A 57,671-nucleotide genomic window follows, 5' to 3' on the forward strand; every position below is an offset into this window, starting at 1 on the left:
AAATCGCGCCTAGATCGCATCCTCCCAAGACTTTGACCGCGTAGGAGAGCGGATTGTGGTCCCGCTCTCTCGGTTATGGCCGGACCTTAGACCAACAGCTCGCGCCATGTCACGAAAAATATTGCGCTTTGATGACATGTTATGTGCTGCACTGCACAATTTTGTGGCACTAAATGCCCGCGAAGAAGACAGATGTTCGGGCGTCGGAGGCTGCCCCTGGGTCGGGTTTCCAACCTGCCTTGAAATCGCTATGAACGGCGGACACATGGTCCCTCAAGCATGGTGATTCCGCCATGCCCGCTTTTCATGGAATCCCTCATGCGTTTGTCGCGTTACTTCCTTCCCATCCTCAAGGAGAATCCGCGCGAGGCGGAGATCGTCTCCCACCGCCTGATGCTGCGCGCTGGAATGCTGCGTCAGCAGGGTGCGGGGTCGTTTTCCTGGCTGCCGCTCGGCAAGCGCGTCCTCGACAAGGTCTGCGCCATCATTCGTGAGGAACAGGACCGGGCAGGGGCCCTGGAAATCCTGATGCCTACGATCCAGTCGGCGGAGTTGTGGCGCGAGAGCGGACGCTACGACGACTACGGCAAGGAGATGCTGCGTATCGTGGATCGCCACGAGCGGGACATGCTTTATGGACCGACCAATGAGGAGATGGTGACAGACATCTTCCGGTCCTACGTGAAGTCCTACAAGGACTTGCCGCTCAACCTCTATCACATCCAGTGGAAGTTCCGCGACGAGGTGCGCCCGCGCTTCGGCGTGATGCGCTCGCGCGAATTCCTGATGAAGGATGCCTATTCTTTCGACCTCGATTTCGAAGGCGCACGCGCGGCCTACAACCGCATGTTCGTTTCCTATCTGCGCACCTTCGACCGCGTGGGGCTGAAGTCGATCCCGATGCGGGCCGATACCGGCCCGATCGGCGGCGATCTGAGCCACGAATTTATCATCCTGGCCGATACCGGGGAAAGCGCGGTGTTCTGCCATCGTGATTTCCTCGCTCTCGACGTGCCAGGCGCGGATACCGACTTTTCCGACGACGCGGCAATCGCCGGCATCGTGAAGACGTGGACCACCCCCTATGCCGCCACCGACGAGATGCACGAGGAAGCGGTCTGGGAGGCGGTGGCGGAAGGCGACCGCGTCGCCGCACGCGGCATCGAGGTCGGCCACATCTTCCATTTCGGCGAGAAATACTCAAAGCCTCTGGGCGCGAAGGTTACCGGCCCCGATGGCAAGGACCATTTCGTCTCGATGGGTTCCTACGGCATCGGTCCGTCGCGGCTCATCGCCGCGATCATCGAGGCGAGCCACGACGACAACGGCATCATCTGGCCGGAATCGGTGGCGCCCTTCGACGTGGCGCTGATCAACATGAAGGCCGGAGACGATGCCTGTGATCGTGCCTGCGATGATCTGTACGACACGCTTACGGCGGCGGGTTGCGACGTGCTCTACGATGATACCGACCAGCGACCAGGTGGAAAGTTCGCGACTGCGGACCTGATCGGTCTTCCGTGGCAGGTGATCGTCGGGCCACGCGGCGTCGCTGCGGGTGAGGCCGAGATCAAGAATCGCAAGACCGGCGAGCGCGAGACCATCCCGCTCAGTGCCGTGGCCAACCGCTTCGGCAGGGCGGCATGAGCGAAGCCGCAACGCAAGAAGACGGTCCCAGAGGCGCCGGCCCGTTCTCGAGCTTCGAACGCATGGTGGCCTGGCGCTACCTGCGGTCGCGGCGCAAGGACACCGTCATTTCGGTGATCTCGCTGATTTCCTTTGCCGGCATCATGCTGGGCGTGGCTACGCTCATCATCGTCATGGCGGTGATGAACGGCTTCAGGGCCGAGCTGCTGACGCGGATACTGGGTGTCAACGGCCACATCATCGTCCAGCCTATCGACAGGCCCTTTGACGATTATGCGCAGGTCGCGGGCCGAATCGAAGGCGTGGAGGGTGTACGCTACGCCATACCGCTCATTGAGGGGCAGGTTCTGGCTTCGGGTCGCGTGGGAGCCGGTACGGGCGCATTGGTGCGCGGCGTGCGGGAGCAGGACATCAAGAAGCTCGATCTCGTCGCCGGAAATGTGCGCCAGGGCACGCTGGATGGATTCTCAAGCGCGGAAGGTGTCGCGATCGGCACCCGCATGGCCGACAATCTCGGGCTGACAATCGGCGATGGCATCCAGCTCGTGGCGCCGGAAGGGGACGTGACGCCTTTCGGGGTAACGCCACGCCAGAAAATCTATCCGGTCACCGCGATCTTCGAGGTCGGCATGTCGGAGTACGATGCCTCGATCGTGTTCATGCCGCTTGAGGAGGCGCAGCTCTATTTCAACGCCGAAGGGCTGGTACAGTCGGTCGAAGTGTTCGTCGAAGACCCGGACGCGATCGACGCCATGCGCGGCGCCGTCGAGGTCGCCGCGCAACGGCAGATTTTCCTTTCCGACTGGCGGCAGCGTAACCAGACCTTCTTTTCCGCGCTCCAGGTCGAGCGCAACGTGATGTTCATGATCCTCACGCTCATCGTGCTGGTCGCGGCGCTCAACATTATCTCCGGCCTGATCATGCTGGTGAAGGACAAGGGCCGCGACATCGCGATATTGAGGACCATGGGTGCGACGAGCGGCTCTGTCATGCGCATCTTCGTGATGACGGGAGCCGCGATCGGCGTCACCGGCACGATCGCCGGCGTGTTGCTCGGGCTCGTCGTCTGCCTCAACGTCGAATCGATACGCCAGTTCTTTTCCTGGCTGTCCGGAACGACGCTTTTCAATCCGGAGCTCTATTTCCTGAGCCAGCTTCCCGCCAAGATGGATGCCGGCGAAACAGTTTCGGTGGTGCTGATGGCACTGATCCTGTCTTTCCTCGCGACACTGTTCCCTGCCTGGCGAGCTGCGCGGCTCGATCCAGTCGATGCGTTGCGGTACGAATGATGACGCAGGACCTGCTGCTTGAACTGAAGTCGGTCGATCGCCGCTATGACGAGGGCGCGCGCAAGCTGACGATTCTCGAAGGCGCGGACTTTTCCCTCAAACGTGGCGAGATGGTCGCGCTCGTGGCGCCATCCGGTGCAGGTAAATCGACCTTGCTCCATACTGCGGGCCTGCTGGAATGGCCGGACGGCGGCGACGTTATTCTCAACGGCCAGGCCTGCGGCCGGCTTTCGGACGACCAGAGGACGGCCATTCGGCGCAACGAGATCGGATTCGTCTACCAGTTTCATCATCTCCTGCCGGAGTTCTCGGCACTGGAGAACGTCATGATGCCGCAACTCGTTCGTGGGCTATCGCAGACCCAGGCGAGCGAGCGTGCCATGCAACTGCTCGACTACATGAAGATCAGCCATCGCGCCGAACACCGCCCGGGAGAACTTTCGGGCGGCGAACAGCAAAGGGTGGCCATTGCGCGTGCTGTCGCCAATGCACCGCTGCTGCTGCTGGCCGACGAACCGACCGGCAATCTGGATCCCACGACGGCCGGCTACGTGTTCGACGCCCTGGAGGCGCTGGTGCGCCAATCTGGCCTGTCCGCGCTGATCGCCACGCATAACCACGATCTCGCCGCGCGCATGGACCGCCGCGTTACGCTCGTCGAAGGCAAGGTGGTCGACTTCTAGAGCCGGCGCGAACGAGCGTCGGTTCAGCGACTATTTCATTTGCCCGGCAAATGCAGCCAACTGGTCGATGGCCGTCCCCCATCCCTCCTGGAAACCCATCTCCTCGTGCCTGCGGCTCTCCTCGGCATTCTTGTGGATCACGTGCGACGAATAGCGCGTCCCCTTGGCTTCGGCTTCAAATGTGATGATCGCGGTCAAGGCCAACCACGGCTCCGTTGGCCGCCATCCTTCGGAAAGCACCGTTGTCCATACCAGGCGCTGCTCGGGGACGACTTCGAGGAAACATGCCTCGACATGAGGCTGGAATTCTCCTCCCCCTTCGCGCATGCGCGTCTCGAATCCGCCTCCCGGGCGTAAATCAAGTTTGATCACCCGGCATTCGATTGGGTGGGGTATCCACCACATCGCAAGGTGTTCCGGCCTGCTCCAAGCCTCCCAGACTTTGCTCGGCGCCGCGTTGATGAAGCGCGAGATCGATAGTTCGCTGGCCATGCCGTTCATTCTTTCGTTTCCTCTGACATCTGATGTTCCACAAAGGCAGCCAGCCGGTCAGCGCCCGCCTCCCAATGCGCACGTTGTTCGGAAAGCCACGTCTCCGCTTCCAGAAGCCTGTCGGGTCTCAGTTGGCACATGCGGACGCGACCGGTTTTCCGCGTCACAATGAGCCGCGTTTCCTCGAGTACGCGAAGATGCTTGAGGAAGGCGGGCAGGCCCATCTGAAAGGGTGCCGCGAGTTCCTTGACAGGCTGGGGCCCATCCAGAAGGCGCGTGACGACCGCCCTTCGGGTAGGATCGGCAAGCGCATGAAATGCGGAATCGAGGGTTTGAGTAGAGGTTACCATGTGGTGAACTGTACCGAACAGTTCACCGATCGGCAAACAAAAATGCGGAGCGAGGTGCGTTTTCCGCATCAATGCGTATAGCGATGGAAATCAGTGCACAAAACGAAGCGGAGCCGGCCTTTGGGGAAAGGCCGGCTCCTGAACCCGGTCGTTGGGGACGGGGAGGGTGGGGACTCGACCGGGTTGTCCCTGAATTCCCGTTATCTGCTATCTGTTCGAGCTGACGCTGCCGACGAGCATGCCGCGGCCGTCATCGATCGCGATCCACATGCCGGCGTGTTTCGGTGACTGACGCTTGAGGAACTGATATTCCGTCTCGTTCCATGCCAGGACGCGTGGCTCCAGATTGTCGAGCACGAAATCGCCGAGGTGGGTGTTCACCGTCAGGACGGCGTGGCCGTCACCGTTCGGCTGGCGCACTACCGTCACGGCCAGGTTGGAGGCCGGTATCCCGGCCTTGATCAGCCTGCGACGCTTTTCCAGAACGTAGTCTTCGCAGTCGCCATATCCGTCGCTTGGATAGGACCATCGCTCCTCCACGCCCCACATCTCCATGTCGGTACGTGGCGTGATGCGCGTGTTGACCATGTTGTTGACGTCGACAATCTTCGTCCACAGACCGCGTGTCAGTTCGACCGGCGCGCTGGCCCGCGTCGGCTGGCATTCCTGCTGATTGCGCTGGCAGAATTCGTAGTGGCCGACGGGCTGAGAAGACAGCCCTCCTGTCGGCATGAATGACTGAGCCGACGCCGTCCCGACACTCGTACCCAGAATTACCGCGGCTGCCGCCGCGCCGATGACCTTTTTGCTGGTCCCCATTGTTGTCGTCTCCCCGTTGACGAGACCACAATGGCAGACGCGAATTTATTTGACGCAAAACATCGAAGTATAGATTAAGTCAAAACAATACAGCTTTCGCATTTACATTAGTATAAATTGTATTCGAGTTTGAGTTTAATGAGTATAAATCTTTCGTCAAATTTGACTCAAATGCGGTCGATCCCCGCACGCCGCCGATTGCCGGCATGCGGAAACGAAAAAGGCCGGCTCAATGGCCGGCCTCGGTTCATGAATTTAGATGTCGCGGTTGGCGGATCAGCCGATCGTGCCGCTGAACTCTTTCACCAGCGTATCCTCGCGCTGGAGCGCTGCGAATTCGATCGCCACGCCATCTTCGAAATGCCGCACGACACGACCGCGCATGGTCCCCAGCGTCACCGGCAGGCCGAGCGCAGGCTTTACGTCGAGTTCGACCGCCGCGCCTGAAAGCGAGAGGTCGATGATGCGGCACTGGTAGCTACGGCCGTCCTCGAGCGCGAGAACCGTCATCGGATTGCGCGGCGACACGCGCTCGTGGCGGCGGTCTTCGGGCAGGTCGAGTTCGTGCTTGTTTGCAAGCCACGTCAACTGCGCGGCAAGCTTGTCGCGCTTGCGCTCCGACGCAATGATGGTCATGGCGAAGCCGCCATCCAGCCGGCGCGTCACGACGCCTTCGATGCGACCGATATGATCGAGATAGGCGATGACCTTTTCGCCGAGCTGGCCGAAATTGTCGGCGCGGAAGGCGACGTCGCCAGGCGACATGTCGATCACCTGGCACGGATACTCGGAGCGATCCTCCAGCATGTAGCGCCCGTAGATCTTCACGCGCACGCGCTGGAAGTTTCGTCTCTCCGTCCGAGACGGCGCCGCATTTATCGCCGCTGTGGTCATTGCTGCATTCGCCCCGCTCAACTCCATGCTTCGCGTCAAGCGAAGAGTTTCGCGTCAATATGCTGGTTAATGGGTTAATATCCGGTAAGTCAAAAGACGCTGTATGCCTTGCATCAGCCGCCTTTTCCGCCTTCGAAGACGACGAGGTGGCGTATTCTTCGTCCCCCTTCGCCGACGTCCAGACCGTCGTTGATGATGTGGCTCGAAGACGGCACCATCGACGGCACCCGGTTGGCCAGGAACAGCGGCTCGCGATCGGCGTCGACCAGCCGCAACGTTTCGATCTTGCCTTCGGCAATCGGATCGGCACCCAGCCAGTATGGTTTCGAAAACGGCGTGATGGCGCCCAGAAGGCGAGGGCTGCCGACGCCGCCTTCCAGTGGCAGCAGCACCATCTCGAAGAAGTTCGACTTGCCGCCCTGGCTCAGACCTTCATAGGTGACCACCACCACGGACTTGTCATGAAACGTGCCGTGAGCCTGGCGGGCGATGATGCGCTGGTCGCGCTGGTGCCAGATCAGGGGAAATGAATAGCCTTTCAGTTCCCGTCCGTAGGTCGCGCATAGGCGCGTCCCGGCAAGGCGGAAGACGGCCTCGCCGCGTGTGTCCTTCTCCAGGATGAACGTATCCGCCAGCAATGTCTTGATGTCCGCCGGCTCGATCTCGGTTCGTCGTGGTGCCGGCCTTCCGTTGCGGAGCCTGTTCCAATATTGGAATAGCGCTATCGACCCGTCCTGTTTCATAATTCCTTAACCGCCCTGTGTCCCCATCCGCAGGTGTTCCATCGGTGAACAGAAACGTGATGTCCGATGGCCCTACATGCCTGCAGACGCAGAACCCGTGCCACCCCCGCAACACGTTGTTAACGGCGTTCCGGCCCGTTAAGGTTAACAAAGGGTTTAGATTGCGTGCTCCGTCCTGCTTTGGCATCTTCTGCCTACTCCAAGGGGACGGCGCCAAGGCGGATGTCCACGGGACAAGAAACATCTTGGGGGTGAGCAGGGGGCTCGACCAGCCGTCCAGGGGAAACCCTGGACGGCTTTTCACTTTCCCAGGGCCAGTACGAAGCCAGCCCGGCCATCTCACGAAACCGTTCGTCAGAAAATGGCAGGCTTTTGCAGGGCATACTGGCAAAACCACGTCTCGCTCACCAGATCGCAAGAGATGACCTCAGAACCACACCCAGATAGCGCCGAGTCTCGGCCGGCAGCCCCAGCTTACTCTGGCCCGGATGCCGCCGTCCGCGAACCGGTCTTCAACCTGCCCGCCATCGTCACGGCTTTCATCGCGCTGTGCGTGGCGATCCACCTTCTGCGGAGCTATGTGCTGACGCAGGAACAGGATTTCTGGGTCGTCCTGCAATTTGCCTTCATTCCGATACGCTATTCGGGCGAGTATGCGCTCGACCCGTATGCATTCATGGGGCCGTGGACCTATTCGCTTCTGCATGGGGGGCTTGGGCACCTGGCGGTGAACATGATCTGGCTTGCCGCTTTCGGCTCCCCGCTCGCCAACCGAATCGGTGTGATTCGCTTCATCCTCTTCTGGCTGGTGACGTCACTGGCGGCGGTGGGGCTCCACTACATGCTTCATTCGACCGAGGCTGTGCCGCTTGTCGGCGCATCAGGCGCCATTTCCGGGATGATGGGGGCGGCGGCTCGATTCGGCTTCCGAATCGATCGCAGTGCCGGCAAGGCGGCGTTTGACGGCCCCGTCCGCTCGATCATGGCCGTATTCCGCTCGCGCGCGGTGGTGACGTTCCTGTTGGTCTGGTTCGCGGTGAATCTCGTCATGGGGCTCGGGTTCGGCGGATCGGAAGGTGGCGGCGAGATTGCCTGGGAGGCTCATATTGGCGGTTTCCTCGCAGGTTTCCTGCTTATCCGGCTGTTTGACCCGCGCTCGGGGTGACGCCGGTACATCTGCTTGCAAACCCCGCTGTCTCAGCGCACGATATGCTCGATATCGCAAGCGGCCGCGAGGGGTGCGGCCGGTCACGGCCGAGAGGAGCGAGCTATGACGGTCAAGACGATCCTGGAACAGAAGGGTACCGACGTGGTGACGATCGAGCCCGGCGCTAAGCTGGCGCGGGCGGCGCAACTGCTCGGCGAGCGGCGGATCGGCGCGGTGGTGGTCACAGATGGCGACGGCGGCATCGTCGGCATACTTTCCGAGCGTGACATCGTCAGGGCCGTCGGCGAAGCCGGTGCTCAGGCGCTCGAACTGAACGTCGACAAGGTGATGACGTCCAAAGTCAGCACCTGCAGCGAATCGCACACGATCAACTCGGTGATGGAAATCATGACGCGCGGCCGCTTCAGGCACCTGCCGGTGGAGAAGGGCGGCCGCCTGGCCGGGATCATCTCGATCGGCGATGTCGTCAAGTGGCGTATCCGCGAGGTCGAGCGCGAGGCAGAGCAGATTCGCGAGTATATCGCGACGGCCTGAGTCGCCCACCGGCCGTCGCAACGGCCGGCGGGCGTCGTCATTCACCTATCGATTGTCCTGGCGCGCCCGCACCAGTTCCAGCCCCCGTCGCGTGATGCGATAGGGTCCGCTGGCCCTCGAGGCGATCGCGCGGCGGCGTTTCAGGCGGCGAAAAAGATCGAGATCGAAATCCGAAAACCGCCAGTTGTCACGTGTATGGCAATGGGCAGTTTCGATTCTGCCATCATCATCGCGTTCGAGTTCTATCCATCCACCTTGCGCGAGCAGATGAAGAATGCGCTGTTCAGCGCGCGTTATGTTCATTTCTGGAAAAGTCCTGAAAACACGGCCATTCGGCCAGACGAAATTGCCGCCGCTGCGCAGGCAGGGCGGGGGTTCGCGGTTTTCATGCCCTGACGGTCTTACGACGTCAGGGCTTCAGCGGGACTCACAGCTTGGCATCAAACACCATGGATTTTCGCCAGCGTGTATAATATTCGGCCGTATCGGTGTCCACCCGAAGTGGCGAAAAGGGGCGCAACGCTTGCAAGCGCGGGCCGTTTGATCTAGCGAAAGTCCATGCAAACCGGCGCGCCGCAGCGCCGCAACTTCCATAGCGAAGCGGACTTTCATGACGATCATCGATACGCGCACGCCTGACCCCAAGCGCCTCGTCGCGGGTGCCACCGGCGACTGGGAAATCATCATCGGCCTCGAGGTTCATGCCCAGGTGACGTCCGAGGCGAAGCTGTTCTCCGGCGCATCGACCTCGTTCGGCGCCGCTCCCAACGACAATGTCAGCCTCGTCGACGCGGCCATGCCGGGCATGCTGCCCGTCATCAACGAGGAATGCGTGCGGCAGGCGATCCGCACCGGGCTCGGCCTGAAGGCGCAGATCAACCTGAAATCAGTCTTCGACCGGAAGAACTATTTCTATCCGGACCTGCCACAGGGCTATCAGATTTCCCAGTTCAAGCAGCCGATCGTGGGTGAGGGCATCGTCATCGTCTCGGTCGGTCCGGACAAGCAGGGCAATTTCGAAGACATTGAGGTGGGCATCGAGCGGCTGCATCTGGAGCAGGACGCCGGCAAGTCGATGCATGACCAGCATCCGACCATGTCGTATCTCGACCTCAATCGTTCGGGCGTGGCGCTGATGGAGATTGTGTCCAAGCCGGACATGCGTTCGGCCGACGAGGCCAAGGCGTATCTGACCAAGCTGCGCACCATCGTACGCTATCTGGGCACATGCGACGGCAACATGGACGAAGGCTCGATGCGGGCCGACGTGAACGTTTCCGTTCGCCGGCCCGGCGACGCGTTCGGCACGCGCTGCGAGATCAAGAACGTCAATTCGATCCGTTTCGTTGGCCAGGCGATCGAGTATGAGGCGCGGCGCCAGATCGCGATTCTCGAGGATGGTGGGTCGATCGACCAGGAGACGCGCTTGTTCGATCCCCACAAGGGCGAGACGCGCTCCATGCGTTCCAAGGAAGAAGCGCATGACTACCGCTACTTCCCCGATCCCGACCTTCTGCCGCTGGAGTTTGACCAGGCCTATGTGGACGCACTGGCGCAGCACCTGCCGGAATTGCCGGACGACAAGAAGGGACGCCTGATCGATACGCTCGGCCTGTCGGTCTACGATGCGTCGATCCTTGTCTCCGAGAAGGCCATTGCCGATTATTACGAGCAGGTCGCGGCTGGGCGAGACGGCAAGACATCTGCGAACTGGGTCATCAACGATCTACTCGGGGCATTGAACAAAGCCGGCCGTGACATCGAAGATTCCCCGCTGGCGCCCGGTCAGCTCGGCGCGATCGTCGACCTCATCAAAGAGGGCACCATCTCCGGCAAGATCGCCAAGGACCTGTTCGAGATTGTCTGGAGCGAAGGTGGAGACCCGCGCGCGATCGTCGAAAGCCGCGGCATGAAGCAGGTGACGGATACCGGCGCGATCGAGAAGGCGGTCGACGAGGTGATCGCGGGGAACCCGGACAAGGTCGAACAGGCGAAGGCGAAGCCGACGATGGCCGGCTGGTTTGTCGGGCAGGTGATGAAGGCGACAGGCGGCAAGGCCAATCCGCAGGCCGTCAACGACCTCGTCAAGGCCCGCCTGGGCATCGATTAGCGCGATGTTCGTCCGCACCGCATCGGCGCGCGATCTCGACGCGGTACGTGCGCTGCTGGTAGAGACGTGGCACGACACCTACGACCCGATCTATGGGGTGGAGCGCGTCAACCAGATCACCGCTGAGTGGCATTCGCTCGAGGCTCTCGCCAGCCGCATGGCGAGCCCCAACTCCGAGTTCCTCGTCGCCGACGACGGACAGCGCATCGGCGGAATGGCCTACGCCTCCACGCAGGACGAAGGCTCGACGGTCATGCTGCGCCAGCTCTATGTGCTGCCCGCCTGCCAGGGGCAAGGCATCGGAGGAATGCTTCTCGACGAGATCGAAGGCAGCTTTCCCGGGGCTGATCGCCTGCGCCTCGAGGTTGAAACCCGCAATGCCAAAGCGGTGGCATTCTATCATGCACAGGGGTTCGCGGAGATCGGCAAGGCCGAGCTGGAGGGCAAGACCGTCACGGTGCTCGAGCGCCCGATCGTCTGGGCCGAGTGACCCGGGTGCCGGGGCGGGAAGACCTTGCAATGCTGCCCTTGTAGCGCCATAAGGCCCTGACGGCGATTGTCCTGCCGGAGGAATCGATGAAGACCATTCTCGCGCAGATCTTTACATGGTGGAACGGCCAGAACCTCAACACCCGTTTCGATACGTGGAGGCACGGCAACAAGGTCGGCACCGACGAAATCGGCAATGTCTATTATGAAGGCGGCAAGGATTACGAGGGCAACCCGCGCCGCTGGGTAATCTACAAGGGATACTCAGAGGCATCCGCGGTGCCGCCAGGCTGGCACGGCTGGCTGCATCACCGAACCGATACGCCGCCCACCTCCGACGACTACAAGCCGCGCGAGTGGGAAAAGTCGCACATACCGAACCTGACAGGCACGCCGGGCGCGTATCGTCCGAAGGGTTCGGTGTTGAGCACGCAGGAGCGCCCGCGCGTTACCGGCGACTACGACGCCTGGACGCCCGGCTCCTGAGGACAAATCCCGGCGGGTGCAGTTCTCGCCACAATTGCCGCCTATCGCAGAGGCTACCCGCCTCGACCGAAACCGGACCTACACTGCATGGCACAAACCGGACTTTTCCTGATGGGCCGCATCAAGGTCTTCACGCGCCGCGTTGGGCTGTCGGCAATCGCCTCGCTGCTGTTGGCAGGATCGCCAGCCAGCGCTGAGCGGATTTCCAATCCCGTCGCCGAATTCACCGGCGTCGACAAGATCACTGGCCGTATCATCAGCTTCGACGTCTATGTCGACGAGACCGTCCAGTTCGGGGCGCTTCAGGTGACCCCCCGCGTCTGCCATACCTCGTCCGAGGCCGAGGAGCCGCGCACGACAGCGTTCGTCGAGGTCGATGAGATCACGCTCGATCGCAAGATCAGGCGTATCTTCACAGGCTGGATGTTTGCCGAAAGCCCCGGCCTCAATGCCGTTGAGCACGCGATCTATGACGTGTGGCTGAAGACCTGCAAGCAGGATTCCAGCGTTCCTCCGCCCGAGACGCCGACGAACTGATCCTCAGTCGGCGAAGCGTGCTTCGCCGTGCAGCGCCTCTTCCAGCAGGATTTCATATTTCGAGCGCGGCACATCGATCGCGCCAAAGCGCTTGAGGTGGTCGGTGGTGAACTGGGTATCGAGCAGCGCGAACCCGCGCTCAACCAGCCGGGCGACGAGATGCACGAGGCAGACCTTGGATGCGTCTCGTTCCAGCGAGAACATGCTTTCGCCGAAGAAGACGCGTCCGAGCGACACGCCGTAAAGGCCGCCGACCAGTCGGCCCTCGCGCCAGGCCTCCACGGAATGGCAATTGCCGCGCTCGAACAGGGCCATGTAGGCCTCGCGGATCGGCTCGTTGATCCATGTCGAGTTCCGCCCTTCGCGCGATTGTGCGCAGCCCTCGATGACGCCAACGAAGTCGGTGTTGAAGCGAATGTCGAAATGGCCCTGGCGCACGGTCTTGGCCAGGCTCTTGGGAACGTGAAAGCGCTCGAACGGTATGATGCCGCGCAATTCGGGGCGCACCCAGAAGATCTCTGGGTCGTCAGCCGCTTCAGCCATCGGAAAGACCCCCGACGCGTAAGCGCGGAGCAGGAGATCCGTCGGAATCCGATAGCCGGGCGCGAAAGGTCTAGTCATCGCAAGCTGGGTGGCTCACTCCACCGTAGCGAGGTGTTTTTCCAGCCAGTGAATATCATAATCGCCATTAGCGATGTCAATGTTGCCGACAAGGTCGCGAAACAGGGGCAGGGTGGTCTTGATGCCGTCGACGACGAACTCGTCAAGCGCGCGGCGCAGGCGCATCATGCATTCCACGCGGTTGCGTCCGTGCACGATGAGCTTGCCGATCAGGCTGTCGTAGTAGGGCGGGATCTTGTAGCCATTGTAGACTCCGGAATCGACGCGGATGCCAAGACCCCCAGGCGTGTGGAAATGCGTAATCGTGCCCGGTGACGGCACGAACGTCCTCGGGTCTTCCGCATTGATGCGGCATTCGATGGCATGACCATGAAAGCGCACCTCGTCCTGGCGCATCGAAAGTCCGCCGCCTGAGGCTACGCGGATCTGCTCGTGGACGAGGTCGATGCCGGTGATCGCCTCGGTCACGGGATGCTCGACCTGCAGGCGGGTATTCATTTCGATGAAATAGAACTCGCCGTTCTCGTACAGAAACTCGATCGTGCCTGCGCCCGAATAGCCGAGGTCGGCGATCGCGTTGGCGCAGATGGCGCCGATGCGCGCACGTTCAGCCTCGTTCAGAGCCGGCGACGTGGCTTCCTCCCAGACCTTCTGGTGACGACGCTGCAGGGAACAGTCGCGCTCGCCCAGATGGATCGCGCCTCCCTTGCCGTCGCCTACGATCTGGACCTCAATATGCCGCGGCTTTTCGAGGTATTTCTCGATATAGACGGCGTCGTCGCCGAATGCGGCGCCTGCTTCCGAACTCGCCGTGGCAAGGGCGACCACGAGGTCATCCTCGGTCCGGGCGACCTTCATGCCGCGACCGCCGCCACCGGCCGACGCCTTGATGATGACGGGATAACCGATTTCGGCAGCGATGCGCTTGGCGTCACTCTCCTCCGTCACCGCGCCATCGGAGCCGGGCACAACCGGGATTCCCAGGCGCTTTGCGGTGCGCTTGGCTTCGATCTTGTCGCCCATGATGCGGATATGGTCGCCCGACGGGCCGATGAAGGTGATGTTGTGAGCGTCGAGGATGTCGGCGAACTTGGCGTTTTCCGAAAGGAAGCCATAGCCGGGGTGGATGGCATCAGCACCGGTGATCTCGCAGGCGGCGACGATCTGGTGAATGTTGAGGTAGGAGTCGCGCGACGGCGGCGGCCCGATACACACGCTCTCGTCGGCGAGGCGCACATGCATGGCGTCGGCGTCGGCGGTTGAATGCACGGCAACCGTCTGGATGCCGAGCTCCTTGCAGGCGCGCAGCACCCGGAGTGCGATTTCGCCGCGATTGGCGATGAGAACTTTCTGAAACATCCTCCGCGTCCCGGCTCTATTCGATCACGACGAGCGGCTCGCCATATTCGACGGGCTGGGCATCTTCGAAGAGGATAGCGGTGACGGTACCCGAGCGCGGCGACGGTATCTGGTTCATGGTCTTCATCGCCTCGATGATGAGGAGGGTCTGGCCTTCCTTGATGTTCTGGCCGATCTCGATGAAGGGGCGGGCGCCGGGAGCGGGCGACATGTAGGCAGTGCCGACCATGGGCGAGGGGACTGCGTTCTTGGACACGTCCGCCGGCGCAGGAGAGGACGAGGCAGACGCGGCACCCGCCGCCGCTGCAGGAGCCGATGACGCAGGCGCCGCAGCAGGCGCTGCGTAACCCTGGATGGCCGCAGGCGTGCGCGAGACGCGAATGCGCAGTTCGTCCTGCTCGACCTCGATCTCCGTCAGGTTGGTCTCGTCGAGTATGGTCGCCAGGTCACGGATCAACTGCTGATCTACGACGGTCTTTTTTATCGACATCGGATTTTGTTTCCTCGTCCTATTGCTGGCTGTTCACGGTCGGGCGGCGAGCGCGTGCAGGGCCATGATGTAACCCTGCGGGCCGAAGCCGCAGATCATGCCCGTTGCGACCGCCGAGACCCATGAATGATGCCGGAACTGCTCGCGCGCGTGAATGTTGGAAAGATGCACCTCGGCGACCGGCAGCGGCGACACTGCCCGGATCGCATCGTGGATGGCGATCGATGTGTGGCTGTAGGCGCCCGGGTTGATGACCAGGCCCTTGGCGACGGCTCCGGCTTCCTGGATCCAGTCAACAAGAACGCCTTCGTGATTGGACTGGCGGAAGTCCACCTCAAGGCCGAGCCTGGCGGCCTCGGCCGCGCAATCCTCGCCGATCGCTTCGAGGGTCTTGCCACCATAGATGCCGGGCTCACGCTTGCCGAGCATATTCAGGTTCGGACCGTTCAAGACAAAGATCACGTTGGACATCAAAAGGGTTCCTGCGCGCCGCGCACCTCTATAAAGGCCATAAGCAGCGGCGGAAAGAGCACAAGTGACTTCTTTTCGGTGTCCACAGGCGTGTGAGGCGGGGAATGCCGCCCGACGCGGTCAGTTGGTGGCGCGGATCAGTTCGATCTTTTCCTCTAGGACCGCCTGGCCGAGCGCGCCGAAGACGACTTCGTCGCCCACGACATAGGACGGAGTGCCGGTAATTGAAAGCCGGTTGGCGATATCATACGTGGTCTCGAACGCCGCGGCGATGTCCGGGTTCATCATTTCCTGTCGCAATGCGGCCTCGTCGACGCCAAGGCCCTGTGCCACCGCAATCGCGGCATCTTCGGTCGCGCGGCTGCCACCAAGCAGCTGGCGGTGGAACTCCGCATAGCTCTCCGGCGCCAGCCGGTGGAATGCCATCGACACCATATGCGCGCGCTGCGAATCGGGACCGAGGATCGGAAATTCCTTGAGCACGAAGCGCAGCTCCGGATCGTTCTCGACCATCGCGTCCATGTCGTCCATGGCGCGCTTGCAGAAGCCGCAATTGTAGTCGAAGAACTCGACGATGGTGACGTTGCCCTCGGGATTGCCGACGATGCCATCATAGTCGGCATTGAAGATGTCATCGGAAGCAGCGCGAATCGTGTCGACTTGTGCGACGCGCTGCTGCTCTTCGTGTTTCGTCTCAAGTGCGGTCTGCATCTCGATCAGGATTTCCGGATTCGCCGTCAGATAGTCGCGGACGATCGCCTCCACCTCGGCCCTGGGCGCCATGGCCCTTGACGGCCCTGCGTTGACGGTTTCCGGCTGGGTGCCCGCAACGAAGCCGAACGCGAACATCGCACCGCCGATCGCCGCGCCTGCGACTGCGAGAACTGCTGTCTTGCTCATGATGGGGCGTCCTGTTCTAGCGCCGGCTTGGCGGCCTGAAATTGATGATGTCCTGCGCACGCAACCAGCTCGGCGACCCACGCGGCATCTTCTGCTGCGCGCGCGCTGCAAAGACCTTTGCATCGCGATAGCTGCCGGAGTGAAAGTGACCTTCCGCAGTGGCCAGTTCCGCCTCGCCGATATTGCCGAGTTGGGCGTGCGCCTGCGCAAGATAACGGTAGCCGGCGGCGTATTCGCGGGTGCGCGAAAGGCCGGTCTGGAGTTCGACGACGGCTTTCTGGGCAGCGCCGGGCGTTCCGCTCGCCAGCAGCGCCTGGCCGTAACCGATCTGGATCAGGCCGGACGGGGCCGCTTCAAGCCGCATGGCGCGGGCGAAGGCATCGGCTGCGTCAGCGGCGCTTCCGCCCCGCATCAGGATTTCACCGCGCATTTCGTGCAGATAGGCATTTCGCGGGTGGGCTGCCACCAGCGCATCGATCTTGGCGACGGCGGCGCGGGCATTTCCCGACAGAAAAGTGCCAATCGCATCCGCATACAGCGCCGGCAGGCTGCGTGGTGCATCACGGAATAGTCGCGAGGCAGCCATGTGTCCTTGCGTGTAGGCGACGATCTTGGCCCGCATCATGTCGTGCCGCAACTGCAGCTCCGGCGGGTCCTTGCGATCGAAGAAGCGACTCGAGCGAGCCAGCGTTTCCAGGTTGGCGATGCGCTCGCGCGGCATCGGGTGGCTGATCTGGTAGGGATCAGTGCGATTGCCCGACAGGGCCATCGAATCGGCGAAGCGCTCGAAGGTGGTGAGCATGCCGCGCGCCGACTGGCCGGTGCGCTCCAGATAGGTGATGGCCGAGCGATCGGCGGTGGCCTCTTCGCCCCGCTGGTAGCTGAGAAGCGAACGCCGAGCCGCTTCCATGCCGCCGGACATCATCGCCGTGCCGCCGCGTGCGAGCCCGTCCTCTCCGGTCATCGCGCCGGCTGCCGCCGCGCCGACGCCCAAGATCGTCGATATCACGGCCATCGTTTGCGCGGTTTCCAGTTGCTGGCGCAGACGTTGCTGGTGACCGCCAGCGATATGACCGGCCTCATGCGCCAGGACGCCGATGATCTCGTTGGGAGTGTCGGCGGTCATCAGCGCGCCGGTGTTGATGAAAATGCGACGGCCGGCAACGAAAGCATTGAATGAGTTGTCGCTGACGAGGACGATCTCGATGCCAGACCGGCCGAGCCCGGCAGCCTCCAGCACAGGGCGCGCGTAGTCGCGCACGAGAGCCTCGATCTCCGCATCCCTGACCACCGACACGCCACGCTGGGCGAGTGCCTGCTGCATGGGCGCCAGCGACAGCGGCACCACCAATGCCAGCGCCATGAGAAGGCGCGCTGCGTAGCCTGTGGAGTTGAACGATGCCATGGCTGCCACAGGTATCCGACGCGCGAAGGGGTGAAAAGGCACTGCGAATGATTTCATCAACTTGTGATCCCCACATCTTTCAGGCAAATGTGCGGCATTCCACCCCAAAGACACGAGGTGCCCGATGGCCGTGGCCATTTCCAGACGCAGCGCCGTCGAGCCTTTTCATGCGATGGACGTCCTTGCCGAGGCAAATCGGCTCAAGGCGCTGGGGCATCCGGTCGTCTCGCTGGCCGTCGGCCAGCCGTCGGATTCGGCGCCCGCTATCGTGCGCGAGGCGGCGGCTGCCGCGCTAAGAGAAGGACGCATCGGCTACACCGATTCACTTGGCCTCCCGCGTCTTCGTGAAGCGATTTCACGCCACTACATGGATCACTATGGTGTTGACGTGCCGGCCTCCCGCATCGCGGTGACTACCGGCTCTTCGGCAGGCTTCAATCTGGCCTTCCTTGCGATGTTCGATCCGGGCGATCGCGTGGCAATCACCGCTCCGGGCTACCCGGCCTACCGCAACATCCTCACGGCGCTCGGCCTCGACGTGGTGGAGATCCGGCTGGATGGCGAAGCCGGGCTCACGGCAGAGTTGCTCGAGCAGTGTCATCGCCGCGCACCGCTCAAGGGCGTGCTGTTTGCCAGTCCCGCCAACCCGACCGGTGCGATCATTTCAGCCGATCACCTGCGGCGGCTGATCGAAAGTGCCCGGGATATGGGCATCAGCGTCATATCGGACGAAATCTATCACCGGCTGTCCTATGGTCAGCCGGATGTCACGGCGCTCGCGCACGGGGACGACGTGACGGTGATCAACTCGTTCTCGAAATATTACTGCATGACCGGCTGGCGCATCGGCTGGATGGTTCTGCCGGAGATGCTGGTCAGGCCCGTGGAGCGGGTGGCGCAGAGCCTCTATATTTCCGCCCCTGAACTGTCGCAGATCGCCGCGATCCGCGCTTTCGACGCCACCGGGGACCTAGACCATGTCAAGGAGCGCTACCGCGCAAACCGTGCTCTCCTGATGACCTCTCTGCCTGAAATGGGGCTGCCGATCGCTGCGCCCATGGATGGCGCGTTTTACGCGTATTGCGACGTGTCGCAGCACATCAACGACAGCATGGATTTCGCGAAGACGCTCTTGGCAGAAGCGCATGTGGCGGCCACACCGGGCATCGATTTCGACGTGTCCGAGGGACACCGGTACCTGCGCCTTTCCTATGCCGGTAGTGAGCAGGACGTCGCCACGGCAGTCTCACGCCTCAAGGCGTGGCTGCGGTAGCTGAGCCGACATAAAAAAACCGGCGCAAGCGCCGGTTTTCCTTAGTCCAAATGGCTTTATCAGAAGAAGCCCTTGCGTTGCCACCAGCCTGCCTTGCGCGGTTTGGCATCTTCTTCGCCCTTTGCTCCGGTCGAGGTCAAGACAGGTTCGGCAGGCTTGCTGTCGCGAATCGGTATGGGCTGCGCCGCCGGCGCTTCGGGCTCCGCTTCTGGAGCCGGCGTTTCTGCCTCGACTTCGGCTGGCGAGACAGGTTCCTCGACGGTGGCGTCTGCCGTCGCAGAGGCAGCAACCTTGCGGCGTGGCGCGCGCTTCGGCTTGGCCTTGGCAGGTTCTTCCTCAGGTGCCTTTGCTGTGTCTTCCACAACCGGTTCCGCGGCGAGATCGGCAGCAGCCTCGGCGACTTCCTCCTCGCTTGCCTTGGGCTTCTTGGTCGAGCGGCGCGGCGCCTTCTTCTTCGGCTTCTCCACCTCGGCTACCGCGGCCAGCGGCTCGCCTGTCTTCTCCACAGCGTCCATCGCGGCCTGATCGGCCTGTTCGAGCACGGCAGGCTCGACAGGTTCGAATGACGGTTCCACGGCCGCGCCATCATCGCCACCGGCATCCGCCTGGCTCTCGCCCTCGGCGCCTTCGTCGCGCCGATTGCGACGCCCGCCACGCTTGCCCCGGCGGCGCTTTTTCGGCGAGCCATCTTCGTCGCCGTCTTCCGCGCTCGTTTCCGCTGCTCCGTCGCCATCACCGGCGTCGTCGTCGGCCTGGGCGTCTGCCGAGACCGAATCATCCTCGCCATCGGCTGCCTGCGGCTGGTTGCGGTCGCGATCACGGCCACCTCTGCGCCGACGGCGGCGCTTGCGCTTGCGCTGCCCGTCGCCGTCCTCGTCGGAGCGCGGCTGGGCCACGACTTCTGTTTCGGCCTCCTCCTCGATCGCCGCGTCGTCGACTATATCGTCGTCGGCATCATCGTAGATAGGGGTCGTGAGAACAGGTGCTGCCACTACGGGACGTTCGGAAATCGCGCCTTTGAAAATCGCGTAATGCTGCGAGCGCACCGAATCGTCGGCCTCGATGGAGATCTCAAGGCCGAACCGGTTTTCGAGTTCGATGAGGGTCGAGCGCTTGTGATTGAGCACGTAGATCGCTGTGGATGTCGGCGTGCGCACGCTGATGTCGTTGCGCGAGTCCTTAAGCAGAAATTCCTCGATCGCACGCACGACCAGCAATGCCACCGACGATTCGGAGCGGACGTGGCCCGTCCCACCGCAATGCGGGCAGGGCTGCATGGTCGAATCGAGCACCGATGCGCGAATGCGCTGGCGCGACATTTCGAGTAGGCCGAAATGCGAAATCCGACCGACCTGGATGCGGGCGCGATCGTTCTTGAGGCAATCCTTGAGGCGCTTTTCGACCGAACGGTTGTTGCGGTTCTCTTCCATGTCGATGAAGTCGATGACGATCAGGCCTGCGAGATCGCGCAGCCTGAGTTGCCGCGCGACTTCCTCGGCGGCTTCGAGATTGGTCTGGAGCGCGGTGTCCTCGATCGAGTGCTCCTTGGTGGAGCGGCCGGAGTTCACGTCGATCGCAACCAGCGCTTCAGTCTGGTTGATGATGATGTAGCCGCCGGACTTCAGCGTCACCTGCGGCTGCAGCATCTTGTCGAGTTGTCCCTCGATCCCGCTGCGCGCGAAGATCGGCACCGGATCGCGATAAGGCTGGACGACCTTGGCATGGCTGGGCATCAGCATGCGCATGAAGTCCTTGGCCTCGCGGTAGCCGTCCTCGCCGGCCACCAGGATCTCGTCGATGTCCTTGTTGTAGAGGTCGCGGACAGACCGCTTGATCAGCGACCCTTCCTCGTAGACGAGTGCGGGTGCAGCCGACTGCAACGTCAGCGTGCGGACATTGTCCCACATGCGCATCAGGTATTCGTAGTCGCGCTTGATCTCGGCCTTGGTCCGGCTTTCGCCAGCCGTGCGCAGGATCACGCCCATGCCCTGCGGAACGTCGAGGTCCTTGACCACGTCCTTCAGGCGCTTGCGATCCGCCGCATTGGTGATCTTGCGGGAAATGCCGCCGCCGCGTGCCGTGTTGGGCATCAACACCGAATAACGCCCGGCAAGCGACAGATAGGTCGTCAGCGCCGCGCCCTTGTTGCCGCGCTCTTCCTTGACCACCTGCACCAAAAGGATCTGGCGGCGCTTGATCACTTCCTGGATCTTGTAGTGGCGGCGCGGCGTCCTGCGACGCTCATGCACTTCTTCAAGCGCATCGTCGGCGCCGACCGAGACGACTTCGTCATCGCCATTGCCACCGCCGCGCGCGTCGTCGCCATTGTCGTCGTCGCCCTGGTCGTCTGCCGGCTTCCGGTCGGAGCCTTCATCGTCGCTGGCGATTTCTTCCGTGACAACCTCGGCATCAATCGATTCGGCGATGGTACGGGGCGATTCGTCGTTATCGCCGCCATCGGACTCGGCATCATCGTCCGTGCCGCCATTTTCCGAGGAAGCCTTGCGCTCGTCGTCCGAGCGGCTGCGGTTGCGACCGCCGCCACGGCGACGCCGCTTGTTGCGTCCGCCGCGTTCGTCGCCGTCCTCGTCATCATCCTCGGCGCGCGCTTCTTCTGCCTCTGCACGCAGCAAGGCCTGCCGGTCGGCGACGGGGATCTGGTAATAGTCAGGATGGATTTCCGAGAAGGCAAGGAAGCCATGGCGGTTACCGCCATATTCCACGAATGCAGCCTGCAAGGACGGCTCGACGCGTGTCACACGCGCGAGATAGATGTTTCCTTTGAGCTGCTTCTTGTCCTGGGACTCGAAATCGAATTCTTCGATGCGGTTACCGCGAACGACGACGACGCGGGTTTCCTCCGGGTGGGAGGCATCGATGAGCATTTTGTTGGGCATTATTTCTTTTCTCCCCGACACGCGCACACAAAGCCAGCGGCAGCGGCGAACCTGCGCTGCTGCCTGCTGCTGTTGTTGCGGTGGTGCCGGATAAAGGTGCGGTCGCATAGCGGATCGCGTACCGACTGCTCTTCCGGGCCGCGGCCGTTACGGCGCGGTTTCTTCCGGTCTGAGGCAGTGGCGGGCTTTCGATCATCGCGTTACATGCGGAACCATATTTTTGAACCAAGATCCGATCGCGCGGACCAGCTAATTTGCTCGTACAGAGCCAACCGGGAGAATCAGCCCGGCCGTTTTCCTCACGCTAGGCGTCCCGCGTGACCGGGACGTCCTGCAAGAAAATCCTTCGGAAGCACCTGGACAGGGACCGGTCGGGCCTAGGAGCCGCTATCAGCGCCTTTACTGCCGAAGCAGGGGGTGTGCGGCAGGCGAGAACGATCACAAGCGTTGCAGTGATCCAACGTCGCTTTTATGATTTGGCGAAGTTTATGGCAACCCCGATTTCACATCGTGTTACGCGGTGGCACGGGTAGCCAGGATGGAAAGGGTTGGTTAACCATCAACCCTTACCAGTCGTTAATTCAGTGCGTCTTCATCATCTGTCAGAATCAGGAAACCATGCGCCAGCATGAGGACCGACATAGCCTTCCAGGCTCAGACCGAGACGATGCGGCATCGCGCGGCTTCGTGGGGCGCATGCTGTTGTGGCTGTCGCTTTGCTTCATCCTAGTGATGGCAGGGCCATCGATCGCGCTCGCCGACGTGCTTTTCCAGGCGGATGGCTACAAGATGGCCGGCGACGCGTCGCGCATGCGGGTCATCGTCCAGTTCGACAAGGAGCCGGATCTGCGCTGGTTCCTGCTGCGTGGCCCCCACCGTCTGGTGGTCGACTTGCCGGAAACGGCATTCTCGTTCGACGACGCAGAGCTCGAGTCGCGCGGCATGGTCACCGGGGTTCGCTACGGCAATCTGGATCGTGGGCGTTCGCGAATCATAATGGCTTTCGACGGCCCCTTCGACGTCGAACGAATCGAGGTGCTCGAAAACGAGACCAGCGCAGGCTTCAGGCTGGTCGCCGACATCGTCGCGGCTTCGGAAAGAGACTTCGAACAGGCGATGGCCGAGCAGATCGAAACGACCGGCTCGATGCAGACGACGGCGAAGGCGGATCGAATTGGAGAGCCTGGCGCGGAAGCGCCGAAACGATTCCGCGTCATGATCGATGCCGGGCATGGCGGGATCGATACCGGCGCGAAAGGCCCCTCGGGGACGCTGGAAAAGACCATCACGCTGGCATTTGCGCTCGAGCTCAAGAAAAAGCTGGAGGATGCCCGTGACTATGATGTCTTCCTGACTCGCGACAGGGACCTGTTTCTCCGGTTGGACGAGCGCGTACGCATTGCACGACAGCAGGATGCGGATCTGCTGATTTCCATCCACGCCGATTCCATCCGCTTGAAGGATTTTCGTGGTGCCACCGTCTATACCGTCGCCGACAAGGCGTCGGATGCCGAGGCCGCCGCAAAGGCGATTCGCGAAAATCTCGCCGACGAGATCGCTGGCATCGCGATCGAGGAAGAAGATGATGGTGTTGCCGACATCCTTGCCGACCTCATTCGCAGGGAAACGCAGCGCTTTTCGATCCGTTTCGCACGCTCCCTGATCGGGGAGTTGTCGTCCTCGATCCAGATGATTCCCACCAATCCGCATCGCTTCGCCGGTTTTCGCGTGCTGCGCGCACCTGATGTTCCATCCGTGCTGCTCGAACTCGGCTATCTGTCCAACAAGCAGGACGAGGCGCTCCTGCGCGACCCGGAATGGCGCCACCGCGCCGCCGACAGCATCATCGGCGCCATCGACATGTTCGTAGCCGGGACTCAGGGCGCGGGAGGATGAGGCCGGGTGCCGCGCCGGCGCTTCGTTGCATCGGCACAACACCTTGTGGTTTAATTGGAGAATCGTGCAAAGACGCTTCCGTCTCGCCGTAATTTGCCCACAAGGGCGACACAGAAGAGCGACGAACGGAACGAGGTGCGGCCGCGTACGCAAGACATGGCCTGTAGACCCGTCGATCCGCAGACTGGAGTGGGCATGATACGTCTTATCGGATATTTCTTTGGCGTCGGCGTGGCACTTGCGCTCGTGGCCGCAGCCGGTGTTGCCATCTATCTCGGCAATGTCGCAAAGGACCTTCCCGATTATGAGGTGCTGGCGCGTTATGAGCCGCCGGTGACGACCCGCGTTCATGCCGTGGATGGCGCGCTGATGGGCGAATTTGCGCGCGAGCGCAGGCTCTACATTCCGATCCAGGCTGTCCCTGACCGCGTCAAGGCGGCCTTCCTGTCCGCCGAAGACAAGAACTTCTATACCCATCCCGGCATCGACCTGATGAGCATCGTTCGCGCGATGGCCACGAACGTGCAGAATTTCGGTTCGGGCCGCCGCCCGATCGGCGCGTCGACGATCACTCAGCAGGTGGCGAAGAACTTCCTTCTCGATTCCAGCGTCAGCTACGACCGCAAGGTCCGCGAGATGATCCTGTCATTCCGCATCGAGCAGGCCTATTCCAAGGATCGTATCCTCGAGCTCTACCTCAACGAGATTTTCTTCGGCCTCGGCGCCTACGGGATCGCCGGCGCGGCGCTGACCTATTTCGACAAGTCGGTGAACGAACTGACCACCGAGGAAGCGGCGTATCTCGCCGCGTTGCCGCGTGGACCTTCGAACTACCATCCGTTCAGACACACCGATCGCGCGCTGGAGCGCCGCAACTGGGTGATCGACCAGATGCAGGCCAACGGCTACGTCGAGGCGGAGGAAGCCGAGCGCGCAAAGAACGAGCCGCTCAACGTGAATCTTCGGCGTCGCGGGGGGTATCTCTTTGCAGGCGAATATTTCACCGAAGAGGTGCGCCGTGCACTGATTTCCCGATACGGCGAGGATGCTCTGTATGAAGGCGGACTGTCCGTACGCACGACGCTCGACCCGGTCATGCAGAGGCAGGCACGCACCGCACTTCAGGACGGTCTCATCCGCTATGACACCTTGCGCGGCTATCGTGGACCGGTCGAATCGATCGACGTGGGTGGCGACTGGGGCGTGCCGCTGAGCGAGGTGAGCGGCCTGAGCGACGTGCCGGAATGGACGGTGGCCGTGGTGCTCGAAGCTACCGACGAGGGCCTTCAGGTTGGCCTGCAACCGGCCCGCGAGGCGTCCGGCGAAATCGTCGAGGAGCGCGAGACGGCCACGGTGTCGAAGGAGAACATGTCTTGGGCGCTGCGTCACACGGTCGACGGGCGGACGGTACGCGCCGATTCGCCGGCCGAGGTGCTTAAGCCCGGCGACGTCGTCTTCGTGGAGGAGACAAGTGGCGAGGGTGAAGAAAGCCCTGCGGGATGGATGCTGCGGCAGGTTCCCGAGATTTCAGGCGGCATGGTCGCCATGGACCCGCACACGGGCCGCGTTCTGGCAATGGTCGGCGGCTTCTCCTTTTCGCAATCGGAATTCAACCGCGCCACACAGGCCTATCGCCAGCCAGGCTCGGCCTTCAAGCCGTTCCTCTACGCCGCCGCGCTTGATAACGGCTATACGCCGGCTTCCGTGGTCCTGGATGCGCCAATCACCATACGGGTTGGCAATCAGGTGTGGGAACCGAAAAACTATGGTGGTGGCTTTGCCGGCCCGTCGACGCTTCGCGCCGGAATCGAGCGGTCGCGCAACCTGATGACGGTTCGACTGGCCAACGACATGGGCATGAACCTCGTTGCCGAATATGCCGAGCGCTTCGGGGTGTATGACAAGATGCTGCCGGTGCTCGCCATGTCGCTTGGCTCCGGTGAGACGACGGTGATGCGCATGGTATCTGCCTATTCCGTCATGGCGAATGGCGGGAAGCACATCACGCCGTCGCTGATCGACCGTATCCAGGATCGCTACGGCAAGACCGTCTTCAAGCATGACCAGCGCGAATGCGAAGGCTGCAACGCCACCGCATGGGAAGGGCAGACAGAGCCGGAGCTCGTCAACGATGCCGAGCAGGTTCTGGACCCGATGACGGCCTACCAGATCACCTCGATGATGGAAGGCGTCGTGCAACGCGGCACCGCCACGACGCTCGCCGAGCTCGGCTATCCGATGGCGGGCAAGACCGGCACGACCAATGATGCGCGCGACGTGTGGTTCGTAGGCTATACGCCGGATCTCGTCGTCGGCCTCTATATGGGGTTCGATCAGCCGCGCAGCATGGGTGACGGTGCTACCGGCGGCGGCCTTGCAGCGCCGGTTTTCAAGGCGTTCATGACTGAAGCGCTCAAGGATGCGGAGCCGGTCGAGTTCCGCGTGCCCGAAGGTATGAAGATGATCCCCGTCGACCGCAAGAGCGGCATGCGGGCGGCCGAAGGCCAGCCAGGCTCGATCGTCGAAGCATTCAAGCCCGGTACTGGCCCCGCCGACAGCTACTGGGTTATCGGGATGGACGACATCGAAGCGGTCGAGCGCGCGAAGGAGCTCTCACCGCAAGCCAGCGAAGCGATCAGTTCCGGTTCCGGCGGGCTTTACTGATTGGCATCGACCAGGTGCAACGCGCCTGGTCGATCCTGCCTCTTCCGAAAATCACCCCGCGGCGACTTCAGTCGTGTCGACTCGTGAATTAGCCTCGACCACGGCCAGCGCGGTCATGTTCACCACGCCTCGCGAGGTGACGGAAGGCGTCAGGATATGAGCCGGGCGCGCCGCGCCGAGCAGGATCGGGCCGACATGCAGCGCGTCCGTCATGGTCTTGATCGCCGTAAGTGTGATGTTGGCGGCATCGAGGTTCGGAAACACCAGGAGGTTCGCCTCGTCCTTCAACGACGAGTGCGGATAGACCCTCTGGCGCAACGTGGCAGACAGGGCCGAATCGCCATGCATCTCGCCATCGGCCTCGAGCTCGGGTGCGATCTCGCGGAGCATTCTTGCCGCTTCACGCATCTTCAGTGCGCTGGACGAGTCGCGTGATCCGAAATTGGAATGCGACAGCAGCGCCGCCTTCGGTGTCAGTCCGAAGCGCCTGATTTCGGCGGCCGCGAGGAGCGTCATTTCGACGATCTCCGGCGCGGAGGGATCGAGGCTGACATAGGTGTCGGTGAAGAAGGTCACGCCTCGCTGCGAAATCAGCATCGACAGGGCCGAAAGGTCGGCGACGCCTTGCTGCCTGCCGATGATGAGGTCGACGTTGCGCAGATGACGCTCGTATCGTCCCTCCAGCCCGCAGATCATCGCATCGGCTTCGTCGCGCATCATCGCCAGGGCCGCGATGACCGTGTTGTTGGTGCGCACCATCGTGCGCGCCGCCTCCGGCGTCACGCCGCGCCGGCCCCCAAGCCGCAGCAACAGGTCGACATAGTCGCGGTACCGCGGATCGTCCTCAGGGTTGACGATGTCGAAGTCGGCGCCTGCCCGGATCTTGAGGCCGTAGCGCTTCAACCGGGTCTCGATGACATGGGGGCGACCGATGAGCGTCGGTTTGGCGATGCCTTCTTCAAGCACGACCTGTGCGGCGCGCAGCACGCGCTCGTCCTCGCCGTCGGCGAAGACGACACGCTTGGTGGCCGCGCTTTTCGCTGCCGAAAAGACCGGCTTCATCACCAGTCCGGAACGGAACACGAAGCGGCTCAAACGCTCGACATACGCATCCATGTCGTCGATCGGTCTGGTGGCTACGCCCGTGCGGCACGCCGCCTCGGCGACGGCGGGCGCGATGCGCAGGATCAGCCTGGGATCGAAGGGTGAAGGGATGAGGAATTCGGGGCCGAAGATCGGCGTCTCGCCGGAATAGGCACGCGCCGCGACGTCCGACGGTTCCTCGCGCGCCAACGACGCGATGGCGCGCACGGCCGCCATCTTCATTTCTTCGTTGATTGCCGTGGCGCCGACGTCGAGAGCACCACGAAAGATATAGGGAAAGCACAGGACGTTGTTGACCTGGTTGGGAAAGTCCGATCGCCCGGTGCAGATCATCGCGTCGGGACGGGCGGCGCGGGCAACCTCCGGCATGATTTCCGGCACCGGGTTCGCCAGCGCGAGAATCAGCGGTTTGGCGGCCATCTCAGCCAGCAGTTCAGGCTTGAGCACGCCTGCGGCCGACAGTCCGAGGAATACGTCGGCGCCGCTGATCACATCGGCCAAGACTCGCGCGGGAGTGTCCTTGACGTAAGGGTCCTTCCAGCGATCCATTTCCTCGATGCGGCCCAGATGGGCGACGCCGAACCGGTCGGTGACCCAGATATTCTCCCGCCTGGCGCCCAGCGAAACCAGAAGGTTGAGACAGGCGAGGGCGGCGGCACCAGCGCCGGAGGTGACGATCTTTGCATCCGAGATCGCCTTTCCCGCGAGTTCCAGGCCGTTGAGTACGGCTGCGGCGACGATGATCGCCGTGCCGTGCTGGTCGTCATGGAAGACTGGTATCGACATGCGCGCCTTCAGGCGCTCCTCGATCTCGAAACATTCCGGCGCCTTGATGTCCTCAAGATTGATGCCGCCGAATGTCGGCTCAAGAGCTGCCACGGTCTCGACCATGCGATCGATTTCCGGGGCGTTCATCTCGATGTCGAAGACGTCGATGCCGGCGAACTTCTTGAACAGGACCGCCTTGCCTTCCATCACCGGCTTGGACGCCAGCGCGCCAATATTGCCAAGCCCGAGGACCGCGGTGCCGTTGGAAATCACGGCGACGAGGTTGGCGCGCGCCGTGTAATGCGCGGCCATCGACGGGTCCTCCTGGATTGCCAGGCACGGCGCGGCGACGCCGGGTGAATAGGCCAGCGCCAGGTCGCGCTGGTTGCCGAGCGGCTTCGTTGCCTGGATCTCGAGCTTACCCGGCGAAGGGTAGCGATGGTAAAACAGCGCGCTCTCGTCCAGATCGGAGGGCGTTTTTGCCGCATCAGGGGCTGTCATGGTGACGTCTTTCCTGTGAATTCCTAGCGCGCGACGACTTTCTGCCGCTGCTCGCCCAGTCCCTCGACACCGAGATGCATCTCGTCGCCCGCCTTGAGATAGACCGGCGGCTTCATGCCGAGCGCAACGCCGGGTGGCGTGCCGGTGACGATGACATCGCCAGGATCGAGCACCATGAACCGTGAGAGATAGGAGACGATATGCGCGACGGAGAAGATCATCGTCGCCGTACTGCCTTTCTGTCGCGGTTCCCCATTGACGTTCAGGAACATGCGTAGCGCCTGCGGGTCGGCGATCTCATCGCGCGTCGCAATCCAAGGGCCCAGAGGTCCGAAAGTGGGCGCACTCTTGCCCTTGATCCACTGTCCGCCGCGTTCGGCCTGGTATTCGCGTTCCGAGACGTCGTTGGCGAGCGCATAGCCCAGCACATGGTCCAGCGCTTCCCTTTGATCGACGTAGTCACAGCGGCTGCCGATGACGATGGCCAATTCGACTTCCCAGTCGAGCTTTTGGGAACCACGCGGCATCAGAACGTCATCGTTAGGGCCAGAGAGGCAGTTGGGCGCCTTGGAGAAGACGATGGGTTCGCTCGGGATTGCAGCTCCGGTCTCCGCAGCGTGATCGGCGTAATTCAACCCGATGGCGATGTAGTGGCCGATGCGCGCGACGGGCGCACCCAGGCGTATGCCGGCGGGTGCAGCGGGAAGCGCTGCGAGGTCGGCCTGGGCGAGTTGCTCGACCAGGTTTGGCGAAAGCGTCTCCGGTCCGTAGTCCGGAACGATCGACGATACATCGCGGATGATACCGGTCTCGTCGATGACCCCGGGCTTCTCGCTGCCCTTTTCGCCGAATCGCACCAATCTCATTGTCTTTCCCCTCGCTTCGGCGGGCAGCCATGAATGGCATGGCCGCGCTCGCATGGCACCGCTTCCCGGCACCGATCCGGCGCGCAAACTAGCCGTGCCGGGGCAGGGGCACAACCACGAACGCCCTTAGCCTGCGCCAATCGCATGCCGTATCGTGCTTTGAGCCGTCATGGTATCCGAAGCGCTGTCATTCCCCTTATTCCGTTAGCCGTTTCTGCCGCATGACGCCGCTGCCTCCACTCTCCGCCGAACAGTCGGTCAAGCCCGGCCACTTCGAGTTGCGCATGTCGCTTTTGTTCGCCGCGATCTTCATCCCGGCCGGTATTCATCTGCCTTATTTTCCGCTCTGGCTCGAAGCCGCCGGGTTCGGCCCCGCGGAGATCGGGGTCATCCTTTCCGCCCCGATGTTCCTGCGCGTGCTGACAACACCATTCGTCACCGCGCTGGCGGACAAGGCCCGCGACCGAGTCGACGTGTTGCTCGTCACCGTCGTCGTATCGCTGGTCGCTTGCATCGGCTACTTTCTCACCTCCAGCTATGCGCTGATACTTGTCGTTTCGCTGGTGCTCGCGGTGTTTTGGACGCCACAGGTGCCGCTCGTTGATTCGCTTGCGATGTCAGGTGTGCGCCGATACGCGATGGACTATTCGCGTGTCCGCATCTGGGGATCGGCGTCGTTCCTCATGACCAGCCTCGTCGGCGGCATGGTTTTGGGTGCAACGGGGATTGGCGCGGTTCCAGCCTTCATGATGGGCGGACTGGGGGCCACGCTGGCGGCGGCCTTGTTGGCGCCGCGTCTCGGTCGGCCGCGACTGGCCTCGCCGCTTTCGGCTGCCGGCTTCCAGGACGCGTCACCGGCCCTGCTGAACAGGCGATTCCTCTATTTTCTCTGCGGCGCCGGGTTGATCACCGCGAGCCATGGCTTCGTCTATGGTTTCAGTTCCATCTACTGGGCGTCACTCGGGATTGGCGAAGGCACGGTGGGCCTGCTTTGGGGATGGGGCGTGGCCGCCGAGGTTGCCGTGTTCATGGTATTTACCCGGCTTTTCGGGCGCATGTCACCGTCGCATCTGTTGGTCATCGCCGGCGGCGCGGCGGTGATCCGATGGGGCGCATTTCCCTTGATATGGCCTTCGGGACTGGGAGTGCCGGGCTATTTTCTGGTCCAGACTCTGCACGCGGCTTCGACGGGCCTGGTGCTTCTCGGCGTCCAGAAGATGATCGCCGAAACGGTCGCCGATCACCGTTTCGGAGCGGCCCAGGGCATCGCCTTCTTCGCAAATGGGGTGACGATGGCAGCGGTCACGCTGGCCTCCGGCCCGCTCTACGAGCATTTCGGCGCGGGCGGGTTCTTCGTAATGGCGGGCGTGGCGATGCTCGGCACCGTGCTGATCGTCGTTGGCGCCCGCCGTCACCCCCATAGGGCAGGGGCGGGCGGCGACACCAACGACCCGTCATAGACGAGCGGCGGGTTGCGATCGGTCGCCAGCAGGAGTGGGCCGTCGAGGTCGACGAACTCCGCATCCTGCGCCACCAATACGGCAGGTGCCATGGCCAGCGACGTTCCGACCATGCAGCCGACCATGACGCCGAAACCGAGTTCCCGCGCCCTCCTTTTCAGGGTCAGCGCGCCGGTCAGCCCGCCGGTCTTGTCCAGCTTGATGTTGATCGCGTCATAGAGGCCAAGAAGTTCGTCGAGATGATCGGCGGTGTGCACGCTTTCGTCGGCGCAGATCGGGACCGGATGCGGGATGGTGCGCAGGATGTCGTCCTTGCCGGCGGGCAGGGGCTGCTCGATCAGCGCAATGCGATGCCGAGCCGCAACGAGAAGATGATCGCGGATGTTTTCCGCGCTCCACCCTTCATTTGCATCGAGAATGATGCGGCTCTCCGGTGCGGCGCGCGCGACCGCTTCGATGCGGCTGATGTCGTCCCCCGTGCCGACCTTGACCTTCAGGAGGGGGCGTGCGGCATGTTTGCGCGCGCTGGCGGCCATCTCCTCCGGATCGCCGAGCGAGATGGTGTAGGCCGTCGTCAGCGCATGAGGCTGGGTAGTGCAGATTTCTTCAGCCACGCGTCTTCCGCTGAGTTTGGCGTCGAGATCCCACAACGCGCAGTCGACCGCGTTGCGCGCGGCGCCAGCCTTCATAATTTCAGGCAGTTCCTGGCGTGAGACTCCAGCTTCGATTGGCTCGCGCGCCGCTTCAATCTCCGCCTGAACGCTTTCCAGGGTCTCGCCGTAGCGGGCGTAGGGCACGCATTCGCCACGCCCCTGCGCTTCGCCCATGCGGATCGTGCATGTCAGCACCGCTGCTTCCGTCTTCGATCCCCGCGAAATGGTGAATGCCGCAGCAAGCGGAAACCGCTCGGCCTCGACAAAAAGGTCACGCCTCATGAAAGAACTCCGTTTGCGACCGACCGCGCCAATGAGAGAAAGTGACAGCGTCGGCGCGACCGACTAATAGTGGCCTGATGTTGACCAAAGAGCCGATCGACGCAAGCGACAAGCTCCACAACGGCATGGACCATGCACCCAGCGTTGCAACGCGGGTGGAGGGTTCACGCGCCGTGTGGACGCTTTCTGGCGTATGGAATACACGCTCCGTGCATCTCGTGGATGACGAGATGCGCGCGCTCGAAACGGCGTCCGCGCCAGGCGACATCCTTATCGACATTGCCGGAATCGGCCGCATGGACACGGCCGGCGCGTGGCTTATCGAACGGCTCGCGGCGGCCCGCATTGCCGACGGCGCAAGCGTGGAGATCGCCGGCGCATCGGCTGCGGCACAGATTCTTCTGCCAGCCGTGCGCGAGGCGCTGCAACCACAGGAAGCGCGGCCGGTCGCCCGGCGCCCATTCTTCGTCATCCGGTGGCTGGAGATGATCGGTCGCTTCACCGTCGGCGGATGGCAGGATTTCCTTGCCGGGATGTACATCCTCGGCTCCACGATCCGTGGCGCCCAGATGAAGCTGGGCAGGGGGCACGCCGTCAATCCGGCCGCCATCTTCAACCAGATCGATCGCATGGGCATCGGAGCCATACCGGTCGTGGTGCTGATATCATCGATCGTCGGCGCCATCGTCGCCCAGCAGGGCGCTTACCAGCTCCGCTGGTTCGGCGCAGAAATCTTCATCGTCGACCTGGTCGGCATTCTCGCCCTGCGCGAACTCGGGGTGCTTCTGACCGCCATCATGGTGGCAGGACGGTCGGGTAGTGCCATCACCGCCGAAGTCGGCTCGATGAAGATGCGCGAAGAGGTCGACGCGCTCAAGGTCATCGGGCTCAATCCCGTCGGCGTGCTGGTCTTCCCGCGGCTGGTTGCCCTCGTCATCGCGGTGCCGTGCCTGACGATCATCGCCAATGGTGCCACGCTTGCCGGCGCGATGGTGGTCGCCTGGATCTATTCGAGCATCCCGCCCGAAGCCTTCATCGATCGCCTGCAGGCCAGCATCGACATGTCCACGATCTTTGCCGGCTTGATCAAGGCGCCGTTCATGGCCTTGATCATCGGCATCGTGGCGTCCGTCGAAGGCATGAAGGTGGGTGGCAGCGCGGAGTCGCTCGGCCAGCACGTGACCTCGTCGGTGGTGAAGGCGATCTTCGTCGTCATCGTGCTCGACGGGCTCTTCGCCATGTTCTACGTCGCGATCGATTTCTAGAGGTCGGGACATGACACAGGCCGAAATCCAGAATGGAATGCTGCCCGAGGACCATGGCCTTGCATCGGCAGGTGATGGGCGCGAGGTGGTGCTTTCCGTGCGCGACGTGACCGTCGCGTTCGGTGACAACGTCGTTCTCGACCAGCTCTCGCTCGACGTCTACCGCGGCGAAATACTGGGTTTTGTAGGTGCGTCCGGAACGGGCAAGTCGGTGCTGTTGCGCACCGTGCTCGGCCTGATTCCGAAGCGTGCCGGCGAGGTTTCCATGTTCGGCGTGAACCTGGACGAAGCGGACGACCGGCAAAAGATGCTCGTCGACATGCGGGTCGGCGTGCTTTTCCAGCACGGAGCGCTATTTTCAGCACTCACCGTCAAGGAAAACATCCAGGTGCCGATGCGCGAATACCTCGACATGCCCAAGGCGCTGATGGACGAATTGGCGATGCTGAAGCTTGAACTCGTCGGTCTCCCGCCGAGCGCGGCAGACAAGTATCCTTCTGAACTGTCGGGCGGCATGATCAAACGCGCTGCACTTGCGCGCGCGCTGGCGCTTGATCCCGACATTGTGTTCCTGGACGAACCGACGTCGGGCCTCGACCCGATCGGCGCGGCAGATTTCGACGAACTGGTTGCGAAACTGCGCGATACGATGGGTTTGACGGTCTATATGGTGACACATGACCTCGACAGTCTTTTCTCCGTCTGCGACCGCATCGCGGTCCTCGGAGGAAAGAAAGTGCTCGTCGAAGGCACGATAGAACACATGATGCAGGTTGAGGAGCCGTGGGTGAAGTCCTACTTCCGCGGCAAGCGCGCGCGGCAGCTCGACCTGACGACGCGTAGCGCGTCAGCCTAGGAGAGACGAATGGAGACGAGAGCCAACTACGTCATAGTCGGCATCTTTACGCTGGTGACGGTGCTCGCTGCCTTCGGCTTCGTGTACTGGACGTCCGGCGTGGGCGACCAGACCGAGACGGCGGCTTTGCGCTTCAGGATTCCCGGCTCCGCGTCTGGCCTCACGCGCGGCAGCGTGGTTTTCTTCAATGGCGTGAAGGTGGGCGACGTCACCCGGGTCTATATCGACGTGTCGAACCCGACCGTGGCGATCGCCGACGCGGTCGTCGACCGTTTGACGCCGATCACCCGGTCGACCCAGGCCGACGTCGGACTGGCAGGGCTGACCACGGGACAGGCCAACATCGAATTGCGCGGCGGAAATCCAGCCGAACCGAATCTTCTCGACCTGGCGGAAGCGGAAGGCACTGTGGCAGAACTGGCGGCCAACCCATCTGCGGTCACCAATCTGCTGGAGAGCGCGCAGAACATCTTTAGCCGCGCCGACGCGGTGCTTTCGGAGCTGGAACTTCTCGCCGGCGACGCACGCGGTCCGATCACCCAGACCCTGCTCAACGTCGAGGAGTTCTCCACAGCGCTGAGCAACAACGCCGAAGGAATCAACGAATTCCTGGCAAGCGTGACGGCGATGTCGTCGACACTGAACCGCGTATCGGAACGGCTTGATACAACGCTGGCTGCAGCGGAGAACCTGGTGACGGCCGTTGATCGCGACCAGATCGCGGCGACGATCAGCAATGTCGAGCAGTTCACGCGACGCCTCGACGAGGCGAGCGGGGGACTGGAAGAAATCATGGCGGGCGTCAACACCAGCGTGGCAGCGATCGCGTCATTCTCGGAAAACGCCAGCCAGACACTGGCCCGCGTCGACGGGATCGTCGAAGCCATCGACGCCGGTTCGGTGCGCACCGCGCTGACGAATTTCGAGCAGGCGAGTGCCGGCGTCAACGCCGCTGTCAACGATGTCGGAAAGGTCACGGAGACGCTGGGCGCACGGTCGGAAGACATCGACGCAATCGTGACCGACGCGCGCCAGCTTGCATCGCGATTGAACCAGGCGTCGGAGCGTATAGACGGTGTTCTCGTCAAGGTGGACAACCTACTCGGCTCGGACGAGGCGGGCGGGCTGATGACGGACGCAGGCGAGACATTGCGCGCCTTCCGCGAGGTCGCGGATACCCTGAACGCCCGAATGGGCACGATTACCGACGGGCTGGCGCGGTTCTCCGGGCAGGGTCTGCGCGATGTCGAGGCGCTTGTGCGCGACTCGCGACGTTCGATTACCCGCATCGAGCAGGCAATCACCGATTTGGAACGCAATCCGCAACGTATTCTGTCTGGCGGGGATGGAGCGGTCAGGGAGTTCGACGGCCGGGCGCGGCGTTGACATTGCCGCCCCTTCCTTTCAGAAGTTAACGAAACCAAAACACCCTGCGCACCGCGCGGATGGAAAATCCAGTATGGTCAGTAACAGTCTTAGAGCATGTGCGTTTGCCGCATTCCTGCTGCCCGGTTGTGCGGCGCTTCCAGGTGGAGGTCCAGCTCCGCTCGACACCTATGACCTGACGTCCGGTGCCGTCGAGGCGGCGGGGCCACGGCGCTCCAGGACCCAGGTGCTGGTGGCGGAACCGACCGCGCTGAAGGTACTCGACGGGGAAAATGTCGTCATCCGTCCGTCGGCCGGCACGATCGAGTTTCTCGGCGGTGCACAATGGGCCGACAGGCTGCCAAGGATTGTACAGGCACGTCTTGTCGAGGCGCTCCAGGCGACCGGCAGGCTCGGCGGCGTCGGCAAGCCGGGCGAGGGCCTGGCGATCGACTACCAGCTCACGACCGAACTGCGTGCCTTCGAAATCCGGCTGGACGGCGGCGCCCGCGCCGAGGTCGAGCTTTATGTCAAGGTTCTCAACGATCGCAATGGGGTCGTTCGGGCCGCGCGTTCCTTCCGCGCTTCGGCGCCTGTCACCGGCACCGGCAACGACGCCTATGTCGATGCGCTCGATGGAGCGTTCGCGCAGGCGTCAGGCGAGATCGTCACCTGGGCCCTGTCCTCGCTCTGAGGGCATTGATCAGCGCTGTGCGGTGAAATCGCACGTTGGCCACGACATCCTCGGCAAACAAAAAGGCGGGCATTGAGGCCCGCCTTTTTCATGTCGCTTCGGCGAATGGGCCGATCTATTTCAGCCTGCCGCTGGCGTGCGCAAGCATGGTGTAGACCTTGCCCGTGTCCGAGGTGAGGTAGGTCTGTGTCATGATGTTGTCGCGGTCGTTGCGACCGACATCCTGCAGCAGCTTTTCGAAATCGCGGCAGTAGCGGTCGACGGCAGCGCGGAACTCGCTGTCGGACTGATACTTGCGGCGGATCTCTTCAAACGTCTGCTGGCCCTTGAGCGTGTAAAGCCTGCGCGTGAAGACGTTGCGCTCGCCGCGACGATAGCGGTCCCAAAGTTCGATCGACGCCTCGTGATCGATAGCGCGCGCGATGTCGACCGACAGGGAGTTGAGCGATTCCACCAGATGTAGTGGTGAGCGTTCGCTGGTCTGTGCTGCGCGTGGGGCAGGCGCGGGGGCGGCTTCGTCACGCGAGGCACCGCGCAGGAGGTCCTTCACCCAGCCGCTCGACGCACCTTGCGTCTCCGGCTCGGGCGCCGGCATGGGCGGTGCCGTCACGCTGCCGCGCAGTGGGGCTTCGGCGACAGCCGACAGTGAGGGAGCGGGCGCTGGCGACGGAGCAGGCGCGCGCGGCGGCGCCAAAGTCGGCGCCGCGACCTGCGGCGATGACGGACGTCCGGGCTTCGGCTCAGACGCGTCGAAGGCACGTCCCGACTTGGCGACGATGTCGGCAAGCTCCTTCAGCGCGTTGATCTGCTCGCTGACCGCGCGGCGCATCGCCGAGGTGGACTGCTTCGTCTCCTCGGGCAGTTCCATGACGCCCTTCTTGACCTCGGCGCGCGTGCTTTCCAGCTCGCTGCGGATGGTGCCGGCAGTGCGCCTGATCTCGTCCGTTGCTTCGGCGAACCGCTTCGTGGCGCTATCGACGACTTCGGCGATGGAGGATCGGATCTGTTCCGTCGAGCTGCGGGTACGGGTCTCGGCCTTTTCAAGCGCGCGACCGACGAGGTCCTCGAAGGAGCGCATGACGCTTTCGATGTCCTCGGACTTCTTGACCAGGCCGACGGCGAGGTTCTCCAGCGCTGCCTGACGCCCGTCGAGGGTGGAGGCCAGATCGTTCTGCGCCGAGCCCAGCAGGTCGGAGGCCGACGACAGCACTTTTGCGTGCTCGTCGAAGCGCATTGCAATGCCGGAAATGTCCCTGAGGGTCGTTGTCGACAGATCGGTGAGACGACCGGCATTGGCATCGATGAGGCGCGCCGAGCTTGCAAAGGACTGCGCCGCCTTTTCGGTGCTGGTGGCGAAGCGCTCGGTGCTGTTGACGATCTTGTCGTCGAGTTCCACGAGATTGCCGGCAGCGACATGGACGAGTTCGCCGAGGCGATCGTTGGATGTCGTCAGCCTGTCGATGAGGACGTTGACCTTCTCGGAGAGGTCGTTGCTGGCGGCGTCCACGGCGGTAAGCGTCTCTGCCGTGCGCGTGGCAAGCGCATTGACCAGCGCCGCGTTCTGCTGGCGCAGCCGCTGGGTGGCCTTCTCCGTGGCGTCTTCGAGGCTGCGCTGCAGTTCACTGCCGCTATCGACCAGGCGCTGGGCGAGCGGCTCGGCGCGTTCATCGATGATCCGCGACAGCTCGGACGAACGTGCCGCCAAAAGCGCGTTCAGTTCGCGGGTCTTGTCGTCAAGGGTCGCTGCGGCTTCGTTGGAGCTGGCGTCGATCTGGCGGCTGAACGCCGCGAAGCTGTCGGTGATCGTATTGGCACGGGCGAGGAGTTCCGCCTCGGCCTGCCCGACATGATCGTGAAGTCGCTCCCCGACCTCCGACAGGCCTGCCTTGAGACGCTGCTCGACGCTGGCGACGTTGCCATCGATACGGGCGGCGAGGATGTCCGCGCCCTCTGCAAGCCGCTGGTCTGCCGCCGTGAGCGCATTCGATATCTTCGCGGTCCGGCTCTCGAGTTCGGCGGCGGTGGCCTGGGTGCGCGACAGGATGGTCTCGTCGGCCTGCGCGAAGGTGCTGGCAAGTGCGTCGGTGCGCTTGTCGAGCGCCTGAGCTGCGAGTTCGACACGGTCGTCGAGCCGGCGCCCGGCGTCGTCGAACACACCCTTGATCTGGCTTGCCCGCGCTGCGAGCGCCGAGGCGATCGTTTCGGCGTGGCCGCCCAGTTCAGCGCCGGAGGCAGCCACACGATCGGCCAGGGTCCGGTCGACGTCGTCGAATGCCTGCTTTATCTCCGCGGCGCGCGCGGCAAGCGATGCAGCGACCGCCTGGGCATGGCCGTCGAGTTCCGCGCCCGAGGCAGAGACGCGATCGGCCAGATGCCGGTCGGCGTCCTCGAAAAGCTGCTTGATCTCGGCGGCGCGCGCGGCGAAAACGCCGGCTGCCTGGTCTGCGTGGCCGCGCAGATCCTCGCCGGTGGCGAGGGTGCGTTCCGCCAGCCTGCGCTCCACAGCTTCGAAGACGGCCGAAAATTCGCCGAGGCGATCGCCCAGCGACCGCGACATCGAATCGACGCGATTTGCGATCGCCGTATCGGCCTGTTCGGTGGCCTTGGCCGCCTCGTCGCTCAATGCGGACGTGACTTCCAGCACCTTGTCGCGCAGCGAGCCGGCAAGGACGCTGGCGCTTCCTTCGAGCGCACCACGGACGTTGTCGATGCCGATGCGCAGCGCGTTCTCCATGGTGCGCGTACGCTCCTCAATGACCCCGCTCTGCTGTGCAAAGGTGGTCTCGATCCTGCCGAGATCGTCGCCGAGCGCGTTGCGGATCGTCTCGGCTCCGGCATGCAACGTGTCGGCCAGCGCGCTGGTACGCATCTCGATCGTGCCCGCCTGCTGGGCGAAGGCATGATCGATCCGACCGATGTCGTCGGTGATGGCATTGCGGATCGACTCGGCGCCGGCCTGCAAGGTGTCGGCGAGGGCGCTGGTGCGCACCTCGATCGAGCCTGCCTGTTGGGCGAACGCATGCTCGACCCTGCCGATATCGTCGGTGATGGCGTTGCGCACGTCTTCGGCGCCGGACACGAGCGCTGCCTGGAGCGACTTCGTGCGCTCGTCGATGGCGCCCGTTTGGCGCTGGAAGACATTCTCGATGCGGCCGATGTCTTCGCCCACCGCGGCGCGAATGCGCTCGGCTTCGTCCTGCAGCGTCTGCCGCAATGCACCGGTTCTGTCCTCAACCAGGCCGGCCTGCTGCGCGAAGGCGTTCTCGACACGTCCGATGTCGGCGTCGATCGCCGCGCGCACGCTGTTGGCGCCGCTATGCAACGTTCCCTCAAGCGCCTGCCGGCGCTGTTCGATGAGATCGCCCTGCTGCGCGAAGGCGCTCTCGACGCGCCCGATGTCGGCGTCGATCGCCGCACGCACGCTTTCGGCACCGCTGTAGAGCGTTCCCTCGAGCGCCTTCCTGCGCTGTTCGATGAGATCGCCCTGCTGCATGAAGGCAGTCTCGACGCGCCCGATATCGGCGTCGATTGCGGCGCGCACGCTCTCGGCACCGCTATAGAGCGTGCCTTCCAGCGCTTTCCGGCGCTCTTCGATGAGGCCAGCCTGCTGCGCGAAGGCATTCTCGACACGCCCGATATCGGCATCGATTGCCGCGCGAACGCTATCGGCGCCGCTATGCAGCGTTCCCTCAAGCGCCATCCGTCGATCTTCTATGAGACCGGCATGCTGCGCGAAGGCGGTTTCGACACGACCGATGTCGGTATCGATTGCCGCGCGCACGCTGTCGGCGCCGCTGTGCAGCGTGCCTTCGAGGGCCATGCGGCTTTCTTCGATCATGCCTGCCTGATGCTTGATGGCATTCTGGATCCGCGCGATGTCGCTGCCGATCACGGCTTCGATGCTCTCCGCACCGCTGTGCAGGCTGTCCTGAAGCGCGCGGGTGCGCGCCTCGATGACGCCGCTTTGACGCGTGAAAGCATCCTCGATCTTGATAAGATCATCGCCAAGAGCGTTGCGGATATTGTCGGCGCCGGCATAAAGCGCGCTTTCCATCGTGCGCGTGCGGGCTTCGATAACGCCCTGCTGGTGGTTGAACGCCTCGCCGAGCCGGTCGATGTCGGCATCGAGGATGCCGCGAAGCCGTTCCGTACCGCTGGACAACGCCGCTTCGATCGCCCGGGCGCGGTCTTCGACCAGGCCCGACTGGTTTGCCAGTGCCTCGTCGATGCGAATGATCTCGGTACCCAGCGCACCCTTCATCTGTTCGACGCTGCGATTGAGCGCGGCCTGAAGATCGAGGGTCCGTTCTCCGATGACGTTGGTCTGACGGTCGAATGCTTCCTCCACCTTGGCGACGTCGACTGAAATCGCCGTCGTTAGGTCCTTCTGGCGGGCCTCGATCGTGGTGAGGTGCTGGGCCACCGACGTGTCGAGTTCGTCGCGCGCGCTACGAATGCGATTGATGTCGCGGTCCAGCATGGCGGCGATCTGCTCGCGGCCTTCGGCGAACTTCTCGACATGGCCGGTGACCGCCGCGTCGACGTTGGCGCGGGCTTCGTTGAGCTTGTGGAGGTCCTCGTCGAGTGCCCGCGTCATCAGTTCGCGGTTCTGGGAGAGACGCTGCACGTGGCTCGCCATTGCGGTGTCGATGCTCTGGCGCTCTTCGGCGATCTGGCGGAGATCGGATTCGAGGGCCTCCGCGATCAGATCGCGGCCGCCGGCAAGGCGAGAGGTGAAGTCGGTGGCGCGCGCCTCCAGCATCGTCGAGGTCGACATGACCAGTTCGGCCATTTCCGAACCGATCCGTGCCTTGCCTTCCTCGATCAGGCCGCTCATGCTCTGCTTGCCCTCGGTGAAGGTCTGCGCGATCTCACGCGAACGCTCGACAAGCGTCTCGTTGATCTGCTTCGCGCGTGCCTCAAGGGCCGCATTCAGCTTCTGCGTCCCAGTGTCGAGCGCTTCGGCACGGGTCTGGAATTCATGGATCAGTGCCTGGCCACGCTCGCGCAGCGTCGTCTCGATGCCGACCAGCCGGGAATCGAGCTCGTTGTTGAGGGTCGTCGTCGCGCCGCCGAGCAAAGAGACCATGCCGCTGGTGCGCTCGTCGAGCATCTGGGAAAGCGAGCGGGTCACGTCGTCGGTGCTCTGCGTGAGCTTGGCGATGCGGGTGTCCAGCAGGCTCGCGAAAGCCTCGCCGGACGTGGTGATGCGATCGCCGATCGCATCCAGGCGCTGGTCGATTGCGTCATGCATCGACGTGCCGCTCTCGTTGATGCGGTCGACGAGTTGGGCGCCGGAATCCGAAATCGTGTTGCTGAGCCGCGTCGACACGCCGAGGATGTTCTGGCGGATGATGTCGCTCGCCGAATCCAGCTCTTCCTTGAGTGTCTCGTGGGCGCCGGAAATTGACGACCGCACGCGCTCTGCATGGGTGACCACGGCGTCGCGCTCGCTTCCCAATCCGTCGATCAGGGTGCGGATGCGGCTTTCATTGTCGCTGTAGGCGCGTTCCAGCTCGTTGACTTCTGTGTGGACGAGAGTTTCGAGCTCAACGGCGCGCGCGAGCGTACGTTCGATGCCTTCGCCCATCGCTTGCACCTCACGGCGGACGGCCTGGCCGACCATCATGACGCGGTCGGTCGCCAGATGCTCCGGTTCGGCGAGCCTGAAGGCGACTTCGGTCATCGACTGGGCCGCGTATCGCATCTCCTGAGCGCGGCGCACCATGACGGCAAAACCCCAGAACAGGATGATTGGGACGATAACCGCAACGAAGATGCCGATCAGGGCAGGGTTTGCCAGGAGCTGTTCGATGGAGCGCACCTGCCAGATGGCCGGCGCGAAAAGGACATGGCCCATGACCAGTCCGCCCGCGACCCACGCAAGCGAGAGCAGGCTTACCATCCAGTAGATCGTGCTCGGGCTGGAGCGACGGAGCTGCTGCTGAAGGGCACGATAGTCCTTCTGCCGGTCGTCATTGGCATGCGCGAAAGCTGATGGTGCTGCAGCCGGTGGCGCTTCGACGGGCCGCAAGTCCGAAATGCCCTTGGTTTCCGTGGGCCTGGACGCAGGGGCGGGTTTTGCGGGGGTAGGCTTCGACGCCATTGCTGGTTCCGCCTTCAATTGCGGCTTGCTAGGGGAAGCAGTGCCAGCCGTAACCGCCTGCGCGCGGCTGTCGCGCGCAAGATCCTCGGCCGCCTTGGAGATCTGAGCTTCGAAATCAGCGATCGAACCAGCCACGTCAAGGCCGCCATCCTCGTCATCGACGAAGAGATCGATGTCGAGCGCGTCCTCCAGCTCCTTGGCCACATTGCTGTCGAGGTTGCTCGTTGTCGTTGCTTTACGCGCCATGCCGCTCATACCCTGTACATTTATTTGGCGGACCGCCTTTTCGACGCCTCGTGTCCGCGCTTTGGGCCTGTTGGGGCCATTGCGTATCGTACTGGGACAGCGCGGCAAAGGAAACCGCGATTTGGGTCCATGTGTAAAACTTTAAACATAAGGTTAACAGCCTGTGCCTGCACGGATTTCTCGGCTGGTCTGACGCGTTCGAAAACTGCCGGTCGGCGCCCCGGCGTTAACCGGTTCTGCACCTTGTCGCGGCACGGTAACGACTCGGTTCAAGATGTCGAAAGAGGGTGCCATTATGGTTCCGCAAGCGAGAGAGGCCATCGCGTTCGCGCGTCCGGGAGGCGAGGCTTGCGTGCCCTCCAAGGGCCGTCCGATCGACCTTGTTCATCTTGCCCGCCAGACCATGGGCGACCGTGCGCTCGAGCAGGAGGTGCTGTCGATGTTCGTCCAGCAACTGGCCATCGCGCGTGAGCGCCTGCTCAGTGCCGGGCAAGACGAGCGGAAGCGGCTTGCCCACACGCTCAAGGGATCGGCTGCCGGCGTCGGCGCCTTTTCGATCGCTGAATGCGCTGCCGGGATAGAAGACGCTCCCGCCCGCACCGAGCTGTTCGACCGTCTCGGCACGCTCATCGATGAGGCACGCGACTTCATCGCCGCCATCAATCGCTGAACCCTCGTGCCTCGGTTCGGTTGACTTGTCATTGCGAGATTGTATCTGTCGCGGCAAAAGACGCGCTGATGCGCTCCCCAGGTTTCCCGAGGCAATCCCGAATGACCAAGATTACCTATATCGCCTTCGACGGCACGCAGTTCGATGTTGATGCGGAAAACGGCTCCACCGTGATGGAGAATGCGATTCGAAACTCGGTGCCGGGCATCGAGGCCGAATGTGGCGGCGCATGCGCGTGCGCAACCTGTCACGTCTACGTGGACGAAGCATGGGCGGAGGCGGTCGGCGGTCCAGAGGCGATGGAAGAGGATATGCTCGACTTCGCCTACGACGTGCAGCCGACGTCTCGGCTCTCGTGCCAGATCAGGGTTCGCGACGAACTCGATGGCCTCGTCGTGCGTATTCCCGAGCGCCAGGGGTAGCGCGTCAGCGTCCCGATTCCTGCTGTTCCAGCCGGTAGCGCATCAAGCGGAGCAGTCTCTTCTCGAAATTCACATTCTCGATGCGGTCGAATTCGAGCTGCGCGCGATCGTGCTTGGCGAGAATTGATGCGCGCGTGGCTTCGGCCTTTTGCTGCGCGGCGTCGCAGCCGCGATAGTTGAAGATGTCGGTCAGCGCGTCCTCGAGTTCGCGGGCATGGTTTTTCGCAATGGTGATGTGACTTTCCTCGTGGCGACGGATGTCGCTCGACAGCGCGTCCCATACGAACCTTGTATCGCCATCGGCGCTGCGGCGCCTGTTCCAGCGGGGCAGGATCATCTCCGCCTTTACCGTCACCCGGGCCTTTGCGACGCTGCACAGGCCACCGCGCTCGTGGTAGGTGATCCGGGTGGAGAATTCCATGCGGGTGGCACCTGGGTGGCGGGCGCCGGTGCTCTCGACATGCGGGCCGCGCCGCTGCAATTCGCCCTCGATCTCCTCAAGCGTCGTGCCGCCGATCTGGAAATAGCTGTAGGTCTTCGAGATGCTCGCCGCGTGAGCGGGCAAGAGGAAGGACGCCATCAAGCCGGCGGCAAGCACGAGCGACTTCATGATGGCTCCCAACGTCGATGATCTCCCATGCACGCAATCTATGCCGAGCGGTGATCATGTCACATCTGCCCGACCGATGTCATTGCCAGAAGGCGCCACGGCGAAAGGGCGTTGATTTTATGTCGGCCAGGCAGCAAAAGCAGGAATGTATACAATGGAGCCAGCTTGATGTTCGCCCCCGTCACATGGCCTCTGGCGCATGGCCGCTCTCTCTTGCTTGGTCAGGAAGCCGTCGTCATGGGCGTTCTCAACGTCACGCCTGACAGCTTTTCCGACGGCGGAAAGTTCAATCGGGTAGATGCTGCCATCGCCCAGGCGGAAGCGATGATCCGCGACGGCGCGGCGATTATCGACGTCGGCGGCGAATCAACGCGTCCGGGGGCCGCAGCGGTCACAGCCGCGGAAGAACAGGCACGCGTCATGCCGCTGATCGAGGTGCTCGGCGCTCGCGGTGATGTGGTTGTGTCCGTGGACACCTACAGGGAAGAAACCGCCCGGCTTGCGGTCGCCGCCGGCGCGCACATCGTCAATGACGTCTGGGGCCTCCAACGCGAGCCGGGCATCGCCCGGGTCGCCGCAGAGACAGGTGCGGGCCTCGTCGTCATGCACACGGGCCGCGACCGCGAGCGGCTCGAAGACCCGATCGCCGACCAGATGATCTTCCTCCGGCGCTCCCTCGAGATAGCGCGCGACGCTGGCGTCCTATTGCCGCAGATCGTGCTCGATCCGGGATTTGGCTTTGCCAAGGAGACGACGGAAATCAACCTGGATATCATGGCGCGATTTACCGCGCTCCATGATCTTGGCCGTCCCCTGCTGGTCGGAACGTCGAGAAAGCGATTCATCGGTTCCGTGACAGGCAGACAACCTGAACAGCGCGGGTCGGGGACGGCGGCGACAAGTGTCATCCTGCGCTTGCAGGGCGCCGCCATATTCAGGGTGCACGATGTCGCAATCAACGTGGACGCCCTGCGCTTCGCGGATGCTATGGTCTCGCGGGGCCTCGGTGCCGGTACGGGCCGAGCGTACCAGCCACAGCAGGAAAATGGGACATGACGTATACAATCAGAATGAAGAATTGCGCGTTTTTCGCGCGTCATGGTCTGCATGCCGAAGAGGAAACGCTCGGACAGCGGTTCTATGTCGATGCACAGCTCGAAGTCGAGGCGGTCGCTGCGCTCGAGGATGACTCGATCGAGGCAACGGTTGATTACGGGGTTGCGTTCACCGAGATCGAGCGGATCGTGACCGGGAAGAGGCGCCGCTTTCTGATCGAGGCGCTGGCGCTTGACGTTGCCAAGGCGCTGTGCGGCAGGTTCCCCCAGATCAAACGCGCCGAGATCACCGTGCGCAAGCCCAACGCACCGGTACCCGGAGTGCTCGATCATGTCGAGGTGACGATCGTCTGGCCCGGGCAATGATCGGCGGTGCCAATACGGTTCGCGCCTATCTCGGGCTGGGAGGCAATATCGGCGATCCGGCGCGGGCGATGGCTGCGAGCCTGCGCGCGCTTGACGCAGCGAACCAAGTCCGGGTGGCGGAATCGTCGTCCCTTTACCGCACGCCGCCCTGGGGCGTGAGCGATCAGCCGGACTTTCTCAATGCGGTCGCAGCCATCGACACGGACCTTTCGGCCCGCGAGCTTCTGGAGCTTTGCCTGGAGACCGAGAGAGCGTTGAAGCGCGTTCGGGCGGAGCGATGGGGCCCCAGAGTCATCGACATGGACATTTTGCTGTTCGGCACCGAGACCATCGATGAAGAAGGCCTGCAGGTGCCTCATCCGCGCATGCGCGAGCGCGCGTTCGTCCTCGCACCGCTGGCGGAGATCGCGCCGGGGCTCGATCTGAACGGTTCAGCGGTCGAAGCTTGCCTGTCGCGTGTCGGGGGCGAGGGGATCGTGCGTCTGCCGGGCGGCCGCGATTGGTGGCGCACCGCCGTCGACGACCGTTAGACGCCCTCGGCCTTGGCCGCGCCCGAGCGGATGGCAGCCGCGGCTTCCTCGTTTCCGGCTGTGCCTTCCTTGCGCGGTTTGGCGAGCGGCGTTGGTGTCGGCTGGTTGCCCTTGAGCAGTTGATTGCCGGAATAGATGCCGCCGGCCACCTGTATTTCCAGACGCTGTTGATCGCGCTGGCGGATCTCCTCCATCAGTTCCTCGATCTCCGATTCGGCGACGCCGAGCTTCTCGAGTGTCGTCTGGCCGAATTCGAGCGCGGAGTGCAGCGTCTCGCGAATCTGGTAGTCGACGCCCGCATTGATCAGCTCGATGGCCGCCCCGCGATCGAATGCGCGTGCAAGAACCGGCGTGAGCGGGAACTCCGCCTTCACATGCTCGACTATCTTGAGTGCGGCTTCAGGCTTGTCGACACAGACGAGGATCGCGCGGGCATGCTCGGCGCCGGCCGCGTGCAGTATGTCGAGACGGGTGCCGTCGCCGTAATAGACCTTGAAGCCGAAATCCGCTGCCGCCTGGATCATCTCGACGTCGTCGTCGATGATCGATACCTCCTCGCCGCGCAGCAACAGCGGCTGGCTCGCGATCTGACCGAATCGGCCAAAGCCGATCAACAATACGCTTCCGCGAAGATCCTGGGGGGCTTCGACGCCATCCATGGACTGCCGGGGGCGGGGGCCGAAGCGCCGCAAGGCCATCATTGCGAAGGGGGTGAGCACCATCGATATGATGACGGTGGACGTGAAGATGGCATTCACCGAATTGTCGATCAGCCCGACATTGGCCGCCGTCGAATAAAGAACGAAGGCGAACTCGCCGCCCTGGGCCATCAGGACGGCGCGCTCCAACGCCTCTTCGTGACTGGTCTTCAGCAGCCTTGCAACGACGTAGATGCCCAACGCCTTGACCACCATGAAGGTCACGACGGCAATGGCGATGAGGCCGAGGTTCTGGCCGATCACCGTCAGATCCAGCGCCATCCCGACGCCGAGAAAGAACAGTCCGAGGAGGATGCCGCGGAAAGGCTCGACGTCGGCTTCCAACTGATGCCGGAATGTCGACTCGGAGAGCAGCACGCCTGCAAGGAATGCGCCCATCGCCATCGACAGGCCGCCCAGTTGCATCGCGAGCGCCGAACCGAGCACCACCAGCAGGGCTGCCGCCGTCATCACTTCGCGTGCGCCGGCCTGAGCGAGCAGGCGGAACAGGGGATTGAGCAGGAACCGCCCGACGAGAACCAGCCCGAGAACCGCGCCGAGTGCGATGGCAAGAGAAAGCCAACGAGACGTCTCCGTGTCGGCGCCGGCCGACGGCGCGATGAACGCCACGAAGGCAAGCAATGGCACGATGGCCATGTCTTCCAGCAGCAGGACGGAGACGATGCGCTGGCCCTTGGGCGTCGACATCTCGCCGCGCTCGCTGAGCAACTGGAATACGATCGCCGTCGAGGTCAGCACGAAACCCATGCCGAAGACGAAGGCCACGGGCGCCGAATATCCGACGATGATGCCGATGCCGGTGAGGAGAGCGCCGCATACGGCAACCTGCAACACGCCCAATCCGAGGATCTCGCCACGCAGGCTCCAAAGCCTGGATGGCTGCATCTCCAGCCCGATCACGAAGAGGAACATGACGACGCCGAGCTCTGCGACATGGATGATCGTCTGCGGATCCGAGAACAGGCCAAGGCCGAACGGGCCGATCACGAGGCCGGCGGCGAGGTATCCGAGCACCGAATCCAGTCCGAATCGCTTGAACAGCGGCACCGCGGCGACGCCTGCCGCGAGCAGCGAAACAACCGGTATCAGGTCCACGCCATGCGCTGCTTCACCCGCCATGGTGAATTCTCCTGCCTGTCGAAATCAATGAAGCGAGAGCCTTACGGTCTCGCCTGGCGAAAGCAGGAATGTCCCTGACGAGGGAATGCCTTCTGCATCGTGTGCAAGAGCGCCACAACACTTTCAAACGCCTGCTGCCAGGCGCAGAATGCTCGGATTTGGCTGTGTTGTCTATCAGTCGCCGATGGAGCCGACGGTCCGTGCGTCAACACGCTTCAGATTCATGCCGATCACCGGGACCATCTGGTCGTCGACCTTGACCGAAACGGTGACGTGCATCGTGTCGTCGTCAGGCAGCCGGGCGAGCATCGCGCCGTTGAGTTCATTGCGGTGGAGAGTCAGAACAACCTTTTCGTCGCTGACATTGCCGCCCACGACGTCGAGACCTTCACCGATGGCGCCGTCCATGAACGAGCCACGATAGCCCTTGCGGCCCTGATGCTCGACACTGGCCGACATCTTCTGGGTGAACAGGCCGACGCGGCAACCGCCGTCGAGCGACATGCCGACCTTGCCGTTCGGCGTTGCGCCGGTGAAATTGCACACGAACCGCGTGCCCTTGTACTTGCCGGCGACAATCTCGCCAGGGCCGGACCATTCGCCCTGGACCTTGCTGAAGAAGCGCTTGTCCTTTTCGGACGCGGCAGCTTCCGTCGCGCCCGTCGCGGCGATTGCCGTCGCGGCCGCAAGCGGCAGGAATGCGGACAGAATTGCGCGTGCGATCATTGGGGACACCCGACTACAGAAACAGGAAACGATGAAGCCGACCTTGGGCAAGAATGGTTAATGCTTCGTCTATATCCACAGCGCCAAGCATGCGCGAAGCGCCATCGTGACGCAAGCCTAATTGCTTTTTCGGGGCTCGGTCGTGTCCTGCCGGCGTACAAAAGTGCTGAGTGCGGCAAGAAAGTCACCCATGCCGGGACGCTTGAGCGCCGTGAAGGGCAAAGGGCGCACCGTCTCCATCGCCGCAACGCCGATTCGCGCCGTCATCATGCCGTTGACCACGCCTTCGCCGAGCTTGGCGGAAAGCCGCGCGGCGAGCCCCTGGCCGACGATCTGATGGACGAACTCGTCGCCGGCCGCGACCACGCCCGTGACAGCGAGATGGGCCAGAACATCGCGCGACAGCCTGATGAAGCCAAGCGTTCCGGGCCGGCCGCCATAAAGTTCGGCAAGCCGCCGGATGAGCCTGCCTGCTTCGAACACCACATAGGCGAGGTCGACGATTGCACGCGGGCTGACGGCGGTGACGATACTGACGCGCTTTGCGGCATCCAGAATCAACGTCCGGGCCTGCGCGTCGAGCGGCGCGAGCAGTTCCGCCTCGGCGATCCTCACCAGATCGGCACCGTCAATGATGTCCTGGTCCATCTCCTTGAGATTGCGTCTGCCGGCAGCAGTCTCAGGGCGCGCGGAGACGAACGTCGTCAGTTCAGCCACCACGTGGCGTGCCTGGCGCCTGTCGTCACGCGTGATCGCGGCGACTCCGCGGGCGCGCAGTTTCTCCACCGAGCCCAACCTTGCCAGTCCGATCATTTCGCGAACCAGAATAATGACGAAGGTGACGGCGGCGATGGCCGCCACGCCGGATGCCAGCCATCCGAGCCAGTCGGCACGGGAGAACAGGTCGCGGATCAGTTGATCCGTCCACATCGCGAAGGCAAGCGACAAGAGCAGCCCGAAGGCGCCGAGAAATATCGCGCCGAGCCTGGAGCGGCGGCGTGGCGTCGCCGGGGGCGGCGTCTCGAGTGCTGCGTCCTGCTCTTCGAACACGTCGATTTCCGCTGGCGTCACCATCGCGGCCTCGGCCTTCATCGCCCGTGGCGGACGTGGCGCGATTGGTTGTTTGGGCGTTTCGCGGTCTTCAGGTTCGATCCTGAACGAAGCGGGTTTCCTGGGCTGGGTCATGCGAGATGGTCCCCGACGAGATAGTTCAGCGCCCTGTCGAGCCGGATATGCGGCAGCGACAGTCTCACTCCTTCGGCGGTGCGTTCGAGCCTGGGGGGGCGAAACCGCACGAAGCGGATCGGCGACGTCGCGCCTCGCGACAAATCTGAAAGAACTGAATCCGCTTTTGCCGGCAAGTCTCCGGGAAATATCGCTGTTTCGGTTGTGCCGTCAAAGGTCTCGTCGCCGATCGTCTCGCCCGAAAGCGGCGTGCCGATGATGACGGGGAGCGTTTCCCGGCCCTGTTTCACAGTTCCTTCGCGCGTCGCGCGTACCGCTGCCATCGCAAGGATCTCGACGTCGGCGCCCGAAAAGCTGGCGCGCTCGATCGCGCGGTCGGCGAGGCGCCGCACGATGGCCTGCAGGCGGTCGTGACTCTCGTGATGGATATGGTCGGCCTTGGTCGCAGCGATCAGAATACGGTCGATGCGACGTGAGAAGAGGCCGCTGAACAGGCTGCCGCGTCCGGCCCGGAAACAGGCGAGGATTTCGGTCAATGCCCGTTCGAGATCGGCCACCGCTTCGGGTCCGACATTGAGTGCCTGCATGGCGTCGATCAGCACGATCTGGCGGTCGAGCCGCGCGACATGATCGCGGAAGAAGGGTTTCACGACGTGGGTCTTGTAGGACTCGTAGCGTCGCTCCATCATCGCGCGCAGTGAACCCGGACGTGCCCGTTGCTCGCCGATCCCCGGCAGCGGTGCGAACGTGAGGGCGGGCGATCCTTCGAGGTCGCCGGGCATCAGGAAACGTCCCGGCGGCAGCGTCGAAAGTGCGCGACGATCTTCCTTGCAGGCTCTGAGATAGGTCGTGAAGCTTTCGGCAAGCCGGCGCGCGACCATTTCGTCGGCGTCGGAATCGGGGTCGGTCGCAGCGGCAAGTCGAAGCCAGTCGGCGGCGAGGTCGGCCCGGATCGGCAGTTGTGCCAGATCGTGCGCCTCTTGCGAGAAGGCAAGGAAGTCCTTGCCGAGCAGCGGAAGGTCGAGCAGCCATTCACCCGGATAGTCGACGATGTCGAGCGACAGCCTGCCGCGCGAGAAAAGCCTGCCCCAACCGGACGCGGATTCATAATCGATGGTTAGCCGCAGCTCGGAAATCGCGCGCGTGGAGTCGGGCCAGACGCGCTCATCGACAAGCGCTGCGACGTGATCTTCGTATTGGAAGCGCGGTACCGTGTCGTCGGGCTGGTGCTCCAGATATGCCCGCGCGATCCGTCCGCTTTTCTGTGCTTCGAAGAGCGGCAGGCGACCGCCGTGGATGAGATTGTGGACCAGCGCGGTGATGAAGACCGTCTTGCCCGCGCGCGACAGGCCTGTCACCCCCAGGCGAAGGGAAGGCGAGACGAGACCGGAAGCACGACCGGCCAACGTATCAAGGGCGATCCTGGCTTCGTCGCCGAGCGTCGTCAGTGCTGCCAATGGGTTCGCCTCGTCGGGTGCATCCGCCGGATATAGGGGTTCGCTGCCGAATATGAAAAGATTCAGAGATCTCGAGGCGCCAGAAATTCCTCGAGATAGCCATCTTCCGGGCGGATACCGTCCAGCGCGCCGGAAAAGCGCAGCACCGCAAGGCCACAGGTCGGGAAGCCGCGTGCCACGGCTGCGAGCGCGGTGGCCTGGCCGTCCCGGGACAATGCCATTGCGAGGTCTTCCATCATCGGGTTGTGGCCAACGACCAGCACGGACCCGGCATTCGAAACCTCGCGAATGATCTCCAGGTAACCGCCGGCATCGGAACTGTAGAGACCGTCCAGATAGCGCACATCGGCTGCCTTCAGATGGCGTGCGGCCGCTTCCCATGTTTCCCTGGCGCGTCGTGCGCCGGAGCACAGCACGAGATCGGGGACGTAGCCCGCCAGCAGCATCGACGCCGCGATGGTCTCGGAATCCGCCTTTCCGGATGGCTCGAGGGCACGGTCATAGTCTCGCGTGCCGGGGTCGGCCCAACGGGCCTTGGCATGCCTGAGTAGCAAAAGCCGGTTCATCGCAAGCCACCCTCCCGATCGTCCGCATGGGCAATTCTGAACGGACCGGGCCGGTTTAGACGGATGCCAAGCGGTGTGCAACCGGCCATGAAACGTCGCCGGAACGCCACACGCTCTGGAGGCAATTGTCGGCGGAAAAGCCAGAGGTCGTACGGGAAGAACAAGATAATCATAATAATCCCAGCAGCTTGCATCGACTTAGCCGGCAGCCCACCACGCTTGATCAAGTCTTCGGGAACACAATTTTCGAGATGCGATTGCGCTTGTGCGCATGATTTGCGGCGAATATATAGGCGCCGGACTGAAGCTTTGGGATTGAGTCGAATGTCAGGAATGGTTGAAACCGATTACGTCCCCTCCGAAGACGAGCCGTTCATGAACGAACGGCAGAAGGCATACTTCCGCGGAAAGCTCATGACCTGGAAGACCGACATCTTGCGTGAGGCACGTGAGACGCTCGAAATTCTCCAGCGTGAGAATGCGAATCATCCAGATCTCGCTGACCGCGCCTCTTCGGAAACCGATCGTGCAATCGAGCTGCGTGCCCGTGATCGGCAACGCAAGCTCATCTCCAAGATCGATGCAGCCTTGCAGCGAATCGACGAGGGCACATACGGCTATTGCGAAGAGACGGGTGAGCCGATCGCGCTCAAACGGCTTGATGCCAGGCCGATCGCCACATTGTCGATAGAGGCACAGGAGCGGCACGAGCGACGCGAGAAGGTCTATCGGGACGACTGATCATATCAGGAACTTGAAGCGGCCTTGAGCCGCTGTTTTTTTGTCTGTGAGAATCGCCGCACTGCCATAGAGGTTGCTCGGCGTTGATTGCCGTCTTGGTCTCCGTCGCGGGGCAAGCCCTGCACTTCAAGACTTCTGGACGGACAATTCCCCGAGCAACTTGCTCATTTCCTCGTCCAGCGAACTTTCGCGGCTGTCCTTTCGGTCGGCCGGTGCTCTCTCCTCGTCGATGTCCAGGGTGACCTGAAGCTCCTGCAGCAGTTCTTCGTCCAGGTTCGGCCGCGCCGTGGTCGGGGTGCTGTCGACCGGCTCCCCCGACGGTGGCGTCTGTGCGGACGCAGAGCCGTGGGGCGCCGAGGTCGCGAACGACTGCGTTGGTGCGACGACAGCCGGAGAAACCGGTGCGACTGGTCGCAAGGTCCGCACGGGCACGGCAGGCTCGGTGGCCGCGGCTACCGGTGCCGGAGATGTTGGGGCGGATGCGGACGATGCGGAGATAGATGAGAAACGCGGCTCGTTTGCCGACACCTGCGGTGCGGGTGCGGGTGAAACATGCGGCGCTTGTGGCGCCGGGCGTGGCGCGGGCTGTTGTGGTGCTGCCGGCTGCAATGGCGGTGCATATTGAGGCCTTGGCGCGGGCTGGACGGGGCGGGGTGCGGGACGCGGCGCGGCGGCTGGCTGAGCGGGGATCGGCGTGGGCGCAGTTGACTGGGGCGGCTGTACCGGCGCATGCGAGGCCTCGTGGTCTTCCGGAACGGTTCGGCGGGCCGGTGGCAGAAGCCTTATGTTTTGCTCGACCACTACATCAGTCGGGCCTCCAATAAGGATGAGGTGTTCGATATCGTCACGGCGCACAAGCACCAGCCGCCTGTGGCTGTCTACCGCGGTGGCATCCATAACGGCGAGGCGCGCCTTGCGGTTCTTGCCGCCTGCCACGAACGTCCCGAATGTCAGGCCGCGGACGATCCTGATGATCACCAGAAGGACGAGAAGGCCGATGAGGGCGAAGATCGTCCACATGAGCGCATTGGCATATTCTGGCCCGGCGATACTTTCCAACCATGCCGTCATCTCGCACTCCCTGCATGTCATGAACCTGCCGCTTCGCGCAGCTTGTTGCGCGGCACACTAGTACGTCATGCCACATTGCGGCAAGGTTTGTGGCACGAGGCTTGAGCGAGGCTCGCCAGTCCGGCGCGGGCCGACGCGCGGCGTCCTCGCCGCCCTTGCGGATGGCGACGGGCATGATGTATGCCGGTTCGTCAGCGCACGGTCACGGCAGGCAGATAACAATATGGCAAGAGAAACCGGCGTCGAAGCCCGTCCCGCAGCGATCGTGGAACAGAGCGCGCGCCCCGGTGCCATCACCCGCCTGCTGATCTTCATCGTCATCCTCGTCATCTCGGCGACGCTTTTCGCGGTATTCCGTGAGCGTCTCGGCGATCCGCTGCTGCTCGGCCTCCTTGGCATATTGGCGATGATCGGCGCCGGCTTCCTTTTCACCGCTGCAATCGGTTTCATCCATATCGCGCCGCGCTCCACTGCCGACGAGATGTCGCGCTCGTTCGTGGACACGATGGGGCAGGGGCTGCTGGTGACCGACGTGAAGGGCCGCATCGTCTACGCGAACGAGGCCTATGCGCAAATGACCGGCGCCACTTCGGCAGCCGACATCCGCTCCATCGAGGGCCTGCTGGCCGATAGCCCCGAGGCTTCGCCGATCGTCTATCGGCTCGCCGCGGGCCTTCGTGACGGCCTGTCGGGCGATGGCGAGTTTCGGATCGGCCAAGCGATCAGGCCCGGTTCAGAGCAGAGGGCGCACTGGTACCGGCTACGGGCACGCATATTCAAGGTTCCGGGATACCGCCAGCCGCTCTCGGCATGGGAGATCGCGGACATCTCCGCCGAGCGCGCCGAGCAGGAACGTTTCTTCCTCGATCTGCAAAAGGCCATCGATCACCTTGACCATGCTCCGGCGGGCTTCTTTGCCGCCGATGCCGCCGGCCGCGTCACCTATATCAATGCGACGTTGGCCGAATGGCTGGGAATCGATCTTGCGTCGTTTTCGCCGGGCGCGATGACGCTGTCGCAGATCGTCGCCGGCGACGGCATGGCGCTGGTGCGCTCGGTGAGAGCCGATCCCGGCGCAACGCGCAACGCGGTCATCGACCTCGACCTGTCCACCGTCGGTGGCGCCGTCGTGCCGGTACGCTTCATGCACAGGGTCACCGCCAGCCGCGACGGGGCGCCCGGGCCCTCGCGCACCATCGTCCTGAACCGCAATCAGGGAGAAGACGCATCGGCGGAACTGCGTGCTTCCGAGGTCAGGTTCACGCGGTTCTTCAACTCGACTCCAATGGCGATCGCCGGCGTCGATGGGGAAGGGCGCATCCTGCGGACCAACGCGCCGTTCCTGTCGCTGTTTTCGACCGTCGTCGATCGCGACATGCTCGACCGGCGCATCAAGCTCGAGGCGGTGATCCACCCGCGCGATCGTTCGTTCTTCGAAGCCGCGCTCGACAAAGCGCGCCAGTCGCAGGCCGACATCGCACCGATCGATACCGTACTGCCCAGCAACGAGGAGCGGCACATACGGTTTTATGTCAGCGCCGTGGTCGACGGGTCACCCGGCGAAGGCATGGAGGAGGCGGCCATCGTCTATGCGGTCGAGACCACTGAGCAAAAGGCGCTGGAAGCGCAGATGGCGCAGAGCCAGAAGATGCAGGCAGTGGGCCAGCTTGCCGGGGGCATCGCGCACGACTTCAACAACGTGCTGACAGCGATCATCATGGCCGCCGATCTCCTGCTGGCCAATCACCGTCCGTCTGACCAGTCCTTCCCGGACATCATGAACATCAAGCAGAACGCCAACCGCGCGGCATCGCTCGTCCGGCAGCTTCTGGCGTTCTCCCGCAAGCAGACGATGCGGCCGGAAGTGTTGAACCTCACCGACGTTTTGGCCGACCTGCGCATGCTGCTGTCGCGGCTGGCCGGCAACGAGATCAAGCTGACGATCGACCACGGTCGAGACCTGTGGCCCGTCAAGGCAGATATCGGCCAGTTCGAGCAGGTGATCGTCAACCTGACGGTCAATGCGCGCGATGCCATGCCCGACGGTGGAAACCTCACCGTGCGCACGCGCAATGTTACGGAGGCCGAATGTGCCGGGTTTGGCTACCGGCAACTGCCACGCGCCGATTACGCAATGGTCGAGGTCGAGGATTCGGGAACCGGCATTCCGCCTGAAGTGCTGGAGAAAATCTTCGAGCCGTTCTTCACGACCAAGGAAGTGGGCAAGGGCACCGGCCTCGGCCTGTCGATGGTCTACGGCATCATCAAGCAGACCGGAGGCTTCATTTTCTGCTCTTCCGATCCCGGCAGCGGCGCGACCTTCCGCATCTTCCTGCCGCGCCATGTAGCGGACGCGGCCCAGTTGGCCGCCGAGGCCAAGGAGCGAGATGCCACTGCACTGGTAAGCGAAGAGCCGAAGCAGCAGGCCGCACAGGATCTATCGGGTTCCGCAACCATCCTGCTCGTCGAGGACGAGGACGCGGTGCGGATGGGCGGCGTGCGCGCGCTTTCCTCGCGCGGCTATACGGTTCACGAGGCGTCGTCCGGTGTGGAGGCGCTGGAAATATACGAGGAACTCGGCGGCAAGGTCGATCTCGTGGTGTCGGACGTCGTCATGCCGGAAATGGACGGTCCGACGCTGCTCGGCGAGTTGATCAAGCGCCAGCCCGACATCAAGTTCGTGTTCGTCTCCGGCTATGCCGAGGACGCCTTCGCACGCAACTTGCCGGAAGAGGCAAAGTTCGGGTTCCTCCCGAAGCCGTTTACGCTGAAGCAGCTTGCGACGACGGTGAAGGAAATGCTGGACGACTGAGCAGCAGGCCCTCGCGGTCGGTCGCCGAAAGCCGGCTTCTGCATGCCTCTTGAGCACTCAAGTCGCCCTGCCCACGTTTTATGCAAATCCGACTTTCCTTGCGCAAATATGCCGCAACGATTTGTTAACTTGCGTGTCGGAGGCAATCCGCCGGCCGGCACGACATATTCTACGACTTTGATTTCCTTCATGCTTTGACGTTAAGCCGGCCAATCTCTCCAACTGGCACGACAGTTGCTCCGTATGTTGCGGTGCAAACAAGAGCCAGTTGGAGGTTGTTACAAATGAGGGGTAAGTTCGCTAACATCACGCAGGCCCTGGCGGCTGGCGCATTGGCAGCAACGCTGCTGACGTCGCAAGCGTCGGCACAGGACGACACGATCAAGGTCGGTATCCTGCATTCGCTGTCGGGCACGATGGCGATTTCCGAGACGACGTTGAAAGACGTCATGCTGATGCTCGTAGAAGAGCAGAACAAGAAGGGCGGCCTGCTTGGCAAGCAGCTCGAGCCGGTGGTCGTCGATATTGCTTCCGACTGGCCGCTGGCCGCGGAAAAGGCTCGCGAGCTGATCGAAGTCAACGACGTCGATGCCGTCTTCGGATGCTGGACGTCGGTATGCCGCAAATCTGTGCTGCCGGTCTTCGAAGAACTGAATTCGCTGCTGTTCTACCCCGTCCAGTATGAGGGCGAGGAAAGCCAGCGCAACGTGTTCTACACCGGCGCGTCGCCGAACCAGCAGGCTATCCCCGCCGTCGACTATCTGATGAACGAGGAAGGCGTCGAGCGTTGGGTATTGGCTGGGACCGACTACGTCTATCCGCAGACCACGAACAAGATCCTCGAGGCCTATCTCAAGGACAAGGGCGTCGCCGCCGAAGACATCATGATCAACTACACGCCGTTCGGTCACTCCGACTGGCAGACGATCGTGTCGGACATCAAGAATTTCGGTTCGGCCGGAAAGAAGACCGCGGTGGTCTCGACCATCAATGGCGACGCCAACGTGCCGTTCTATCGCGAACTCGGCAACCAGGGCATCGATGCCGCGGACATTCCGGTCGTGGCATTCTCCGTCGGTGAGGAAGAGCTGGCCGGTCTTGATACCACTCCGCTCGTCGGTCACCTGGCGGCGTGGAACTACTTCATGTCGGTGGATACCGAGGAGAACGACGCGTTCATCGAGACGTGGCATGCGTTCATCGGCGACGAGGAGCGCGTCACCAACGACCCGATGGAGG

At 62.9% G+C, this 57,671-nt stretch carries 50 protein-coding genes (1 of these 50 only partly in view); 26 read left to right on the forward strand and 24 right to left on the reverse strand.

The annotated features are described in order from the left end of the window. The first annotated feature begins 318 nt into the window (after positions 1-318). From proS to AAFN84_RS05410, 3 genes are read left to right on the forward strand one after another with little or no spacing between them, the layout of a single operon-like run. Positions 319-1,647 (forward strand): proline--tRNA ligase, encoded by a 1,329-nt coding sequence (gene proS, locus AAFN84_RS05400; RefSeq protein ID WP_347513473.1) that lies wholly within the window; start codon positions 319-321, stop codon positions 1,645-1,647. After that, entirely contained in the window at positions 1,644-2,936 is a 1,293-nt protein-coding gene (locus tag AAFN84_RS05405; protein WP_347513474.1) for a lipoprotein-releasing ABC transporter permease subunit, read from the forward strand. The genes proS and AAFN84_RS05405 overlap by 4 nt, the downstream gene beginning before the upstream one ends. Beyond that, entirely contained in the window at positions 2,936-3,619 is a 684-nt protein-coding gene (locus AAFN84_RS05410; protein ID WP_347513799.1) for an ABC transporter ATP-binding protein, read from the forward strand. Before AAFN84_RS05405 ends, AAFN84_RS05410 begins: the two co-directional genes overlap by 1 nt. Positions 3,620-3,649: 30 nt before the next feature. Here the strand turns inward: AAFN84_RS05410 and AAFN84_RS05415 are convergent, their stop codons facing one another. From AAFN84_RS05415 to AAFN84_RS05435, 5 genes are all read right to left on the reverse strand, one after another. Then, positions 3,650-4,120: an SRPBCC family protein gene (locus AAFN84_RS05415; protein ID WP_347513475.1), complete on the reverse strand. Its 471-nt coding sequence runs from the start codon at positions 4,118-4,120 to the stop codon at positions 3,650-3,652. Then, positions 4,117-4,530, reverse strand: a complete 414-nt coding sequence (locus tag AAFN84_RS05420) for a metalloregulator ArsR/SmtB family transcription factor (protein WP_347513476.1) — start codon at positions 4,528-4,530, stop codon at positions 4,117-4,119. Before AAFN84_RS05420 ends, AAFN84_RS05415 begins: the two co-directional genes overlap by 4 nt. Positions 4,531-4,668: 138 nt before the next feature. Beyond that, a complete protein-coding gene (locus AAFN84_RS05425; RefSeq protein WP_347513800.1) occupies positions 4,669-5,193 on the reverse strand; it encodes a transglutaminase-like cysteine peptidase in 525 nt (174 codons plus the stop codon). Positions 5,194-5,556: 363 nt separating this feature from the next. Then, positions 5,557-6,174, reverse strand: coding sequence for a PilZ domain-containing protein (locus tag AAFN84_RS05430; protein ID WP_347513477.1), 618 nt, complete (start codon positions 6,172-6,174; stop codon positions 5,557-5,559). Between the two features lie 113 nt (positions 6,175-6,287). Continuing rightward, on the reverse strand, positions 6,288-6,917 hold the full coding sequence (locus AAFN84_RS05435) for a PAS domain-containing protein (RefSeq protein ID WP_347513478.1): 630 nt from the start codon (positions 6,915-6,917) through the stop codon (positions 6,288-6,290). A 421-nt stretch (positions 6,918-7,338) separates the two neighbouring features. Between AAFN84_RS05435 and AAFN84_RS05440 the strand changes: the two genes are divergently transcribed. Next, positions 7,339-8,082: a rhomboid family intramembrane serine protease gene (locus AAFN84_RS05440; protein ID WP_347513479.1), complete on the forward strand. Its 744-nt coding sequence runs from the start codon at positions 7,339-7,341 to the stop codon at positions 8,080-8,082. A gap of 105 nt (positions 8,083-8,187) precedes the next feature. Then, the gene (locus tag AAFN84_RS05445) at positions 8,188-8,619 is read left to right on the forward strand and encodes a CBS domain-containing protein (RefSeq protein ID WP_347513480.1); all 432 of its coding nucleotides are present in this window, start codon (positions 8,188-8,190) and stop codon (positions 8,617-8,619) included. A 45-nt stretch (positions 8,620-8,664) separates the two neighbouring features. Here the strand turns inward: AAFN84_RS05445 and AAFN84_RS05450 are convergent, their stop codons facing one another. Continuing rightward, a complete protein-coding gene (locus tag AAFN84_RS05450) occupies positions 8,665-8,895 on the reverse strand; it encodes a YjhX family toxin (protein WP_347513801.1) in 231 nt (76 codons plus the stop codon). On the opposite strand from AAFN84_RS05450, the gene AAFN84_RS05455 reads away from it, so the two are divergent. From AAFN84_RS05455 to AAFN84_RS05475, 5 genes are all read left to right on the forward strand, one after another. Next, positions 8,821-9,015: a hypothetical protein gene (locus AAFN84_RS05455; protein ID WP_347513819.1), complete on the forward strand. Its 195-nt coding sequence runs from the start codon at positions 8,821-8,823 to the stop codon at positions 9,013-9,015. The genes AAFN84_RS05450 and AAFN84_RS05455 overlap by 75 nt on opposite strands. 214 nt (positions 9,016-9,229) lie before the next feature. After that, positions 9,230-10,729: an Asp-tRNA(Asn)/Glu-tRNA(Gln) amidotransferase subunit GatB gene (gene gatB, locus AAFN84_RS05460; RefSeq protein ID WP_347513481.1), complete on the forward strand. Its 1,500-nt coding sequence runs from the start codon at positions 9,230-9,232 to the stop codon at positions 10,727-10,729. 4 nt (positions 10,730-10,733) lie between these two features. Next, a complete protein-coding gene (locus tag AAFN84_RS05465) occupies positions 10,734-11,219 on the forward strand; it encodes a GNAT family N-acetyltransferase (protein ID WP_347513482.1) in 486 nt (161 codons plus the stop codon). An 86-nt stretch (positions 11,220-11,305) separates the two neighbouring features. After that, complete coding sequence (locus AAFN84_RS05470) at positions 11,306-11,704, forward strand: NADH:ubiquinone oxidoreductase subunit NDUFA12 (RefSeq protein WP_347513483.1); 399 nt, start codon at positions 11,306-11,308, stop codon at positions 11,702-11,704. Positions 11,705-11,815: 111 nt separating this feature from the next. Continuing rightward, a complete protein-coding gene (locus AAFN84_RS05475; RefSeq protein ID WP_347513802.1) occupies positions 11,816-12,241 on the forward strand; it encodes a DUF2155 domain-containing protein in 426 nt (141 codons plus the stop codon). Positions 12,242-12,244: 3 nt separating this feature from the next. Here the strand turns inward: AAFN84_RS05475 and aat are convergent, their stop codons facing one another. The 6 genes from aat to AAFN84_RS05505 form a co-directional block, all read right to left on the reverse strand. Then, complete coding sequence (aat, locus tag AAFN84_RS05480; RefSeq protein ID WP_347513484.1) at positions 12,245-12,862, reverse strand: leucyl/phenylalanyl-tRNA--protein transferase; 618 nt, start codon at positions 12,860-12,862, stop codon at positions 12,245-12,247. Between the two features lie 15 nt (positions 12,863-12,877). Further along, complete coding sequence (gene accC / locus AAFN84_RS05485; protein WP_347513485.1) at positions 12,878-14,221, reverse strand: acetyl-CoA carboxylase biotin carboxylase subunit; 1,344 nt, start codon at positions 14,219-14,221, stop codon at positions 12,878-12,880. Positions 14,222-14,237: 16 nt separating this feature from the next. Continuing rightward, the gene (gene accB, locus AAFN84_RS05490) at positions 14,238-14,711 is read right to left on the reverse strand and encodes an acetyl-CoA carboxylase biotin carboxyl carrier protein (RefSeq protein WP_347513486.1); all 474 of its coding nucleotides are present in this window, start codon (positions 14,709-14,711) and stop codon (positions 14,238-14,240) included. Positions 14,712-14,744: 33 nt separating this feature from the next. After that, on the reverse strand, positions 14,745-15,182 hold the full coding sequence (gene aroQ / locus AAFN84_RS05495) for a type II 3-dehydroquinate dehydratase (RefSeq protein ID WP_347513487.1): 438 nt from the start codon (positions 15,180-15,182) through the stop codon (positions 14,745-14,747). Positions 15,183-15,302: 120 nt separating this feature from the next. Continuing rightward, positions 15,303-16,082 (reverse strand): DsbA family protein, encoded by a 780-nt coding sequence (locus AAFN84_RS05500; protein WP_347513488.1) that lies wholly within the window; start codon positions 16,080-16,082, stop codon positions 15,303-15,305. A 16-nt stretch (positions 16,083-16,098) separates the two neighbouring features. Beyond that, positions 16,099-17,487: a M48 family metalloprotease gene (locus AAFN84_RS05505; RefSeq protein ID WP_347513489.1), complete on the reverse strand. Its 1,389-nt coding sequence runs from the start codon at positions 17,485-17,487 to the stop codon at positions 16,099-16,101. A 124-nt stretch (positions 17,488-17,611) separates the two neighbouring features. Here AAFN84_RS05505 and AAFN84_RS05510 point away from each other — a divergent pair, with 124 nt between their 5' ends. Beyond that, on the forward strand, positions 17,612-18,760 hold the full coding sequence (locus AAFN84_RS05510) for an aminotransferase class I/II-fold pyridoxal phosphate-dependent enzyme (protein ID WP_347513490.1): 1,149 nt from the start codon (positions 17,612-17,614) through the stop codon (positions 18,758-18,760). A 59-nt stretch (positions 18,761-18,819) separates the two neighbouring features. Here AAFN84_RS05510 and AAFN84_RS05515 read toward each other — a convergent pair whose 3' ends face one another. Beyond that, positions 18,820-21,657, reverse strand: coding sequence for a ribonuclease E/G (locus tag AAFN84_RS05515; protein ID WP_347513491.1), 2,838 nt, complete (start codon positions 21,655-21,657; stop codon positions 18,820-18,822). Between the two features lie 618 nt (positions 21,658-22,275). Between AAFN84_RS05515 and AAFN84_RS05520 the strand changes: the two genes are divergently transcribed. Next, positions 22,276-23,553 (forward strand): N-acetylmuramoyl-L-alanine amidase, encoded by a 1,278-nt coding sequence (locus AAFN84_RS05520; protein WP_347513492.1) that lies wholly within the window; start codon positions 22,276-22,278, stop codon positions 23,551-23,553. Positions 23,554-23,748: 195 nt separating this feature from the next. Next, on the forward strand, positions 23,749-26,217 hold the full coding sequence (locus AAFN84_RS05525; RefSeq protein WP_347513493.1) for a penicillin-binding protein 1A: 2,469 nt from the start codon (positions 23,749-23,751) through the stop codon (positions 26,215-26,217). Positions 26,218-26,268: 51 nt separating this feature from the next. Here AAFN84_RS05525 and AAFN84_RS05530 read toward each other — a convergent pair whose 3' ends face one another. Together AAFN84_RS05530 and AAFN84_RS05535 are read right to left on the reverse strand one after the other, a co-directional pair. After that, positions 26,269-28,590 (reverse strand): NADP-dependent malic enzyme, encoded by a 2,322-nt coding sequence (locus AAFN84_RS05530; protein WP_347513494.1) that lies wholly within the window; start codon positions 28,588-28,590, stop codon positions 26,269-26,271. Between the two features lie 23 nt (positions 28,591-28,613). Beyond that, positions 28,614-29,456 carry a fumarylacetoacetate hydrolase family protein gene (locus tag AAFN84_RS05535; protein WP_347513495.1) on the reverse strand — a complete coding sequence of 281 codons (843 nt, stop codon included), beginning with the start codon at positions 29,454-29,456 and terminating at the stop codon, positions 28,614-28,616. Positions 29,457-29,677: 221 nt separating this feature from the next. Between AAFN84_RS05535 and AAFN84_RS05540 the strand changes: the two genes are divergently transcribed. Then, positions 29,678-30,916 (forward strand): MFS transporter, encoded by a 1,239-nt coding sequence (locus AAFN84_RS05540; protein WP_347513496.1) that lies wholly within the window; start codon positions 29,678-29,680, stop codon positions 30,914-30,916. Here AAFN84_RS05540 and dgcA read toward each other — a convergent pair. Next, positions 30,868-31,851 (reverse strand): N-acetyl-D-Glu racemase DgcA, encoded by a 984-nt coding sequence (gene dgcA / locus AAFN84_RS05545; RefSeq protein WP_347513497.1) that lies wholly within the window; start codon positions 31,849-31,851, stop codon positions 30,868-30,870. The two genes, AAFN84_RS05540 and dgcA, sit on opposite strands and share 49 nt — an antisense overlap. A 125-nt stretch (positions 31,852-31,976) precedes the next feature. On the opposite strand from dgcA, the gene AAFN84_RS05550 reads away from it, so the two are divergent. From AAFN84_RS05550 to AAFN84_RS05565, 4 genes are all read left to right on the forward strand, one after another. Continuing rightward, positions 31,977-33,116: an ABC transporter permease gene (locus AAFN84_RS05550; protein ID WP_347513803.1), complete on the forward strand. Its 1,140-nt coding sequence runs from the start codon at positions 31,977-31,979 to the stop codon at positions 33,114-33,116. 37 nt (positions 33,117-33,153) lie between these two features. Then, a complete protein-coding gene (locus AAFN84_RS05555) occupies positions 33,154-33,972 on the forward strand; it encodes an ABC transporter ATP-binding protein (protein ID WP_347513804.1) in 819 nt (272 codons plus the stop codon). A 9-nt stretch (positions 33,973-33,981) separates the two neighbouring features. Beyond that, the gene (locus AAFN84_RS05560) at positions 33,982-35,358 is read left to right on the forward strand and encodes an MlaD family protein (RefSeq protein WP_347513498.1); all 1,377 of its coding nucleotides are present in this window, start codon (positions 33,982-33,984) and stop codon (positions 35,356-35,358) included. A 73-nt stretch (positions 35,359-35,431) separates the two neighbouring features. Then, positions 35,432-36,031: an ABC-type transport auxiliary lipoprotein family protein gene (locus AAFN84_RS05565; RefSeq protein ID WP_347513499.1), complete on the forward strand. Its 600-nt coding sequence runs from the start codon at positions 35,432-35,434 to the stop codon at positions 36,029-36,031. A 115-nt stretch (positions 36,032-36,146) separates the two neighbouring features. Here the strand turns inward: AAFN84_RS05565 and AAFN84_RS05570 are convergent, their stop codons facing one another. Continuing rightward, complete coding sequence (locus AAFN84_RS05570; RefSeq protein WP_347513500.1) at positions 36,147-42,383, reverse strand: kinesin; 6,237 nt, start codon at positions 42,381-42,383, stop codon at positions 36,147-36,149. Between the two features lie 295 nt (positions 42,384-42,678). On the opposite strand from AAFN84_RS05570, the gene AAFN84_RS05575 reads away from it, so the two are divergent. After that, the gene (locus AAFN84_RS05575; protein ID WP_347513501.1) at positions 42,679-43,053 is read left to right on the forward strand and encodes an Hpt domain-containing protein; all 375 of its coding nucleotides are present in this window, start codon (positions 42,679-42,681) and stop codon (positions 43,051-43,053) included. A 101-nt stretch (positions 43,054-43,154) separates the two neighbouring features. Next, positions 43,155-43,475, forward strand: coding sequence for a 2Fe-2S iron-sulfur cluster-binding protein (locus AAFN84_RS05580; RefSeq protein WP_347513502.1), 321 nt, complete (start codon positions 43,155-43,157; stop codon positions 43,473-43,475). 4 nt (positions 43,476-43,479) lie between these two features. Here AAFN84_RS05580 and AAFN84_RS05585 read toward each other — a convergent pair whose 3' ends face one another. After that, entirely contained in the window at positions 43,480-44,085 is a 606-nt protein-coding gene (locus tag AAFN84_RS05585; RefSeq protein WP_347513503.1) for a DUF922 domain-containing protein, read from the reverse strand. A 168-nt stretch (positions 44,086-44,253) separates the two neighbouring features. Between AAFN84_RS05585 and folP the strand changes: the two genes are divergently transcribed. The 3 genes from folP to folK are packed head-to-tail and all read left to right on the forward strand — an operon-like array spanning position 44,254 to position 46,036. Continuing rightward, on the forward strand, positions 44,254-45,141 hold the full coding sequence (gene folP, locus AAFN84_RS05590; protein ID WP_347513504.1) for a dihydropteroate synthase: 888 nt from the start codon (positions 44,254-44,256) through the stop codon (positions 45,139-45,141). Then, entirely contained in the window at positions 45,138-45,506 is a 369-nt protein-coding gene (folB, locus tag AAFN84_RS05595) for a dihydroneopterin aldolase (protein ID WP_347513505.1), read from the forward strand. Before folP ends, folB begins: the two co-directional genes overlap by 4 nt. Next, positions 45,503-46,036 carry a 2-amino-4-hydroxy-6-hydroxymethyldihydropteridine diphosphokinase gene (gene folK, locus AAFN84_RS05600; protein ID WP_347513506.1) on the forward strand — a complete coding sequence of 178 codons (534 nt, stop codon included), beginning with the start codon at positions 45,503-45,505 and terminating at the stop codon, positions 46,034-46,036. Before folB ends, folK begins: the two co-directional genes overlap by 4 nt. Here folK and AAFN84_RS05605 read toward each other — a convergent pair. The 5 genes from AAFN84_RS05605 to AAFN84_RS05625 all read right to left on the reverse strand — a co-directional run bounded on the left by AAFN84_RS05605 (position 46,033) and on the right by AAFN84_RS05625 (position 51,808). Next, on the reverse strand, positions 46,033-47,874 hold the full coding sequence (locus AAFN84_RS05605; protein ID WP_347513507.1) for a monovalent cation:proton antiporter-2 (CPA2) family protein: 1,842 nt from the start codon (positions 47,872-47,874) through the stop codon (positions 46,033-46,035). The genes folK and AAFN84_RS05605 overlap by 4 nt on opposite strands. Positions 47,875-48,048: 174 nt before the next feature. Then, entirely contained in the window at positions 48,049-48,597 is a 549-nt protein-coding gene (locus AAFN84_RS05610) for a hypothetical protein (RefSeq protein ID WP_347513805.1), read from the reverse strand. Positions 48,598-48,717: 120 nt separating this feature from the next. After that, entirely contained in the window at positions 48,718-49,785 is a 1,068-nt protein-coding gene (locus AAFN84_RS05615) for a TIGR01620 family protein (protein ID WP_347513508.1), read from the reverse strand. Next, complete coding sequence (locus tag AAFN84_RS05620; protein WP_347513509.1) at positions 49,782-51,242, reverse strand: YcjX family protein; 1,461 nt, start codon at positions 51,240-51,242, stop codon at positions 49,782-49,784. Before AAFN84_RS05620 ends, AAFN84_RS05615 begins: the two co-directional genes overlap by 4 nt. 62 nt (positions 51,243-51,304) lie before the next feature. Beyond that, positions 51,305-51,808: a histidine phosphatase family protein gene (locus AAFN84_RS05625; RefSeq protein WP_347513510.1), complete on the reverse strand. Its 504-nt coding sequence runs from the start codon at positions 51,806-51,808 to the stop codon at positions 51,305-51,307. Positions 51,809-52,132: 324 nt separating this feature from the next. Here AAFN84_RS05625 and dksA point away from each other — a divergent pair, with 324 nt between their 5' ends. Next, positions 52,133-52,549, forward strand: coding sequence for an RNA polymerase-binding protein DksA (gene dksA / locus AAFN84_RS05630; protein WP_347513511.1), 417 nt, complete (start codon positions 52,133-52,135; stop codon positions 52,547-52,549). A 126-nt stretch (positions 52,550-52,675) separates the two neighbouring features. On the opposite strand, the gene AAFN84_RS05635 is transcribed toward dksA, so the two are convergent. Then, positions 52,676-53,620, reverse strand: coding sequence for a flagellar biosynthetic protein FliO (locus tag AAFN84_RS05635; protein ID WP_347513512.1), 945 nt, complete (start codon positions 53,618-53,620; stop codon positions 52,676-52,678). Positions 53,621-53,843: 223 nt separating this feature from the next. Between AAFN84_RS05635 and AAFN84_RS05640 the strand changes: the two genes are divergently transcribed. Together AAFN84_RS05640 and urtA are read left to right on the forward strand one after the other, a co-directional pair. Continuing rightward, entirely contained in the window at positions 53,844-56,432 is a 2,589-nt protein-coding gene (locus tag AAFN84_RS05640) for an ATP-binding protein (RefSeq protein WP_347513513.1), read from the forward strand. A gap of 284 nt (positions 56,433-56,716) precedes the next feature. After that, a protein-coding gene (gene urtA / locus AAFN84_RS05645; protein ID WP_347513514.1) for an urea ABC transporter substrate-binding protein crosses the window boundary here: on the forward strand, positions 56,717-57,671 show its 5' portion. Its footprint extends 338 nt past the window's final position; only the first 955 of its 1,293 coding nucleotides appear in the window; its start codon is at positions 56,717-56,719; the stop codon falls past the right edge of the window.

The sequence above is a fragment of the Mesorhizobium sp. CAU 1741 genome (genome assembly GCF_039839275.1).
Taxonomy (GTDB): Bacteria; Pseudomonadota; Alphaproteobacteria; order Rhizobiales; family Rhizobiaceae; genus Aerobium.

Coding starts and splice junctions, on each gene's coding strand:
- proS (WP_347513473.1), top strand. CDS start 319: ATGCGTTTGTCGCGTTACTTCCTTCCCATCCTCAAGGAGAATCCGCGC.
- AAFN84_RS05405 (WP_347513474.1), top strand. CDS start 1,644: ATGAGCGAAGCCGCAACGCAAGAAGACGGTCCCAGAGGCGCCGGCCCG.
- AAFN84_RS05410 (WP_347513799.1), top strand. CDS start 2,936: ATGACGCAGGACCTGCTGCTTGAACTGAAGTCGGTCGATCGCCGCTAT.
- AAFN84_RS05415 (WP_347513475.1), bottom strand. CDS start 4,120: ATGAACGGCATGGCCAGCGAACTATCGATCTCGCGCTTCATCAACGCG.
- AAFN84_RS05420 (WP_347513476.1), bottom strand. CDS start 4,530: ATGCGGAAAACGCACCTCGCTCCGCATTTTTGTTTGCCGATCGGTGAA.
- AAFN84_RS05425 (WP_347513800.1), bottom strand. CDS start 5,193: ATGCCGACAGGAGGGCTGTCTTCTCAGCCCGTCGGCCACTACGAATTC.
- AAFN84_RS05430 (WP_347513477.1), bottom strand. CDS start 6,174: ATGACCACAGCGGCGATAAATGCGGCGCCGTCTCGGACGGAGAGACGA.
- AAFN84_RS05435 (WP_347513478.1), bottom strand. CDS start 6,917: ATGAAACAGGACGGGTCGATAGCGCTATTCCAATATTGGAACAGGCTC.
- AAFN84_RS05440 (WP_347513479.1), top strand. CDS start 7,339: ATGACCTCAGAACCACACCCAGATAGCGCCGAGTCTCGGCCGGCAGCC.
- AAFN84_RS05445 (WP_347513480.1), top strand. CDS start 8,188: ATGACGGTCAAGACGATCCTGGAACAGAAGGGTACCGACGTGGTGACG.
- AAFN84_RS05455 (WP_347513819.1), top strand. CDS start 8,821: ATGGGCAGTTTCGATTCTGCCATCATCATCGCGTTCGAGTTCTATCCA.
- gatB (WP_347513481.1), top strand. CDS start 9,230: ATGACGATCATCGATACGCGCACGCCTGACCCCAAGCGCCTCGTCGCG.
- AAFN84_RS05465 (WP_347513482.1), top strand. CDS start 10,734: ATGTTCGTCCGCACCGCATCGGCGCGCGATCTCGACGCGGTACGTGCG.
- AAFN84_RS05470 (WP_347513483.1), top strand. CDS start 11,306: ATGAAGACCATTCTCGCGCAGATCTTTACATGGTGGAACGGCCAGAAC.
- AAFN84_RS05475 (WP_347513802.1), top strand. CDS start 11,816: ATGGGCCGCATCAAGGTCTTCACGCGCCGCGTTGGGCTGTCGGCAATC.
- aat (WP_347513484.1), bottom strand. CDS start 12,862: ATGACTAGACCTTTCGCGCCCGGCTATCGGATTCCGACGGATCTCCTG.
- accC (WP_347513485.1), bottom strand. CDS start 14,221: ATGTTTCAGAAAGTTCTCATCGCCAATCGCGGCGAAATCGCACTCCGG.
- accB (WP_347513486.1), bottom strand. CDS start 14,711: ATGTCGATAAAAAAGACCGTCGTAGATCAGCAGTTGATCCGTGACCTG.
- aroQ (WP_347513487.1), bottom strand. CDS start 15,182: ATGTCCAACGTGATCTTTGTCTTGAACGGTCCGAACCTGAATATGCTC.
- AAFN84_RS05500 (WP_347513488.1), bottom strand. CDS start 16,082: ATGAGCAAGACAGCAGTTCTCGCAGTCGCAGGCGCGGCGATCGGCGGT.
- AAFN84_RS05505 (WP_347513489.1), bottom strand. CDS start 17,487: ATGGCATCGTTCAACTCCACAGGCTACGCAGCGCGCCTTCTCATGGCG.
- AAFN84_RS05510 (WP_347513490.1), top strand. CDS start 17,612: ATGGCCGTGGCCATTTCCAGACGCAGCGCCGTCGAGCCTTTTCATGCG.
- AAFN84_RS05515 (WP_347513491.1), bottom strand. CDS start 21,657: ATGCCCAACAAAATGCTCATCGATGCCTCCCACCCGGAGGAAACCCGC.
- AAFN84_RS05520 (WP_347513492.1), top strand. CDS start 22,276: ATGCGCCAGCATGAGGACCGACATAGCCTTCCAGGCTCAGACCGAGAC.
- AAFN84_RS05525 (WP_347513493.1), top strand. CDS start 23,749: ATGATACGTCTTATCGGATATTTCTTTGGCGTCGGCGTGGCACTTGCG.
- AAFN84_RS05530 (WP_347513494.1), bottom strand. CDS start 28,590: ATGACAGCCCCTGATGCGGCAAAAACGCCCTCCGATCTGGACGAGAGC.
- AAFN84_RS05535 (WP_347513495.1), bottom strand. CDS start 29,456: ATGAGATTGGTGCGATTCGGCGAAAAGGGCAGCGAGAAGCCCGGGGTC.
- AAFN84_RS05540 (WP_347513496.1), top strand. CDS start 29,678: ATGACGCCGCTGCCTCCACTCTCCGCCGAACAGTCGGTCAAGCCCGGC.
- dgcA (WP_347513497.1), bottom strand. CDS start 31,851: ATGAGGCGTGACCTTTTTGTCGAGGCCGAGCGGTTTCCGCTTGCTGCG.
- AAFN84_RS05550 (WP_347513803.1), top strand. CDS start 31,977: ATGGACCATGCACCCAGCGTTGCAACGCGGGTGGAGGGTTCACGCGCC.
- AAFN84_RS05555 (WP_347513804.1), top strand. CDS start 33,154: ATGCTGCCCGAGGACCATGGCCTTGCATCGGCAGGTGATGGGCGCGAG.
- AAFN84_RS05560 (WP_347513498.1), top strand. CDS start 33,982: ATGGAGACGAGAGCCAACTACGTCATAGTCGGCATCTTTACGCTGGTG.
- AAFN84_RS05565 (WP_347513499.1), top strand. CDS start 35,432: ATGGTCAGTAACAGTCTTAGAGCATGTGCGTTTGCCGCATTCCTGCTG.
- AAFN84_RS05570 (WP_347513500.1), bottom strand. CDS start 42,383: ATGGCGCGTAAAGCAACGACAACGAGCAACCTCGACAGCAATGTGGCC.
- AAFN84_RS05575 (WP_347513501.1), top strand. CDS start 42,679: ATGGTTCCGCAAGCGAGAGAGGCCATCGCGTTCGCGCGTCCGGGAGGC.
- AAFN84_RS05580 (WP_347513502.1), top strand. CDS start 43,155: ATGACCAAGATTACCTATATCGCCTTCGACGGCACGCAGTTCGATGTT.
- AAFN84_RS05585 (WP_347513503.1), bottom strand. CDS start 44,085: ATGAAGTCGCTCGTGCTTGCCGCCGGCTTGATGGCGTCCTTCCTCTTG.
- folP (WP_347513504.1), top strand. CDS start 44,254: ATGTTCGCCCCCGTCACATGGCCTCTGGCGCATGGCCGCTCTCTCTTG.
- folB (WP_347513505.1), top strand. CDS start 45,138: ATGACGTATACAATCAGAATGAAGAATTGCGCGTTTTTCGCGCGTCAT.
- folK (WP_347513506.1), top strand. CDS start 45,503: ATGATCGGCGGTGCCAATACGGTTCGCGCCTATCTCGGGCTGGGAGGC.
- AAFN84_RS05605 (WP_347513507.1), bottom strand. CDS start 47,874: ATGGCGGGTGAAGCAGCGCATGGCGTGGACCTGATACCGGTTGTTTCG.
- AAFN84_RS05615 (WP_347513508.1), bottom strand. CDS start 49,785: ATGACCCAGCCCAGGAAACCCGCTTCGTTCAGGATCGAACCTGAAGAC.
- AAFN84_RS05625 (WP_347513510.1), bottom strand. CDS start 51,808: ATGAACCGGCTTTTGCTACTCAGGCATGCCAAGGCCCGTTGGGCCGAC.
- dksA (WP_347513511.1), top strand. CDS start 52,133: ATGTCAGGAATGGTTGAAACCGATTACGTCCCCTCCGAAGACGAGCCG.
- AAFN84_RS05635 (WP_347513512.1), bottom strand. CDS start 53,620: ATGACGGCATGGTTGGAAAGTATCGCCGGGCCAGAATATGCCAATGCG.
- AAFN84_RS05640 (WP_347513513.1), top strand. CDS start 53,844: ATGGCAAGAGAAACCGGCGTCGAAGCCCGTCCCGCAGCGATCGTGGAA.